Source organism: Wolbachia endosymbiont of Aedes albopictus (assembly GCF_024804185.1).
In the GTDB taxonomy this organism is placed as follows: domain Bacteria; phylum Pseudomonadota; class Alphaproteobacteria; order Rickettsiales; family Anaplasmataceae; genus Wolbachia; species Wolbachia pipientis_B.
This window is the reverse complement of sequence record NZ_CP101657.1, coordinates 403,700-461,370: the sequence shown is the minus strand read 5'-3', so window position 1 is coordinate 461,370 and position 57,671 is coordinate 403,700. Positions and strand designations below refer to the sequence as shown.

The following is a 57,671-nucleotide window of genomic DNA, read 5'->3' as shown; positions in this document are numbered from 1 at the left end:
ATAGTATTATTTATTGGTGCTGGTAGCAATATAGATAAATTGGCAAAGGAAACTGCGAAGCTCATAGCAGAAACTATACAAACGGTTAGTTAAGCTATAGAATAAACGCAAGCAAGGTGTTATGCAAGTGACTAAAACTAGAATCTAGTCAATTATACATATGGAAAATGAATTTAATTGAGAAAGAGAATCCGGACTGGGAGGATTTATATGATAAAATTGTGTAATAAGGCTGGATCCCAGTGTCGAAGCACACAACTGTACGAACGTTGTGATATGGGGGTAACTTCCACTAAGAATGATGTCATCCCAGTGCCCAGACACTGGGATCCAGAAAACTTAATCATAAATGAGCACACCAGGTGGCTGTATAGTAAAAGCTGGATTCCAGTGTCAAGCACTGGAATGACATCATCCGCTACTCAAATTACTTGTATATTGGAATGTTCATACACTGAAATGTTACAGCGCTGGAATAACATCTTCCGAGACAGAACGTTCCATGCACACAATTGTGAATCTAGTAAAGGGTTAATGTAATGAATAAGATAATCAACAATGTATTTGCAAGAGAAATTTTAGACAGCAGGGGTTACCCAACCGTTGAGGTAGAAATTGAGCTTTGTGATGGAGCAATAGGTAGAGCTGCTGTACCTTCTGGAGCTTCAACTGGTAAGCTAGAGGCATTGGAGCTAAGAGATCAAGATGAAAGAAGGTATTGTGGTAAGGGAGTGCTGAAAGCTGTTCAAGCTGTAAATGGAGTGATAACAGATAAAATCATTGGAATGAATGCAGCGGACCAAAATGCAATTGATAAAGCATTAATTGAACTGGATGGAACAAAAAATAAATCTAAACTTGGAGCAAATGCAACCTTGGGTGTGTCTCTTGCGGTTGCAAAAGCAGCAGCAAACAGTTTCAAAATACCGTTGTATAGATATTTGGGAGGAGAGCAGATGAGTGTTATGCCAGTTCCACTCATTAACATAATTAATGGTGGAGTACATGCAGACAATAAGCTCAATTTCCAAGAATTCATGATTCTTCCGGTCGGTGCTGAGACTTTCAGTGAAGCTATCAGAATATCTGCGGAGGTGTTCCACAACTTACGTAGCATTCTTAAGAAAAAAGGTTATAGCACAAACGTAGGAGATGAAGGTGGTTTTGCACCAAATATTGAAAGTACTGAAGAAGCACTTGACTTGATCATATACGCTATAGAATCAGCAGGTTATTCAGCGCAAAGTGATTTTGCACTAGGCCTTGATGTTGCTTCATCTACTTTTTATGAAGATGGAATTTACAAATTTGAAAATAAAGAGCTTACTTCAAAAGAATTGACTGAATATTATTGTAATCTTGTGGAAGGATATCCAATAATTTCTATAGAGGATGCAATGAGTGAAGACGATTACGAAGGTTGGAAATTACTTACTGCAAAATTGGGGAGTAAAATTCAATTGGTTGGGGATGATTTATTTGTTACAAATTGTGAACTAATAGGCAAAGGAATAGAAGAAAAAATGGCAAATGCTGTGCTGATCAAGCCAAATCAAATAGGAACGTTAACAGAAACTTTTGCTGCTATTGAAATGGCAAAATCAAACAACTACAAAGCTGTTATTTCTCACCGCTCAGGTGAAACAGAAGACACAACAATATCTCATATAGCAGTTGCATCAAATTGCGGGCAAATAAAAACCGGGTCGCTGTCGCGTTCTGATAGGCTAGCGAAGTATAACGAGCTAATGAGAATAGAAGGCACATTAGGAAAAGATGCTAAATATTATCGTGGGTTAGCATGGGTTTTATAGACGAAGTAAAATTGTGTTTAAAAGCCGGTGATGGTGGTGACGGTTGTGCAAGTTTTCGTCGAGAAAAGTTCGTTGAATTTGGTGGTCCAAATGGTGGTAATGGAGGAAAGGGTGGAAACATAGTTTTCATCAGCGACGCTAACCTCAACACTTTGCTTTATTTTCGTTATAGAAGACACATTAAAGCAGATAATGGGAAAAATGGTGCAGGCAGGGATAGATCTGGCACAGCGGGGAAAGACGTTATACTTCGAGTTCCAGTCGGTGCACAAATAATTGATGAAGAAAGTGAGGATATAATAGTAGATCTTGACAAGCCTGGTATGGAATTTCAAGTAGCACAGGGTGGAAAAGGTGGACTTGGAAATACTAATTTTAAATCTTCTACTAATAAGGCACCAAGACATTTTACTTACGGTCAGCCTGGCGAAGAAAAACATGTATTATTAAAACTAAAAGTTTTATCAGATGTTGGAATTATTGGCATGCCAAACGCAGGTAAATCAAAATTTTTGACTCGCTGCTCAAATTCCGATACAAAAGTAGGCGATTATCCATTTACCACTGTAAGACCCCACTTAGGTGTGACAAAAGTGGATGATAGCGAAGTTGTAATAGCAGATATTCCTGGAATAATCACTGATGCTCACCTTGGAGTTGGGCTCGGACATAAATTTTTAAAGCACATAAAAAGGTGTCAAATTTTACTTCATTTAATCGATGTAACTCATGATGACGTTGTTTCGGCTTATAGTTGTATCCATAATGAATTGGAACTTTACAATGGTGATCTTGTTGAAAAAGAAGAGATTGTAGTATTAAACAAATGCGACTTGCTGAGAGAAGCAGAAATTCTGGAAAAGAAGAATCACCTAGCCAATTATCTTAATAAAGAAGTGCTGTGCTTATCAATTAATGGTGATTTACAGCCTATTTTAAGATTATTAAGTGAAAAATTGAAAAAGAGTAATTCTAAGGAAATCGATGTATATGATCCTTTTAAGATGTGAATTTCATTTAGATAATTGATGTTTTTCATTTATTTTATCATATAGCTAGAATATATGTGTACGAACGTTTGTTTTTGAAGGTGATTTGCACAGTAAATGGTCAGCGTGTGACGCACTGCCCAGTTCATGTTAGCTATAAATATTTAAGCAAATGAAAAAAAAGGTATCCGTTCAGGATAGCGGCAAGACCATAGAGTAAAAGTGAGTTTACAACAAATGGTGTCATCCGAGTAGCTGACACTGGGATCCAGGAAAGAGAATGATGTCATGAAAGTAGCCCCTATGGTGTCATTCAAGTAGCTGACACTGGTTTCTTTATGATGCTGTCATCCCAGTGCCCAGACACTGGGATCCAGAAAAGTTTGCTTGTAAGCAAGCAAACTAGCATAGAAAGTGGTTACAACATTTTCGATGAGATTATATGGAAAACTGGATTCCAGACTGGAATGACAAGTTCGCGGCGGCATCCTCGTCATCCCGCCACGGTATCTCTAGATCCCGCTAACACGTAGCGGGATGACGAATCACCGCGAACCGTCATACTGCCGCAGACCGTCATTCCGCGATTCATTCGCGGTATCTCATCCGCTAACAAGAGATCCCGCTGCGGGATGACGAATTGCTTAACCGTCATTCCGCCGCAGACCGTCATACCACGATTCATTCGTGGTATCTCATCCGCTAACACGTAGCAGGATGACGAATTGCTTAACCGTCATACCGCGATTCATTCGCGGTATCTCTTAGCCGCTAACACGTAGCGGGATGACGGTTGTCGTTTAGCTATAAATGTTTAAGAAATTTACCAAACGAAAAAAAAGGCAAAAGAAGCCCTGGTCATTAGACTTCTTTCAAAATTAGAAGAAGGAGTGTAAGATCAAGTATTTGAAAGCATGAAATATAAGGAAATAGAAAAGTTAGAAGGAGAAAAGTTTCGACGTTTAACAGGGGTAAAAAAAGCAACATTTGAGCGAATGGTAGAAATTATGGATGAGAAAGAAAAAAAGCTAGAAGTGGAAGAAAAAGCAAACTTTGCGTAGAAGACAGGCTACTGATGGCACTAGAATATATAACCGCACATATTTTCATATTGGACAAAGTTATGGCATGAGTGAAAGTAATTGTTTTAAAATAATAAGATGGGTAGAAGACACATTAATAAAATATCCAGATTTTGCATTACCAGGAAAAAAAGAACTATTAAAGAGTGATGTAGAATATGAAGTTTTAGTAATAGACGGAACTGAGACGCCAGTAGAGAGGCCAAAAAAAAGCAAAAGCCCTTCTACTCTGGAAAGAAAAAAAGGCATACTATAAAAACACAAATAGTAACAGAGAAGAAAAGTCATATGCACATCTTTCTCGAATGGCAGAAAACACGATTTTCGGATGTTTAGAGAATCAAAAGTAGCAGCAAACTAAAATCTTAGCTGATGCTGGCTACAGGGGAATGCAGAAGATACACAAAAATGTTGTATTATCGCACAGGAAAAAGAAAAAGAATCCGTTAAGCAAAGAACAAAAAAAAGAGAACAGGACACTTATGAGCCACAGGGCAATACTTGAAAACGTAATTGGCTTATTGAAAAGGTTTAAAATCATTTCCGATAGATATAGAAAGCGACGAAAACGTTTTGGTTTAAGATTTAATTTGATTGCTGCTATCCACAATTTTGAGCTCCTTACATGAATTTTGAAAGAAGTCTATTGTCTATTTTCAGTATTTGGCGTTTTTTAAATCTTAAACACTGCAATTTAGCTGCTTTTAAACGCAACTCACCTTAGTTTAAATGTTTAAGAAATTTACTAAGCAGAAAAAAAGGCAAAAGAAGCCCCGTGGTGCGAGTTTTGACTCTATATTACTGTAAGTGGCGCTGTAATAATGTGCTGACGCTTAAAATAAGCGCGATTTGGCTGAATGTAGAAAAAATAAAAAAGACATGCAGCCGCTATAATTTTATGTAATCCGCCAATAAATACTCTGAGTTTTTTACTGAATTTTGTCATTGAGCCTGCAGGTCAAAAACAAGTTTTGAGTCATAAATACCCTTATTGTTATAATAAGGGTGCTGGCGGAGTTTGTCAAGTAAGTTTTTTCGTTTCTACTGAATGACAGTTGTGGCTTGGGAGGTAGTGCAAGAAGTCTATTGTATTACTGAATTATTAATAATTCAGTAATAGTGCCTGCTATGTAGCTAAAATTTTCCTTTAACTTAAGCTATATGTAGCTAAAATAACTTGGGTTTACCGACGATTTGACAAACGACAAATTCGTTATCCCGCTGCTTGTTAGGGGGATAACGCGGCGGTATGACCCTGACTTGCATTAGCCATGTATAATAAAGGAAATCTATGACAAAAGAATCATTGGTAAAAACTGATATAGTGAAAGTTGAGGACAAAAAAGCGGTAAGAAGCTTTTTTAAAATACTAGGTGAAGTGGCAGATGCTGTAAGATCGTGGATTGGTAACATCGGTCCTGATTTAAGCAACAGTCGCGATATCGATAGTTTAGTCTTGAAGATGAACGAGTGCTTAAATCCAAAGGGAGGAGAGGTCTCAGCGCGTAAGAACGCTGTATCTCTTGGTAACCTGTACTTGAGCTTATCAGAGAAAGGTAAAATAAAATTTCTACAAACCCTGGCAGGAAAATTTAATCCGAATAAAGCGGAAATAGATGAGAAAATTAGAGAGTATAAGAAAAACCAAGATCCCGAGTTAAACTATAAATTTGAGCAGGATTTAATAAAAATTCTTGAATCACCACGTTCTAAAATATTAAAGCAATTTATTTCTTTACCAGAAGGCCTCAAGTTTATTGTTGATATGCGTTCTGATGTGCTTAAGCTAAAGAACCAATATAGAAGCTTGAATCCACTAGAGAACGAATTGAAAAATATACTCTATACTTGGGTTGATGTTGATCTACTCGATCTTCGTCAAATCACCTGGGATTCACCTGCATCATTGCTAGAAAAACTTATAAAATATGAAGCTGTGCATAAAATTTCCTCTTGGGATGACTTAAAAAACAGACTAGATTCTGATCGTCTCTGTTTTGCTTTCTTTCATTACAAAATACCAAACGAACCTCTAATTTTTGTAGAGGTTGCATTGGTGAATAAGATTGTAGATAGCATTCAACACCTTTTAGATGAATCAGTACCTTCAAGTGATCCAAGTAGTGCAAGCACTGCTATATTCTACTCAATATCAAATACTCAAGCAGGGTTATCTGGAATCAGCCTTGGTAATTTTTTGATCAAAAGGGTTGTAGAAAAGCTATCACAGGAGTTTAAAAGTATAAAAACATACGCGACTCTTTCTCCAATACCTGGCTTTACTAAATGGCTAAAAAACAATCTAAACCAAGATGTCACTTTATTGGGCAAACTAAATATAAAACAATCTAGTGCAGAAATTTTGGAAAGTGCAGAGCAATTAAAAACTAATGTTGAATGTACAAATGAAACTAAACAATGCATGCTTAAACTGTGTGCATATTATTTACTAAAAGTGAATAATAGTAATGGAAATGCTTATGACCAGGTGGCACATTTCCATTTAAGCAATGGTGCATCGATAAAACAATTAAACTGGATGGCGGATACCTCTGAAAAGGGTATTAGTCAGTCGGCTGGAATGATGGTAAATTATCTGTATGAGTTGCCTAAAATAGATAATAATCATGAAAACTATATGGTTAATAAGGTTATTTCCTGCTCGAAAAAAGTGTCGTTTACGTTGAAGGAGTAAATAGTCTCTTAATAAATAATTGCCCTCACAACACTTAAAATGTAAAATAGTTTAAGTATAGTAGGCCATAAATGAACAACATAAGGAATTTTGCAATAATAGCGCATATAGACCACGGTAAGTCAACGCTTGCTGATCGTTTAATAGAGGAATGTAACGGCCTTGAAGCAAGAGAAATGACCAATCAAATACTCGATTCAATGGATATAGAACGTGAACGTGGGATTACAATTAAAGCACAGACGGTAAAACTTAATTATACGGCAAACGACGGTAATCAATATTGCCTAAATCTCATGGACACTCCAGGTCATGTTGACTTTTCGTATGAAGTAAGTCGAAGTTTAGCAGCGTGTGAAGGCTCACTTTTAATAGTAGATAGTAGTCAGGGTGTTGAAGCACAAACCCTTGCAAATGTATACAAGGCGATTGACAATAATCATGAAATAATAGTTGTACTCAATAAAGTTGATCTCCCTGCTGCAGATCCAGAAAAGGTAAAACTCCAGGTTGAGGAAGTAATTGGCATTGACGCAAGTGAGTCAGTTTTAATATCAGCAAAAACTGGACTTGGAATAAAAGATGTACTGGAAGCAATAGTAGCAAAACTTCCAGCTCCTCAAGGTGATGTAAATGTTCCATTGCAAGCAATTTTGGTTGATAGTTGGTATGACACTTACTTAGGAGTAGTAATTTTAGTGCGAGTTAAAAATGGAGTGCTAAAAAAAGGCATGAAGATTGTTATGATGTCTAATAATGCTACATATCAAGTGGACAATATTGGTATTTTCACCCCTAAAAAAGTTATGACGAGAGAGCTTTCAGCAGGTGAAGTTGGTTTTATAACTGCTTCAATGAAGGAAGTGGCAGACTGCAAGGTAGGGGACACTATCACTGAGGAAAAGAGACCTTGTAGTGAAGCACTTCCTGGATTTAAAGAAGTGCATCCTGTGGTATTTTGTAGCATTTTCCCTCATAAAACGGATGATTTTAAATATTTAAGGGAAGCTCTAGAGAAGTTACATTTAAATGATGCAAGTTTTACCTTCGAAGCCGAAACTTCAAATGCACTAGGCTATGGATTTCGTTGTGGTTTTTTGGGAATGTTGCATCTTGAAGTTATTCAAGAAAGGCTCGAGAGAGAATTTGATTTAGACCTAACAGCAACTGCACCGAGTGTTATATATAGGGTTACAACACGAAGTGGTGAAGTTTTGAATATTCATAACCCAAGTGATATGCCAGATCCAACGAAAATTGAAGTTGTGGAAGAGCCATGGATTACTGCAACCATAATGGTTCCTGATCAATACTTGGGAGAGATTCTATCTCTATGTGAAGAAAGGAGGGGAGAACAGGAAGATTTATCTTACATTGGTAACACAATAACAGCATTGTTAAGATATAAGTTACCACTGTCTGAAGTTGTTTTTGATTTTTACGATAGGCTAAAATCAATTTCCAAGGGGTATGCAAGTTTGGATTGGGAAATTTCCAGCTATCTGGTAAGCCAAATAGATAAATTAAGCTTTTTAATTAATGGAGAGCCCGTAGATGCACTGGCTTGTATCGCTCACAAAAGCAGAGCAGAAAAAAGGAGGCGTGAAATATGCGCACGCTTGAAGGATCTAATACCACGTCAGCAATATAAAATCGCGATTCAAGCAGCAGTGAGCGGGAAAATTATTGCCAGAGAAACGATTAATCCATATAGAAAAGATGTGACAGCTAAACTCTATGGTGGAGATGTAACGCGAAGAATGAAACTACTTGAAAAGCAAAAGAAGGGTAAAAAAAGGTTGCATTCTATAGGGAACGTAAATATTCCACAGAATGCTTTTATTCAAGCTTTGAAGATAAGTGATTGATCTTAAAAGACTTCTTGTATAGTTTTTGGCAACAACCGTTAGAAACGAAAAAACTTACTTGACAAGCCTCGCCAGCCCTCTTATCATGATAGTGAAGGTATTCAGTTATCTTCATCTGTGCAGATTAAACAGCAAGAAAACAACGTAGTTGGCGTCTTATTTTTAATTTTTTGCACTATGTGCACCTTATGTCTTCACAACATTTCTGGGTTTTTACCTATATAAGCTGAAACGCGCTTATAAGTCGTTTAAGACAGTATAGTACGCCAATTTGCAGGATTAGAGAGTGACAACTAGCTAACGCGGGGTTTCTTTTGCCTTTTTTTCTGCTTAGTAAATTTCTTAAACATTTAAACTAAGGTGAGTTGCGTTTAAAAGCAGCTAAATTGGAGTGTTTAAGATTTAAAAAACGCCAAATACTGAAAATAGACAATGACCAGGGCTTCTTTTGCCTTTTTTTTCGTTTGGTAAATTTCTTAATGTTTGTGCTAAACGACAACCGTCATCCCTGTAAAGATCAAGTATCCCGCTACTTGTTAGCGGGACCTAGAGATACCGCGAATGAATCGCGGTATGACGGTCTGCAGTGGAACGACGGTTCGTGGTGGTATGACGGTTAAGAAATTCGTCATCCCGCAGCGGGATCTAGAGATACCGCGAATGAATCGCGGTATGACGGTTCGCGGTGGAATGACGGTTCGTGGCGGTATGAAGGTTAAGCAATTCGTCATCCCGCAGCTGGATCTAGAGATACCGCGGCGGTATGACGTAGGACTGCTGTCATGCCAGTGCGTGACACTTGTATCTTTATGATGTGAGGCATTAGAGCTAAAATACCTCACAGGGAGGGTGAAGCTGATGCGACACTAATGCCATTAAGCCAGATTTTGCTTCCCTCCCATAGAGTTAAAGACTGAACAGTATCTTTTGGAATTATATCCCGTATTACAAGGTTAGTCTAAACTCTCAGTTTATTTATAGTCTTGGAGGCAATTTTATGCAAGTAAATGCTATTTTGGGTGTGGATATTTCAAAAAAGAAATTTGATGTTTGTTAGTGGACAGTAAAAAACGACACAAAGTCTTTCAAAATAATCAAGATGGTTTTGCAAAACTTGTAGTTTGGTGCAATGGCCATGGAGCAAATCTTACTCATTTATGTCTTGAGTTGGTATGGAGAAGATTTGGCTACTTTTATGCACGATTTAGGACATAATGTCAGTATAGTAAACCCAGAAAGCTTTTGGCAAAAGTGAGCTGCTCAGAAATAAGACAGATAAATCAGATACAGCTATAGATTTTGTATCGCCAACAGACCTGCTCTTTGGAAGCCCATTGCACCTGAAATGAGGCATTTTAGGGCGTTGCTTGCAATCGCTAAAAGATGATAAGGTGCAACAGACAAATCGCTTGGAAAACAAAAATATGCATTCCAGTTGCAAAGAAGCTATATCTAAAGTAATTTTGGCAATAGAGGAGCAAATTATTGTTCTCGAAAAAGAAATTAATAAGCATATAAATAACTATCCACATCTAAAAAATATGGTGGAAAACCTTAAGACTATAAAAGGTATAGGATATCTTACTGCTGTTGTCGCAGAAATGCCATCAGTTGATAACTTTGACAATGCTAAACAATTTACAGCTTTTGCTGCCAGGACATTATCAATCGGGATCGTCAGAGAAGTTGCATATGCAAAATAGGATCTGAGCGTATTCGAAAAGCTCTTTATATGCCGTAGTCAAAAACCATAATAATCATTTTCAAAAGTTTTGTCAGCGTCTAGCAAGTAAAGGCAAATGTCATAGTTCTTGCGTTAATGCGAAAATTAATGCATGTCTTTTTTGGTATTCTTAAAAATAATCAACCATTTAATTGTAATTTTGTTGGATAATTTGTTTGACAGCAGAGACAGTATCTGGGATCTCATTTTTTATGCAAAATTACTATATTTGCAAATAGATACAATTTGAAATAATTTATACTATGAAGTTACGAAATGAGATCCCAGTGTCACGCACTGGGATGACATCATAGAGGTGCTGGCCTGACAATCGTCATCCCGCAGCGGGATCTCTTGTTAGCGGATGAGATACCGTGAATGAATCGCGGTATGACGGTTAAGTAGGGTGTCATTCCAGCGCGTGACGCTGGAATCTAGTCTTTATTATGCAGCCGCTTATTTAAAGTTAAGTTTCCTGGATCCCAGTGTCTGGGCACTGGGATGACACCATGACAACCGTCATCCCGCTACGTGTTAGCGGCTAAGAGATACCGTGGCGGTATGACGGTCTGCGGCGGAATGACGGTTCGTGGCGGAATGACGGTTAAGCAATTCGTCATCCCGCAGCGGGATCTCTTGTTAGCGGATGAGATACCGCGAATGAATCGCGGTATGACGGTTCGTGACGGTATGACGGTCTGTGGCGGAATGACGGTTAAGCAATTCGTCATCCCGCAGCGGGATCTCTTGTTAGCGCTGGGGCGGAATGACGGTTCGCGGTGGCATCTTCGTCATTCCGCTATGTGTTAGCGGATGAGATACCGCGAATGAATCGCGGTATGACGGTTCGTGGCGGATGACGGTTCGCGATGGTATGACGTCTTAGCTATAGTTAACAATAGAAACAAAAACTCATCATTTTGAAAGAGGAGGAGATTTTTCCGAAACCTCAGCAGAGATTGATTTTGGATCTGATAATTCTGTATTTACCTTGATTGGCTCTAATGGAGTTTCCTGCTCTTCCGGTTTATCGTCTGGAATTGGAACAGGCCAATCCATAATGTTTTGCGGTATAACTTCTGCTTCTTTAGCTTCTTTTTGACCTGTTGAAGATGATGTATCAACTCCTGCATTTTTAGTAACCTCTTGTTTTAGTTGTTCATTTTCTTCTTGTAATTGCTTTAAATTTTTCTTTAACTCGTCAATCTTTCTTATTTTTTGTTTTAATTGTTCAGATATAGTTAGTTTGTCTCTAGTCAATTTTTTGTTTTCTTGTCTTAACCCACTAGCTATTCTGCTTGAGTTGTTGTTTACAGCTTGTATACTTTGGTCTTGCTGCTGCATGCTTGTTCCTCTACTTTCATATTCAACTTCAGTTTGAGTTGTCTGACCTTTTTCCTGCTGTAATATGTTCTGCAGTTGCTCTAGACTCTCTTTGACAGACTTCAGCTCTTCTTGTAATATGTCTTCCTTTTCTTTATAACTCTCTTCAAGTTCCGCAAGTGTGGATTTTAAGGAGTTACGTTCTAATCTTAGATCCTCAAGCTGCTTTGTCTGCGCTGCAAAATATTTAGCAAATGTTTCTTTTTCTTCCTCTAATTCCTCAATTTCATTTATAATTTTGTCTACTTTATCTTTTAATCCTTCTTGTTTATACTCTTCTTCATCACTAGGCATATCATCCTCAAATATTTCATCTTCATCACTAAATTCACTAACACTAGACAAAGAACTTCTACGCGAAGAAGGTGCACTGCTACTTAGTATAGGCAATTGCGATGATGGGCCTTGTGTGTTGTCGACACTTTGGCCCATGTCAGTAAAAGCTTTGTACAGAGTTTTTCCATTGATAAAAACTTCTTTATTCTGCTCAACTAATTTTAATATTTTATCTTTTGTCTCCTCTGGTGTGAACTTTAAATCACCAAACTTTGGCTCACCAATAACACTCTGTATACCACCAGAATCCAATTTTACGGTCATGCTACAATCTATGCTGTTACCTTCAGAATCCTTAGCCTGCCAGTTAATGGTCATTTCACATGAACTGGGACCAGCAAAATCATAGTACCTCTCGTTTTTATTCTTTTTGTAAGCAGTTATTCGACTGTCTCTTCCTAGAGATATGTGATAAACCTCATCTTTATTGTTGGCCCTTAAAATATTACTAATTTTTATTGACTCTTCTTTATTTTCAAACCTGATGTTAAAGTCATTACCTTTTGTTGAATACGCCAAGAAACTTTGATCTAGTAAAAATGTTTCAAATTTTCCATGTGTTTCATTTATTGATTGCTCAAATTTTTGGAAATCTGTCTTCCACTTTGAGCTCATTTGTTCCTTAATGTCTTTATCTTGTAGTAAAGGACCAATAAAGTACCAGATTAGGTTTTTTTTCTCCAGTTGTTTTATAATCTCCTGAAAGCTGCTGCAGGATTCAATCACATCTAAAATATCCTTTTTCTGCTGTTCATCTACATTTAAACTTTGACTCTCGGCTATAAATACATTTTCGTTCTCCTTTGGCATAATTTTATATTTATTAGAGAATATATTTAAATATTAATAATTTTAATTTAAAAATTAATTAATTGTATGGTAAATAAAGAAGAAACTTGAGCACTTGTCCATTATGTTATATAGTAGTTACTCCTTAAGCAGTGCAGTATGGACAATACCATTATAAGAAAATACGATATTAGAGGTATAGTAGGCAAAGATTTGCAGATTAATGATGGGTACGAGATAGGTAGAAAGTTTGGCCAAACCGTAGCTAGTGTTTGTGTCGGCTACGACAGCAGAATAGATTCACCAGGTATAGAAAGAGAATTAATTAGGGGCTTAACTTTATCTGGAGCAAATGTTATACGCGTTGGACTATGCTCTTCACCTATGCTCTACGCTGCAACACAAATCACACAGGCGGATCTTGGTATCATAATAACCGCCTCTCATAACCCCAGCGAATATAATGGCTTTAAATTTTTTAGTAATAAAAAAGTCTTCTCAGATCAAGAAACAAAGGAAATTATAAGCAATCCAATTAAAGACAGTACAAGAATTGGAAGCTTAATTAACATAAATATATATAGTGAGTACATTTGCATATTAAAAAGTGCAGTGAAGAATAATACTACACAGAAATTAAAAATAGCCTGGGATTGTGGAAATAGTCCAGCAAGTGGAATTATAAGGTGTATTGAAAAGATCTTGCCTGGTCATACGCATATCGTAACCAATAACTCTATAGATGGGGCATTTCCACTGCATGATCCAGATCCCATAGAGGAAAAAAATCTCGCTCAATTAATTGACATTGTGAAAGAATATGGATGTGATCTTGGCATTGCGCTAGATGGTGATAGCGATAGGATGCGCTTAATTGATAATAAAGGCGACGTTGTTTCCAATGACCATTTGTTTATAATTTTTGTACGTGAAGTGTTGAAGGAGTATCCAGAAAGCAAAGTTATTGCCAACGTAAAAATGAGTATGAAAGTGTATGATTTTGTTAGTAAGTTAGGAGGGCAAGTTATTACCTGCGCTACTGGACATTCACTAGTTAAGAAAAAGATGGTAGAGGAAGGGGCAAAGTTTGCCGGTGAATTAAGCGGGCATTTTTTCTTTTCTGAGCTGGGTTTTGATGATGGTCTATATTCTGCTGTTAAAGCAGTTGACATTTTGCTTAAGAAAAACCAAAGCCTATCTCAGGTGATTAAGGATTTACCAAAGTTATATATCACTCATGAAGTGAAGATTGTAGTTAAAGATGAGAAAAAATTTCAAATAATTGAATCAATAAAGAAAACACTAGAGAAGCAAAATATTGTATTTTCAGATCTTGATGGTGTTAAAGTAACCGATAATAAAGGTTGGTGGCTTCTTAGGGTATCAAATACGCAAAACTGCATTACAGCAAGATGCGAAGGAGAGACTTTAGAAAGTTTTGAACTTACTAAAAAGGTTTTGTTCCATTACATTGATGAAGCAAGGTCTTTAAATTGTAGCTACTCACAGAAATAAATTTGATTTATAAAATTGGCATGAAAGTATAAAGATAAATAGGCTAAATGTACTTATTATCTGGTCAGGCTGCAGCATTATTTCGTGTAACCGTTTGCGGGTCCACTTAATTCTGCAATTCTTTGATCTCACTCATGGAGAGGCCAGTAAACTTAACAATAGTGGTGACATCAACATTATTAGCTAGCATTGTTTTTGCAACTTCAATTTTTCCTTCCTTTTTAGCATCATCAAGTTTTTGTTCAAGAACAGCCCGTTCATCACGAATACGTTTTATTTCCTGTTCGTAGGCAATAAATTCTTTCTCTGACCAGTTGAATCTATTTAGTTCTTCATATGCCTTTTTAATTATTACATCACTACCTATTATCTTTTCCAATTCTTCTTCGCTAGTTTCATCTGCATATTTAAAATAATAGATCCATTTTTCAACTATACTCTCCAATTGGTCTTCTTTAGTTTTAGGAAATTTTGGTAACTCAATAAATGTAAAATAAAAATCTTTTAAATCATGTTCATAGCTATCTTTGTCTAACATTACATGATCTGACTTATACTCAGATTTATTAGGAAAGAGAATACAATCAGCAATAGCTATAAAAATGATTTCTTTAAGATCCTGATATTGATCACCTTTATCAGCTTGCCTTGAATAAGCTTTAGCAGCGTAATATTGAGCGCGTTTTTCAAAGCCTTTAGTTTTGGCAACTTGCATTTCGACTATTACTTGCACCCCATTTTCATCCCTGCAAAGAACATCAACGATACTTTGTTTTTTAGAGGCAATTTCAGCATCTTGAATAGTGCTGAGGAATTCTATTTCTTTTATTTCATCTTTGCCAGTGAACCCCAAAATATCATTGAGAAAGTGAATGAGGATGTCTTTATTTTTTTCAGTACCAAAAATACGCCGGAACGCAACATCATTCTTGGGGTCGAGAAATTTAGAAAGAGCCATAAAAAAATTTTTAAATGTATCTTTATATTATATATTCTTATTGATAATAATTCAATAATTTGTCATCTTTTTTGTTAACTTTACTGATGTTGCCAGAAGGAACGTTGTTGCAAAATTTTGTAAAATTTATTATCCTAAGGTTTCAAGTTCTCACAGGTTTATTGGAACTATATGTACAATGTGTTTATCAGTGAAAATCCGGAGAAAATGATGGGGGAAAAGTTAATACATTACTTTAGCCAGGGTAAATGCGAAGGCAATGCAGAAATGAAAAATCTGCTGGGAGGAAAGGGGGCAAATTTAGCAGAAATGTGCAATGTTGGCATTCCTGTTCCACCTGGTTTCACAATTTCCACCTCTGCTTGCAAAGTCTATTATCAAGACAATAGATCTTCTGTTATCCAAGTAGCTGACTACTCGGATCCAGAAAAAAATGTGGTCACGCACTGGAATGACATATGTAGTGGAATCAAAAACTACATGGCGATGCTCGAAAATGACATCGGTTGTAAATTTGGGGATTTAAATAACCCCTTATTAGTTTCAATACGCTCTGGTAGTGTTAGTTCAATGCCGGGCATGCTTGATACTATTTTAAATGTTGGTCTAAATGATGAAACCGTTGTTGGGCTTGCAAAAAAAAGTGGCGAACGTTTTGCTTACGATAGCTACTGCCGTTTCATCATGATGTACTCCAATGTTGTACTACAGCTTGATCATCACCTATTTCAAGATGTTGTTGATAATGAGCAGCAAAAGAGTGGAGCAAAAAGCTTAGCTGATGTTGATGTTTTAAAGAGAATTGTTAACGATTTTAAAAAGATAGTATATGAAAAAACTGAGAAACATTTCCCGCAGAACGTTGAAGAGCAATTGTTAAACTCAGTTAATGCAGTATTTGCCTCTTGGAAAAATGATAGGGCTGTTTCCTATAGAAGAATACATAATATTCCTGAAAACCTTGGAACAGCGGTCAACGTGCAAGCAATGGTTTTTGGTAATTTAAATGATAATTCTGCAACTGGTGTGATATTTACACGAAATCCTTCAACTGGAGAAAAAAAGCTTTTTGGTGAGTTTTTGGTTAATGCTCAGGGTGAGGATGTGGTTTCTGGTGTTTATACTCCTATGCCAATTGACGGAGAGCAAAAAAACACCATGGAGAAGTTGCTGCCAAGTGTCTACCGAGAATTATGTGTGGTATGTGAAAAACTTGAAAGGCATTATAAAGACGTGCAGGATATCGAATTTACTGTGCAGGACGGTAAGTTATGGATTTTGCAGACTAGGTCTGGCAAGCGCACGGCTGAAGCTGCTATTCGCATAATAGTTGATATGGTAAACGAAGGAACGATTACAAAAGAAGAAGGAATATTGAGAATTGATCCAAAAACCTTTGACAATTTATTGCATCCAGTTCTTGACGTTAAGAGTGACCAAAAAGTAATAGGGAAGGGGCTGCCGGCTTCTCCAGGGGTTGCTTCTGGATATGTAGTGTTTAGTGCAAGTGATGCTGAAAAAGCTGCAGAGCAGGGCAAAAAAGTGATTTTAGTAAGGTCAGAAACGAGTCCTGAAGATATTAATGGAATGAATGCTGCAAGTGGCATAGTAACAGCACGGGGAGGGATGACCTCGCATGCTGCTGTTGTAACCCGTGGAATGGGTAAGCCATGCATTTGCAGTGTGAGTGGACTTTATATCGATAAAGATGGAACTTTCTTTTCTGTAGGGGATACAAAAGTAAATAAAGGTGAACCAATTACCATCAACGGAGGAACAGGGGAGGTTATCCTTGGCATTCTTCCTACAATTTCACCTGAATTATCGCAAGAATTCAAAACGATAATCAACTGGATAGATGAAATCAAAACGATCAAAGTGAGAGCGAACGCTGATACTCCAAAAGATGCAAAAATTGCAAAAGAATTCGGTGCAGAAGGTATAGGCTTGTGTCGCACAGAACATATGTTTTTTGCTAGCGATAGAATCGAATTCATTCAAAAGTTGATAATAGCTGACGATGAAAATGAAAGGGCAAATGCGCTCATTAAACTAGAAGAAATGCAAAAGTCTGATTTCAAAGAAATATTTTCTATTATGGAGGGCAGGGAAGTCACTATACGGTTGCTTGATCCACCCTTACATGAATTTTTACCCAATAATCAGTCTACTATAGAAAAAATTGCTAAATCGCTCAATAAGTCAGTTGAATCAGTAAAAAATAAAATAGCACAGTTATCAGAAAAGAACCCAATGCTTGGCCATCGAGGTTGTAGACTTGCCATTTCTCATCCTGAAATATATAGCATGCAGATTAGGGCAATACTTAATGCTGCAAATGAGTTAAAAAAGGAAAAAAGTGTAGAAATCAAGCCTGAGATCATGATCCCTTTTATAATGAATGAGAAAGAGTTTATTCTGATATGCGAGCTAGCAAAGAAAGAATCCTCTGTCATCTCAGCTGGGATCCAGATGCAGATTCCAGCGTCACGCGCTGGAATGACATCAGACAAGGCTTATTCAATTGGAACGATGATAGAACTACCAAGAGCAGCACTGATTGCTGATAAGTTAGCAAAACATGCAGAGTTTTTTAGTTTTGGCACTAATGATTTAACGCAAACAACCATGGGACTTTCAAGAGATGATTCAGTTAATTTCCTTGATTCTTATAAGGAAAGCAACATATTCGAAAACGACCCATTTGAAGTGCTGGACATCGAAGGGGTAGGGGAGTTAATCAAGATAGCCATTGAAAGAGGCAAAAAAACCCGAAAAGAAATAAAGCTGGGTATATGTGGAGAGCATGGAGCAGATCCAAAATCTATAGAGTTTCTCATCAAGTCAGGGGTGGATTATGTTTCATGCTCACCCTATAGAGTACCGGTTGCAAAGTTAGTGGCAGCACAGTTTAGCATAAAATCTAAGTTTGTTGGGTAAGTGAGAAATATAGCAATAATATAACCACTGGCTCACTTAGACAACTGTGTCAAGCACTGGAATGACACCCTGACAACCGTCATACCGCCGCGGCGCTAACAAGAGATCCCGCTGCGGGATGACGGTTGTCGTTTAGCTATAAATATTAAGAAATTTACCAAATGAAAAAAAAGGCAAAAGAAGACCTGGTCATTGTCTATTTTCAGTATTTGGCGTTTTTTAAATCTTAAACACTGCAATTTAGCTGCTTTTAAACGCAACTCACCTTAGTTTAAATGTTTAAGAAATTTACTAAGCAGAAAAAAAGGCAAAAGAAACCCCGCGTTAGCTAGTTGTCACTCTCTAATCCTGCAAATTGGCGTACTATACTGTCTTAAACGACTTATAAGCGCGTTTCAGCTTATGTAGGTAAAAACCCAGAAATGTTGTGAAGACATAAGGTGCACATAGTGCAAAAAATTAAAAATAAGACGCCAACTACGTTGTTTTCTTGCTGTTTAATCTGCACAGATGAAGATAACTGAATACCTTCACTATCATGATAAGAGGGCTAGCGAAGCTTGTCAAGTAATTCCGTTTCTTATGGGTAAAAAAAAGAGAAACTCTAAGTTGCAGCCGCACAATGTTTCTCTTTTCTGCTGTTGATGATTATTTCGCCTATTGTAACTGCTGCTAAAATAAAGCAATAATATACTTTTGTTAATAAAGAAACAGGTGATACAGAAGCTACACTCCCTGCTAGCAATAGTTGGGAACCATAAGGTAAGATACCTTTTGTAGCACAAGCAAAAACATCTAATAAGTATGCACTGCGATATGGCGCAATACTGTGTTTTTGTGCAAGCCTTTTTGCAATGCCACCACTTAGTAAAATAGCAATGGTATTATTGGCAACTAAGGTAGTAAACATAGACGCAATTCCTGCTATCACAAATTCAGCTTTAGTTTTTGTGATATTGCTTTCATCGATAAGTTTATGCAACGCTTTTTGACCTTGTTTGTACATTATATGGCTCAAACCACCAATAAATAGCGCAAATATCACTATTTCGTTTACTTTTTTGAAACCGTCATACACGTCATGAGGAAATTGAATGGTAGCATAGTCAAAAAAAGCTATTCCTAGCACACCAGCAATAATTATGTTTACAGTTATTGTTACTAAAGTGGTGACTTCAAGCAGTCCCATGATTATTAAAGAAATATAAGGAATAATTTTTATTATAGAATAATAATCTAAATTTGATATAGAAATAATTTTTGTACTACTTGAAATCACTGCCAGATAGGTGAGTGTTATAATACCTGCAGTAAATGCAACCTTAGAGTTTATTTTAAGTTTATCTTTTGCTGAAGCTCCCTGTGAAGAAACAGATGCAATGGTGGTATCAGATATCATCGAAAGGTTGTCACCAAATACAGCACCACCTACTACAGTTGCAGTTCCTATTTCAAGACCAAAAGCTCCACTTTTTGCCAGATTAACAGCTATAGGCACCATCAGCGCAACAACTCCCATAGATGTGCCAATTGCAGTTGAAATAAAAGCAGAAGCCAAAAATACTCCAGGCAGCAGTAATCTTGCTGGAAGGAAATTAAGAATTAAATTAGCAACAGTGTCTGCGCTACCAATTGATTGAGTAACCGCAGAAAATGCTCCAGAAAATAGAAAAATTAAACACATAGTAAGGGTGCTTTTGTCACCCATACCCTCGATAACAGTATCGATGTTATGCTGAATTTTATTTGTACCACGTGAGACAGCAAAAAATAGTGCTGGTAATAAGCAGATTACTGGTGAAACCTGATGAAGTGGATTATCAGTTCCGATAAAAGAAAAATAAGCACCACTTCCAAGGTACAAGATTAAAAAAATAATCAAAGGGACAAAAGCCATCATTTTACTGTATCTCAAACTTATAACTATAACTAATTAAGTGGTTTTAAGCAAGTTTGGTTTTCACTAGTTTTGCAGGAAGTTGACAGCAGAGTTTTAAACTTCATATTTAATCTACTAAATAAATAGCACATGTAGCCGAAGGGTTTATATCTTGTGCTATACTTTATTTTATGTCATGCAAACAGTTGATATTAGCATACATCCAAATAAAGTAATGGAGAATATAAAAACCATATTAGTAAAAGACGATAACGTTAGACTAGATAGGTACATCAGAAGAATCTTTCCTGATCTAAAGCAATCTGTAATTGAAAAATCTTTAAGGAAAGGATTAATCAAAGTTGATGATTGCAAAGCAAAGTCTAGTGATAGAGTAAATTCTGGACAAACTATAACGCTGAAGCACTTGAATTATATTGAGAACACTAATTCTGACTGCAAATATAATGAAAAGTTAGTGAATCTACTAAGAGAGAACATATTATATGAAGACGAATATATACTAGCTATAAACAAACCTGCAGGGGTCATTGTTCAAGGTGGCGTAAAAGTAAAGATTAGCATTAGTGATTTGCTTGACCAAATAAGAGAAGGAGAAATATTTAAAATTGTCCATAGACTAGATAGAGATACGAGCGGAGTGATAATATTCGCACGCAATGCTAGTGTTGCCAGATACCTTATGGAGGAATTTAAAGGACGGAGGGTAAAAAAAACTTATTTAGCATTAACTTCTGGCATGCCAAGCAAGGATAGTGGAATAATAGATTATCCGTTGGTAAAAAAATATATTTCTGGTCAAGAAAAAGTGGTCGTTGATGAAGGCTCACCTCAAAGTGCCACTACGCATTTTTCAATTATAGCAAGGTTAAAACATAATGTTGCTTATTTAAAATTACAACCAATTACCGGCAGAACCCATCAGTTACGTGCACATTTAGCTCATATAAATTGTCCCATTCTTGGTGACGGTAAATACGGTGGTAAAAAAGCTTTTATTGATGAAGTGGCAAATAAAATTCACCTTCATTCGCATTCTTTATCTTTAAAATTGCCAAACAATAAAGGAATCACTATTACCGCTCCTATCCCTAAGCACATTGAAAAGTCTATTGAAGCACTATTTTTCGACTGAAAAGATTTCACCAATCAACTTTTCTGTCTTTGGCTTTGATTTGAAGCACAGATATTAGGCTAATTAATGCGCAGGCAGTAAGATAAATGCCTGCTGCAAATTTCGTTTCAGTTTTTTCTATAAGCCACATGCATATCGATGGAGAAAGGCCACCAAAAATACCTGCAGATATATTATGTGCTAGGCTGAAGCCGGTGCACCTAACTTTCGTTGGAAATAACTCGCAGACAAGAGAATTATATATTCCAAAAGATGCACCTATCGGTACGCTTATCAATAGAAAAGTGAGCGTTACAATATAGTGGTTATCATATGATAATAGCGAAAGTGCGGGCAAACCGGCGCAAGTTAAAGCTACTAATGTAGAAATCATTACATTTTTTCTTCCAACTTTATCAGACAGTATTGCAAACAGCACTGCAGACGCTCCAAATGTAATTTCAACTATAATCCTTACTACATTTTTAATATTGATGCCTGAGAGAATAAGTTCTTTTATAGATATGTTGTAGAACATGATTGCTGAATAAACGATTGCATTTTGGGCTATACCAAGTCCAATTGCTATCACAAATGCTTTTTTATAGTCCCTGATTAATTCTAAAAATGGAGAATGAGATAAGTTTTTATTTTGATCGTGCACTTTATATGCTAAGCTCTCTTCCATTATATATCTTGTTAAAAAGCCTATTATGCCCATAATAGAGCAGAAATAGAAGGGCAATCTCCAGCCCCAAATTTCATAATTTTCACCTGTGAGTTTTTTACAAATAGCTATCATTACAAAACATATAATAGAACCAAGCGCGCCGCTAAAAGGCTTCATACTCCCTAAAAAACCTAGATTTTTTTTATCGCTTGAATGCTCTATTAAAAAGGCTGAGTTGATACTCGTTTCTCCACCTGCTGCCATTCCTTGCATGATTCTACATAATAGAAGTAGTATAGAAGAAAATATTCCTATTTCTTTATAGCCAGGTATAACTCCAATTACAGTAGATGGTATTGAAACTAATATCACTGAAGTAAGTAAAACTTTCCTTCTACCGGATTTATCTCCAATGTAGCCAAAAATGAATGCACCAAGTGGTCTAAATCCAAAACCAACTGCGAAAGTACCAAGAAATTTGATTGTGCTTAAGTAATCACTTTCTGATGGAAAAAAAATGCTACTTATTGTGTGTGTTAAGACCCCAAAAAGAGTTATTTCATACCATACAATTATGTTACAGATTATGCTTGATAGTATTGCTTTTTGAATATCGTTCATAACTTTTAACTCACTATAATTTAACTTACTAATAACAAATATTTTTGTCTATAGATTGTAGTTTAGAGCTTTGTAACTATTTTAGTATAAAATTGTTTACAATATGCTCAAAAGATATTTACTAAATTTTCACTATTATATTTTATATTCAACATTTATTGTAATTATGAGGTTAGTATGAGTGAAAAAGGTATAAACGTATCTCATTGGAATGAAGAGATTGATTGGTCGAAAGTTGCAACAGATGGGGTAAAATTTGCATTTGCCAAAGCAACTGAAGGAGAAACTTTTCAAGATTCAAAATTCGAACAAAACTTTCAAAACATGAAAGAAAATAATATTTCCGCTGGTGGATACCATGTCTTTAGAATGACTTCAACACCTGAAGGTCAGCTAAATAACATAGTTAACACACTTAAAAAAGCTAGTTTTGAGCCAGGTGAAAATAAGTTAGCTGTTAGCGCCACAACAGGTATTTGTGGAAAGGGACAAACAGAAAAGTGTGATGATCCTACAAAACACACTAATATGGAAAGAGCTGAAAATCTTCATGCTTTATTAACTCAATTGGATGAAAATGGATACAGTCCAATTATACACGCTTCACCAAAGACGTGGAATAGTTACTATGTGCAAGAAACCCATGACTTTTCTAAATATCCATTATGGGTTGCTCATTGGGCAAAAAAACCTATGATACCGACAGATTGGAAAGAGGCAGGAAAAAGTTATGATTACTGGAATTATAGTTGCAAAGGTAGAGTGGAGGGAATAGGTGATGACGTATGCTTAGATAAAACTCCTCAAAACCCCTTAGCTCAAAATTTTGGTGAAATAAAGGAAAAATTTTTAGATTTAAGCTTAAATTTTGAAAATTTAGAGAATGTCTTTAGCCAACATACATTGTTGTAGCATATTGAACTACGTAAATTTTATAAATCATGCAGAGCGTGCTCTGCATGATTAATTAGCAATTAAATATTCTAACTTTACCTAATAATCTGCAAAAATAATTCACGTAAATGCTTATCCTCTATTTTAGAAGGAGCGCCCATTAAAACATCTTCACCCTGCTGATTCATAGGAAAACAGATTACTTCACGAATGTTCAGCTCATCGGCAAGTAGCATAACCATTCTATCAACTCCTGGTGCTATTCCACCATGAGGCGGCACTCCGAACCTGAATGCACGCACAAGCGCACCGAATTTTGTATCAACTTCTTCTTTACTATAGCCTGCAATGGCAAAAGCTTTATACATGATATCCAGTTTGTTATTGCGAATTGCCCCACTTGATAGTTCTATTCCATTGCAAACAAGATCATACTGGTAAGCAAGGATATCGAGTGGATTCTTTTCCTCTAAATCTTTCAGACCACCGTGTGGCATAGAAAATGGGTTATGAAAGAAATCGATTTTTTTACTTTTATCGTCATATACAAAATATGGAAAATCAATGATCCAACAAAACTTGAAGATATTATCATCTATGAGACTGAGTTCTGACCCTAAAAGAGTGCGTACTTTTCCTGCAATGTTTGCCGCCTCATTCTCTTTGTCAGAAGCAAAAAACACACTATCTTCTGGCTCTATGTTTGTTGCTTCTCTTATGTGGTTTAGCCTATTTTCATCAAGAAATTTAGCAATTGGACCTTTCGCAGTTCCATCTTTATCAAACGTTATATATCCGAGACCCTTAGCACCGAATTCTTTTTGCGCATGTTCTATCTTTTTATCAAAGAAGCTGCGTGGTTCCTCTGCTGTTTTAGGTGCAGGGATGGCTCTCACTACCATATCACGCTCAATATTGCTTTTGAAAATATTGAACCCTGAATCACGGAAAATTTCTGTAACATCGCTGATTAATAGTGGATTACGCAAATCTGGCTTGTCAGAACCATACTTAAGCATTGCCTCTTTGTATGTAATGCGTGGAAAATCTTTATCGACAGACTTGCGAGAAAATTTGGCGAACACTTTATATAAAGCAGATTCAATAACGTCAAATATGTCCTCTTGAGTCACAAAAGACATTTCAAGGTCTAGCTGGTAAAATTCCCCAGGAGAGCGGTCAGCCCTTGCATCTTCATCACGAAAACACGGTGCGATTTGGAAATATTTATCAAACCCTGAGACCATGAGCAACTGTTTGAAAATCTGCGGAGCTTGTGGCAATGCATAGAACTTGCCGGGATTTAGCCTGCTTGGCACTAGGTAGTCGCGTGCTCCTTCAGGAGAGGAAGCAGTGAGTATTGGAGTTTGAATCTCTAAAAATCCTCGCTCTATCATGAGCTTGCGGAGCTCTGCAATAATTTGTGAGCGCAAAATAATATTGTTGCGGGCTTTTTCACGTCTTAAGTCAAGAAATCGATATTTAAATCTCATGTTTTCTGGGTATTCTTGCTCGCCGGTAATGCTTGCCAATATACTTCTTTCTTCTTTTGCTATTTCTTCATCAAAGTGGAACTCAACTTCCGACTCAACGCGCAAATTGTTGACTATCACCTCGATTTCTCCGGTAGAAATAGAGCTGTTTACCGTATCTTCAGTTCTAGCTTCAACTATTCCTGTAACAGTAATTACACTCTCCAATTTTAAATTTGATATCTCGTCAAAAAAGTCTTTGTCATTGTTAAATACTAGTTGAGTGATTCCATAGAAGTCTCTTAAATCAACAAAGATTAGGTTACCATGGTCGCGCTTACGATATAACCATCCAGAAAGGGTAACTTCCTTTTCTACGTCGTTCTTCCTCAGTTCATTGCACGTATGAGTTTTATAGCAGTTCATATTTGTTTTACTTCTAAATTCTTTAGGAAGTATAGAAATAAACCTTATTACATACAAGCCCGTTCGTCAGATATTTGCGCAATTTTCGAAATAGAGCAGTACTGCTTTTATATTGTCTTTACCCGCAAAAAAATTGCACAATTTCTATAATTATGATATAACAGTAAGGGTATTTTTAATGAATTAGATACAGGAAATGCCACTTACACAGATCATATTATATAGCGTAACATTACTTGCTGTAGCTGCAGTATTTCTCTTTTTGAGAAAAATATACAAAAATCGCATTAGAAAAATCATATTTCCTAGAAAAGTTTTTAAAGAAGAGTGGGAAGAAGACAGAAAATTCAATGAATTATATCAAAAAAATAAGCAAAAAGAGTTGATGAAACAACAAGAAACGCTACGCGAGAAACAAAAAGATGTGCAAGTTTATAAAGAAGATCCAGAAATAGTTGACATAGCAAAACCGCTAGGTAAATGGACAAAGATGGTTATGATGGGCAATGGTTTAATGCAGCGTTTTGCACAATTGATACATAGAGAAGGCGGCCAGAAAGGATTTTGGGAGCTGTTTGTAAAAGCTCAGGCTTCAACTCAAGGTAAACATAAGGGGAAGGGCAGATAATTCATGCTCGAATGTGAAAATTTATCCTGCGCTCGTAATAACAAAGTATTATTTAAACATCTCAGTTTTAAAGCTGAGCCAAAATCAAAGATTCTAATCACTGGTCCAAATGGTAGTGGTAAAACCAGCTTAATTAGAAGTTTATCTGGACTTTTACCGCCGGTATCAGGCAATATAAGGTACTGCGGAAAAGACATATATGATGATCCAAAATCCTATATACCTTCTATGGTCTATATAGGCCATAAGAATGCCTGTAAAGATAGCTTAACTGTTGCTCAAAACATAGAATTCTGGGCAGGAATACGAAATACTAGGGAATTGATTATGGCAGCTGTTTGTTGCTTGCAGTTGCAATCTGTACTTAATATTAGATATGGCGAACTTTCTGCAGGTTGGAAAAGAAGAGTTGCGCTTGCTCGCCTCTTGATTTCTAATGCAAACGTTTGGCTGATAGATGAACCATTTTGTAATCTTGATAGTGCAACGTGTGAATTAGTGCTGAACCTAATCTCAATACGCTCTGAGCAAAATGGTATAGTAATTATTACAGGGCATAGCTCTACAGAGCAATTGTGTGATTTTACAACGATTAATATACGTGATTTCAATAGACTTCTTGCATAGTTTTTGGCAACAACCGTTAGAAACGAAAAAACTTACTTGACAAGCTTTGCCAGCCCCCTTATTATAACAGTAAGGGTATTTATGACTCAAAACTTGTTTTTGACCTGCAGGCTCAATGACAAAATTCAGTAAAAAACTCAGAGTATTTATTGGCGGATTACATAAAATTATAGCGGCTGCATGTCTTTTTTATTTTTTCTACATTCAGCCAAATCGCGCTTATTTTAAGCGTTAGCACATTATTACAGCGCCACTTACAGTAATATAGAGTCAAAACTCGCTACTCGGGGCTTCTTTTGCCTTTTTTTCGTTTGGTAAATTTCTTAACGTTTGTAGCTAAACGACAACCGTCATCCTGCTACGTGTTAGCGGGATCTATGTTAAGAGATACCGCGAATGAATCGCGGTATGACGGTTCACGGTGGCATGACGGTTCGTGGCGGTATGAAGGTTAAGCAATTCGTCATCCCGCTACGTGTTAGCGGGATCTATGTTAAGAGATACCGCGGCGGAATGACGAGGATGCCGCCGCGAACTTGTCATTCCAGTCTGGAATCCAGTTTTCCATATAATCTCATCGAAAACGTTGTAACCACTTTCTATGATAGTTTGCTTGTGAGCAACCTGGATCCCAGATACTGTCTCTGCTGTCAAACAAATTATCCAACAAAATTACAATTAAATGGTTGATTATTTTTAAGAATACCAAAAAAGACATGCATTAATTTTCGCATTAACGCAAAAACTATGACATTTGCCTTTACTTGCTAGACGCTGACAAAACTTTTGAAAATGATTATTATGGTTTTTGACTACGGCATATAAAGAGCTTTTCGAATACGCTCAGATCCTATTTTGCATATGCAACTTCTCTGACGATCCCGATTGATAATGTCCTGGCAGCAAAAGCTGTAAATTGTTTAGCATTGTCAAAGTTATCAACTGATGGCATTTCTGCGACAACAGCAGTAAGATATCCTATACCTTTTATAGTCTTAAGGTTTTCCACCATATTTTTTAGATGTGGATAGTTATTTATATGCTCATTAATTTCTTTTTCGAGAACAATAATTTGCTCCTCTATTGCGAAAATTACTTTAGATATAGCTTCTTTGCAACTGGAATGCATATTTTTGTTTTCCAAGCGATTTGTCTGTTGCACCTTATCATCTTTTAGCGATAACGGTAAAGCTCCCTAAAATGCCTCATTTCAGGTGCAATGGGCTTCCAAAGAGCAGGTTTGTTGGCGATACAAAATCTATAGCTGCATCTGATTTATCTGTCTTATTTCTGAGCAGCTCACTTTTGCCAAAAGCTTTCTGGGTTTAGTATACTGACATTATGTCCTAAATCGTGCATAAAAGTAGCCAAATCTTCTCCATACCAACTCAAGACATAAATGAGTAAGATTTGCTCCATGGCCATTGCACCAAACTACAAGTTTTGCAAAACCATCTTGATTATTTTGAAAGACTTTGTGTCGTTTTTTACTGTCCACTAACAAACATCAAATTTCTTTTTTGAAATATCCACACCCAAAATAGCATTTACTTGCATAAAATTGCCTCCAAGACTATAAATAAACTGAGAGTTTAGACTAACCTTGTAATACGGGATATAATTCCAAAAGATACTGTTCAGTCTTTAACTCTATGGGAGGGAAGCAAAATCTGGCTTAATGGCATTAGTGTCGCATCAGCTTCACCCTCCCTGTGAGGTATTTTAGCTCTAATGCCTCACATCATAAAGATACAAGTTCACGCACTGGCATGACAGCAGTCCTACGTCATACCGCCGCGGTATCTCTAGATCCAGCTGCGGGATGACGAATTGCTTAACCGTCATGCCACCACGAACCGTCATTCCGCGATTCATTCGCGGTATCTCCCAGCATAGATCCTGCTAACACGTAGCAGGATGACGAATTGCTTAACCGTCATACCGCCACGAACCTTCATGCCACCGCGAACTGTCATATCAACTATGTTTTTTTTAAATTTTTTGAATTTAGTTTTATTACAACTCTTGTTTATAATTTTGTATTTTTATTCAATTAGAAAATGCATTTTTGACAATAAACACCCTAATTTATCATAGAAAAATTTTATATCAAACAACAGTTACTGCTTAGATTTTATGGTTAACGAATATGTGCTTTAAGTGTGTGTGGACGCACATATTCGTTAACTTATTTTCTATGCAGATTTTTTAATTCACATTAACTGCTTCTTTAAGCCTGGCATTAGCAATAACCATAATTTTACGCATTAGAGCTTACCATCTTCTTCTTACCACTTTCAATGAGCTTGGAATAAAAGGCACCAAGTGCAGATTTGGACTTTGCAGCAGCCATTGCAGCCGTAAAAAGCTTAGTACGAACATTGCTTCTACCGCCTGTTATTCTTCGATAACCAATAGCTTTTCCACTTTCTTTTGGATGCGGTGCAACTCCAGCAAGACTTGCTACTTCTTTTCTGTTTAAGTAGCCAAGCTCCGGCATCAGACACACAAAATCTTGTGATAACTTTGGACCTATTCCTGGCACTGTTCTCAGAATTTTTTGGCGCTTCTGTAACTCTAGATTTTTATCAATGATTTTTTGTATGGCATTATTGAGCTTATTTATCTGACTGTTAAAAAAGTCAATGGTTTTTTGGCAACTTTTTTTTGTGTAGTCATTTTCAGGTGCTTCCAACCTACATTTCTCTTGGGCTCTCATTTGTGTAAGGTCATCACGACGTTGACAAAGTGCAATCAAAGTTGATTGTTCTTTAGAAGTAGGGAGAAAGAGTTCTATGGCGCATACTGAGCAAGAGCCATTGCATCTGATTTATCAGACTTTGCTAAAGTTCCGTGAGACAAGATAAAGCTTTTTACTTTACGGGTATTAGCTCGATGTACAGCGATATTCTTGTCAATAAGAAAATGCGATAAACCAAGCTCATATTTTCCTGTATTTTCTAAAGTTACTAAAGAATTAGGTAAGATACCTGAAAACTTTTTAAACAATTGTTGCCAACCAGAAGCATTATTATCAAATTCGACAACACTCTTCTGTGTGTGAACCGCAACAACATTTTTAAATTTTCCGATGTCAATACCAATAAAGTTTTGATAAGATGTAACCATATTAACAACCTCGATAGTTTATTGATTTAAGATTGTAAACGGGTGCATACATATGTCCCATGCAACTATTCAAACGTATCGAGGGATAGGGCTAGTGTACCTTGATATAGACGGTTGTTATAACACCAACGCCGCGCACACGCCCGTGATAGCTCTATTCCTATAGTGAGTAGAGTTATCTTCCCTCTTGTTTCTTTTATAACATATTTTTAACTTACAACCGCCGCGGCGCTAACACGTAGCGGGATGACGGCAGTCCTACGTCATACCGTCACGGTATCTCATCCGCTAACACATAGCGGAATGACGGTTGTCGTTTAGCTATAAATGTTTAAGAAATTTACCAAACGAAAAAAAAGGCAAAAGAAGCCCCGTGGTGCGAGTTTTGACTCTATATTACTGTAAGTGGCGCTGTAATAATGTGCTAACGCTTAAAATAAGCGCGATTTGGCTGAATGTAGAAAAAATAAAAAAGACATGCAGCCGCTATAATTTTATGTAATCCGCCAATAAATACTCTGAGTTTTTTACTGAATTTTGTCATTGAGCCTGCAGGTCAAAAACAAGTTTTGAGTCATAAATACCCTTAATACTACAATAAGGGACCTGGCGGAGTTTGTCAAGTAAGTTTTTTCGTTTCTATTCCCAATAAAAGTTTGTATGCAATAACACAGAAACATATGCTGCTATTCCTTCATTTCTTCCAATAGAACCTAATTTTTCTGCAGTAGTTGCTTTGATATTTACAAATTCATCATCAATTTCTAATGCTTTTGATATGAATTTCTTCATTTCTACTTTGTAAGGCAATATTTTAGGCTCCTCACAAACTATAGTAATATCTAAATTAGACACGCTGTACCCTTTTTCCTTTGCTTTTTTAGCAGCAAAGTCAAGAAAGTGAGATGAATTGCAATCTTTCCATTCAGAGGAACTAGGAGGAAAGTGCTCTCCTATGTCGCCACATCCCAGTGCTCCGAGTATTGCATCAACGATTGCATGTATTGCAACATCACCATCAGAGTGCGCTTCTATTGCCATGTTGTGTTCAATTTTCACACCGCAAATTTTTATAAAGCTCTCAGCACCATTTTGAACTTTAATGAACTTATGTATATCATAACCAGTTCCGACACGAAATTTTGGCTCTTCAAAGAGAAGCTTTGCCATATTGATATCCTCTTTTGTGGTTAACTTAAAATTGCTTTTCTCACCTTTAATAATCGCAACATGTTTTTTGTGCTCTACCATTAGTGATGAATCGTCAGTAAATTCTTTGTCTGATTGATGGCACGATAATAATTCTTTGAAATTAAAAATTTGAGGAGTTTGTATGGCTCTGAGTTTTCCTCTTGAAATCGTAGATTCAACGAAATTATTACCCACCAATGACATAGTGTCTTCGACTTCTATTGCTGGTACTACTCCTGTATATTGATCATTAATCATGGACTGAGCCAAGTTATCTATCAGAACATTTGACACAAAAGGCCTACAAGCATCGTGTATAACTACAAAATCTGGGTTAATTTTTTGTAAGCTTTCAAGCCCTAGTTTAACTGAACTTTGTCTGCTTTCTCCTCCATATATTGGACTTAGTAATTTAGTGTCTACACCTCCTGTCATCCAAGTAGCTTGACTACTTGTTTCTTTTTTCCTAGATTCCAGCGTCACGCGCTGGAAGGAGTGTACCGCTGATTTTTCACTTAAATAATGATTGTACAAGAGCTCCATCGCTTCCCTATAAAAACTTTCATGGTCTCTATTAATTGCTATTCTTATATAATCTATATATTGGTTAGCCAGAAATCTTTTAATTGTATGAAATAAAACAGATTTACCTGCAAGTTTTGTATACTGCTTAGGAATTGTGTTACTGCATCTACTGCCTACTCCCGCTGCAACTATTAATGCTGCTATTTTGTATTTCTTAAGTCTGTTAGTGTGCATATTTATCATTTTCAGCGTAAATGTATAGTAACAAATTATTTACAGTTTTAAAAAAAGAGTGTATTATCTTATTAAGATATAACACGATGCTAGAATGCACATTACTAAGTGTAATAAAGAAAATGAGATACACCTTATATTCTTTCATGGAATAGGGGATAACTATAAAAGTGCTCACAATTATGTACAAGGTTTAAATGGATCAAATAATAACCATGCACATAAATATCCAAGCGCATTTCAGAACTACATAACTTATGCTGCAGTTAGCTTTTTGTTCCTCGTGGCATCTGTATCAGCGCCCATTGCAATATTACTACTTATAAGCCCCATAACAGCTGGAGTAGTTGGTTTAGCAAGCTTAGCTGCTCTAACTTGCATTTTTTTATCCGTAATGCTTATTTTTATTCCCTTTATAAATAGAGATCAAAGTTTGCTTAAGCCCTCGATAGAAGAAATCAATGAATTAATGGACAAGGGTGTAAGACCTGAAAACATTATACTTTTTGGCCATTCCTTTGGAGGAGCAGTTGCATCGGCAGTTTTGAAGCACTTTGCAGACAAAAACGTTAAACTTGGAGGTGTTATTTTTACTAGCACTTTCAGCTCTTTTCATACAGCAATAGGGCATTTTCCGATCCCCCAAGCAAAAATTTTAAGTATGTTGCCCTCATCCATTTTAAAAAAATTGCTAAAGGCTTTAGATCTAGATTTTGATTTAGTGAACAATATACGAAAGTTGCAAGATGAGGGAAAATTGAATATGCCAGTAATAGTTATTAATAGCAAAAGAGATCACTTAATACCACAACCTGCACAATTGGCGCACGCAATAGAAAATGATGTATTGCCACGTGAAAAACTGATCAAGACTGTTAATTCGAAAAGTTATGAAGATGATCCACATAACGGAGTTTTATTTAGCTGGGAATTAGATAAAAATTTGACTGATCTAATACCTAATAAAATTGATAAAACAATGAATAGATAGTACTTACAATAAACTGTATATTTTTCAGTAAATTGACTATGCTAAAAGTATGCAAAAACGTCATATAACTATTTGTTTTATACTGCTTTTTATAATAGGGATGTTATTCCTGATGCGTCCTATGATTTTTCCATGTTTAATATCTATTGTTATTGCATATTTGTTTAATCCGCTAGTAGTCAAGTTTGAAAAGTATAAAATACCGCGTTCATGTTCTGTAATTTTTATAATACTTGTTTTATTAATAGCTTTTATACTAATTATAACATTTGTTTTACCTATTATATATGTTCAAATTACTTCGATATTAAATTTCTTAGTGAGTAAAGTGCCTTCATTAAAACTTAAAGTAATTCCCTCTGTATTAGAATTTCTTAATATAAAAATCGAGGATAGCTTATTTGATCACTTATCTAAAAATCTAGCAGAAAATTACAGCGACTATGTATCTTATTTCATGAATGCTCTTGATATTGCTAGTAACTTTATAATCCAAGTGTTAAGTTCAAGCTTTAACACGGTATCATTAATGGTGATTACTCCTGTAGTGTTTTTCTATATATTACGTGATTGGCCTTTAATTATAGAAAAAGCTAATAAATTAATTCCTGTTTCTTATAGAGAAAAAGTTGTAAATTATTTTTCCAAAGTGGATTTCATCATATCTAATTATCTAAAGGGGCAGGTAAATGTATGTATTGTCATGATGGTCTTTTACTCTGTGAGCCTGAGCATAATCGGATTGAAACACTCTATTGTTATTGGAATTTTATCAGGAATGTTAACGTTCATACCTTACGTAGGACCATTATTATATACCATTATTGGGTTTTTGAGCGCTATTACTCAATTTAGTGGATGGTTTGAAAGTGCTGCCGTTTTGCTATTATTTGGTGTTGGACAATTAATAGATTCAAACATATTAGTTCCTTTATTAATAGGAAAAAAAGTTCATATACATCCAGCTGTAATTATTCTGGGAATTACTATATGCGCTTCATATTTTGGATTTACAGGTATATTACTTTTTATTCCAATAATAGCAATGTTCAATGTATCAGTAGAATATGCAATCAATAAATATTTTAAAAGTGAGCTTTATAAAAACGGCTAACAGACCTTTTGCATAATCAATTTATGGTAAGAGGAGAAATGAGCCTAGAGTACTTGAGATATTTGAGGAGCGTAAGTAAATTTCTGCGCAAAAATTACTACCAGAAAGAGGTTACGTAAGAGGTTTAATGTGCAATTAAATTTATTTAACAACAATCAAGCTGATTATAGTCGGCAAAATTACATCATCTTAGATGAAAATAAGCACATATATAATTCAGTAATTGAGGATTTATCTTGGAGATGTCTAATTCTTTTTGGACCTAAAAGCTCTGGTAAAACTCATCTTGCTCATATTTGGCAGTCAATAAACGATGCAATTTTTATCAATGTGAATAACTTTGTAAGCGAGATTAGGTATAGCGATGCTTTTATTTTAGAAGACGTACAAAACATTAAAGATGAAGCAATGTTATTACATTGTTACAATTACATGAAAGAAAATGATAAGAAACTGCTAATCACTTCTTCAATTTCGCCAAAAAAACTTAACTTCAAACTAAGAGATTTAAGTTCTCGAATATTATCAACTATCAGCGTAAAAATTTTGCCTGCAAGCGAGGAATTATTAAGAATCATGCTAATAAAACGATTTTCAGATAAACAGTTAAAAATTGATTTAAAAGTGATTAATTATATTTTAGCAAGAATAGAACGTTCTTTCTATAGCATTGATAAAATTATAGAGAAGATAGATAATGAATCTATAGGGTCAAATGTGACCGTTCCTTTTATTAGCACTTTATTAAAAAAAGATGCCATTTGATTTCTTCTTTTGTAAAGGTATATATTAAAAATTTATTAACACCCATAACACTAACGTAATTGAAATCTCTATCTGTCTATGTTAGAATTATAATAAATATTATGTTATAATAAATATAGACACAGCTAAGAAGTATTCTATATTTATAGTAGAGCTCACTTTATAAGGTGTTTTTTATAGATTTGACGTTATAATTTAACTATGATGAGAGTAAGATTAAATTTAAAAAAAAGGTTAAAGCAAAGGTTTGTGATATTCACTCTATTGATAAATGCCTTATTTGTCTCATATTTTCTCATAAGACACACAGGAAACACTTCCAATCAAATTATAGCCAAAGAAATAAATATAGGAGCTGATAATGAAAAATAAACAGTCGCAAAATAAAAAAGAAAATCTTTACATAACATATTACATAGATGCTTTGGCTTCAGAGAGGTCTGCTACACAAAATACTCTGGAAAGTTATCGTTCGGATTTACACCAGTTTGAAGAATTTCTATTAGAAAGCGGCACTACCTTGGTTGGCGTAAACAAAACCAATATTAAAGACTATGTGAAATCTCTATGCACACAAAAAAAATATAAAAGTAGCTCTATATCAAGAAAAATATCCGCTATGAAAAATTTCTATAAGTGTCTATTTAATGACGGAATAATAGATTTTAATCCAGCACCGGCTAATGATGCTGAATTAAAGAATCCAAAAGTTTCTCGTCCTTTGCCTAAGTATTTAAGTGTCGAAGAAATATTTTTGCTAATGGACACAGTGAGAACATCAGCAAGCAAATCGAATAAAGAGATAAGCAGCAAAAGGCTATGTGCGATTTTAGATATCCTTTACTCTTCTGGAATGCGTGTTTCTGAACTAATTGATATGAAGTTATGTGAAGTGTCACATTTAATAAACAGTAATAACAAAGAATGCTATATAATAATAAAAGGAAAAAGTGGTAGAGAGAGGCAAATTCTTTTTAATGAACAAGCATTGCAGAGCCTTAGAAATTATTTATCAGTTCGTGACAATCTGATCCCTAAAGGAAAGGAATCTGATTGGCTATTCCCAGGTGATAAACCTAATAAACCAATTACAAGGCAGAGGGTCGGTCAATTAATGAAGGAGTTAGCAAGAAAATGCAATATTGATGAAAATAAGATCTCTCCACACGTGATTAGGCATTCTTTTGCTACCCATCTACTGAATAGCGGAGCAAATATTGTGTTGATACAGAAAGTTCTTGGCCATACTAACCTTTCTACAACACAAATATATACCCATATTGCTAACGAAAAGTTAAAGGACAAATTAGCTGATTCGCATCCTATTACTCAGATGATCAATAATTAAACTTATTGCTTTTAATTTGTAGTAAAGTTAAATTCAAATAAGTTTATGTGAGTTTGTGATTTCAAGTTTACTGTTTAATTTTTTCCTTATATTATGGGAAGTATTCTATACTTTAATTGCTCTCCCTGTAATTTTCTTTCCTGAGTATGTAATAACCATTTTCCTCGCCTGTTCGGTGAGAGTTGTATTATTCATGCTGCGTTTATTATGTGGCATTAAATATGAAGTGAGGGGAATGGAAAACATTCCTAAGCAACCTTTTATCATTGCATCTAAACACCAATCTCCATTTGAAACATTTATTTTTATACTACTATTTAGAAAAGCGGTTTTTATTTTAAAACGTGAATTGAAATGGATTCCATTCATTGGTTTACATCTTATAGCGCTGAAAATGATTTTTATTAACCGTTCAGATGGTATCAGTTCTATACGCCATATAATTAAACTAGCAAAAATGCGTATAAAAGAAAATAGAAGCATAATAATATTTCCTGAAGGTACAAGAACGACTATAAACCAAAATATAAAATATCAACCAGGTATTGCTGCTTTATATAGCGTATTATCTGTTCCTGTGTTACCGGTTGCTTTAAACACTGGTTTGTTTTGGCCAAAAAGCATACTTTCTCTGAGAAAGAATCCCGGAAAGGCAGTAATAGAAATATTGCCTCCAATATATCCTGGGTTAAACAAAAATGAATTCTTGCAAAGTCTAGAAAAAATTATTGAAGAGAGAAGCAGTAGATTAACCATAGAAAAAACTGATATTGCAAATTAACAAAAAAACTTTATAATTAAAAAAAAGTACAGTATTTTAGGTATTAATATATGGCAAATCATAAGAGTGCTAAAAAAATGATAAAGGTAATAGCAAAGCGCACTTTAATAAATAAGATGCGGAAAAGTAAAACTCGCACCGCTATTAGAAAATTGGTTGATATAATCAAGTCTGGCGACAAAGAAAATGTTGTTCTGGCATTTCGGAATGCTGAATCTAATTTGCACAAGTGTGTGAATAAAGGTGTTATTCATAGGAATACTGCTGCGCGTAAAATAAGTCGCTTAAATGCAAAAGTAAAAGCATTGATGACCGCTTAATACGGTTAATGTAAAGTTAACTGTATTAATATATACTCTTCAGTTTGTATATTCTGTATAAAATTTAAGTAGCTTAAGTGATGGATAAAAAAGCGCTATTAGAACTAAGTAATGGATTAAAAATTGAGCTACCCATATTAAGTGGAACAATAGGTCCTGACGTGTTAAATATCAAGGATTTATATAAGACGACAGGATTATTCACTTATGATCCGGGGTTTGTTTCCACAGCTTCATGCTCTTCCACAATTACATTCATTGATGGAGATAAAGGAGTTCTTAAGTATAGGGGACACGATATAGCTGATTTGGCAGAGAATAATAGTTTTACTGCTGTGATTTATTTATTGCTCTATGGTGAACTACCCAATTCAGAGCAACACAAAAAATTTCTTCTCAAAATACAAGAATCATCCAAAGTATCAGAGCAAGTTACAAATGTAATTAAAGCATTTCCAAAGACTGCTCACCCTATGTCGATTTTAGTTGCATGTTTTGCAAATTTGTCAGCATCTTACCATGAAACACATGGCAACAATGTCAATGGTGAAGATTTAGATTTTGGAATTTCTGCAATAGCACAAGTTCCTGCAATTGTTGCAATGATTTATAGGCATATCAACAATCAGGAATTCATAAATGCTAACAATGAATTAAGTTACAGTGAAAATTTCTTAAAGATGATATTTGGCGATGCTGTTGATAATGATAAAAGCGCCCTTTTTGCAAAAGCTCTGGATAAAATATTTACTCTCCATGCTGATCATGAACAGAATGCTTCTACGGCGGCCGTCAGATTGGTGGGATCTGCTGGTTCTAATCTGTTTGCAAGCCTCTCTGCAGGAGTTGCTACACTTTGGGGACCAGCACATGGTGGAGCTAATGAAGCAGTTATAAATATGCTAAAAGAGATAGAGCAAAGTGAAGATATAGATAAATTCATCGAAAAAGCTAAAGATGATAAAGATCCATTTAAATTGATGGGATTTGGACATCGTGTTTATAAAAATTATGATCCGCGCGCGCGGATATTGAAAGACGCTTGTCATGAGGTTCTAAGTAAACTAGAACAAAATAATGAATTGCTCAAAATTGCAAAAAAACTTGAAGAAATAGCTTTAAAGGATGAATATTTTATTGTGCGTAAGTTATATCCAAATGTTGATTTTTACTCAGGTATAATAATGAATGCTATCGATATTCCTTCAAATATGTTCACGCCTATTTTTGCACTTGCAAGAACCACTGGTTGGGTTACTCAGTGGTATGAAATGATAAATGATAAAGAAACTAAGATCTGTAGACCAAGGCAACTCTATTTTGGTAAATAAATTTACTTTCACTTCATTAGACTTCTTGTATAACCCAAGCTAAGTAGAAAAAAGGTATAGCTATACCGCCACGAACCGTCATTCCGCCGCAGACCGTCATACCGCCGCGGTATCTCTTAGCCGCTAACACGTAGCGGGATGACGATTGTCAGGCCAGCGCCCTTATGATGTCATTCCAGTGCTCCTTTTTTTTGTCATCCCAGTGCCCAGACACTGGGATCCAGGTTTTTTAGAGCTATCATAGGATGACAGAAGCACACTTTGTCATCCCAGTGCGTGACACTGGGATCCAGAAAACTTAACTCTACATCAAGTAAATGTACAATAAGAACTAGATCCCAGACTGGAATGACGCCCTACTTAACCGTCATACCGCGATTCATTCGCGGTATCTCTTAGCCGCTAACACGTAGAGGGATGACGGTTGTCGTTTAGCTATAAATGTTTAAGAAATTTACCAAACAAAAAAAAGGCAAAAGAAGCCCCGAGTAGCGAGTTTTGACTCTATATTACTGTAAGTGGCGCTGTAATAATGTGCTAACGCTTAAAATAAGCGCGATTTGGCTGAATGTAGAAAAAATAAAAAAGACATGCAGCCGCTATAATTTTATGTAATCCGCCAATAAATACTCTGAGTTTTTTACTGAATTTTGTCATTGAGCCTGCAGGTCAAAAACAAGTTTTGAGTCATAAATACCCTTATTGTTATAATAAGGGGGCTGGCGGAGCTTGTCAAGCAAGTTTTTTCGTTTCTGCGGGCTACTTGAATAACGGCTACAATGTTTGTACAATTGTGCGTCATGCGCTGTAATCCGCTTTAGCCCTTATCTATATCTCAGTTCCACCAACAGTTATTGCGTCGACTTTGAGTGTTGGTTGACCAACTCCAACGGGCACATTTTGTCCATCTTTTGAGCATGTGCCAACACCGGGGTCCAACTTTAAGTCGTTGCCAACCATGGATACTTTTTTTAGCACTGTTGGCCCATCACCAATTAGTGTTGCTCCTTTGACTGGCTGTGTAATTTTACCATTTTCTATTAAGTAAGCTTCTGAAGATGAGAAAACAAATTTCCCTGACGTTATATCAACTTGCCCACCACCAAAATTTACTGCATACAGACCTTTCTTTACGCTAGATATTATTTCTTTCGGCATATGTTTCCCTGGTAACATATAGGTGTTTGTCATGCGCGGCATAGTAACTTCTTTATAACTCTCTCTTCTACCATTACCAGTCGGATTTACACCCATAAGCTTGGCATTCATATGGTCCTGCATGTAGCCTTTGAGAATTCCATCCTCTATCAATATATTATAACTGGATGGAGTACCTTCATCATCTATGCTAATAGAACCACGCAAATTAGGAAGAGTTCCATCATCAACTACTGTGATGCCACTAGCTGCTACTTGTTTACCAATAGAATTTGAAAATGCTGAGACTCCTTTACGATTAAAATCGCCTTCGAGTCCATGACCCACAGCTTCATGCAACAATACTCCCGGCCAGCCCGGACCTAGAATAACTGTCATTTCCCCAGCTGGAGTTGGAATTGCTTCAAGATTTACCAGTGCTTGTTCCAAAGCCTGGTTTGCAACTTCTTTCCACTTTTTCTCAGAAACAAACTTACTATAAGAATCCCTTCCACCGTGTCCTGCGGAGCCTCTCTCGGTTCGACCATCTTTCTCTACGATGACTAACACATTAAAACGTACTAAAGGTCTGATGTCGCTTAATCTGTGATCACCCCTTATTATCTGTACGACTTGCCATTCTCCACTTAGAGTTATTTTTACTTGCTTCACGCAGTTATTTTTGGACCTTACATACTCATTAACCTCATTGAGTAGTTTAATTTTTGAATTCAGATCCATTTCATTTATAGGGTTAATCCTCGAATATAGGCTTTTTGTCTCTTCGTTTAAATTTATTGAATTTGTTTTGTTTAAAGACACTGAGCTTTTTACCATAGAAGCAGCATTACTAATTTCTTTTTCGCTGATCTCAGAAGAACAAACGAAAGATGTACTATCCTCACAAAAAGACCTTAAACCAAACCCCCTTCTGGTATTCAAGTCCATATGTTTTAATATGTTATCCTCAAAAAGCAGGGATTCTGACTGGCAAAATTCTAGAAACAGCTCACCACCATCGCTATTGCTCAAAGCGTTATTGACTATTTGATATACGTTATTAATATTAACATTGTTTTGAGCGAAAAATATTTGATCTAGATTTGGCATTACCTTTGAACTAAAAATTGTTCAAGTATATTATTTAACTTTAACATAGTAAACTATAAAAAGCCCGGGTGGCGGAATTGGTAGACGCGCTAGCTTCAGGTGCTAGTAACTTTTTAAGTTGTGGAAGTTCAAGTCTTCTCTCGGGCACTCTTAGCTTCCATATTGCTTGTTGAATTAATTAATGCTATAATATAACATATTAGGTAATATTTATGCTATGTATGATGAAAAAAATAAGTTAGCCCACAGAAAGAAGGTACGAACTTATTCAAAACGCTTAGTTACTACACTATCTACTATCTCTTTCATTGGATACATAGCGGCATTGGTCTTGAATATTCCTGTCTTAAGTCTGTATTTTAGTATTGCCGGCACTATATTAAGTGCACTTTCGTTTGCTTTAAATATATGGTCATTAAAGGATCATTTTCTACAGAAGCAACTTGGTGTAGCAGGACAAAAAAAACTAACAAAGATCTGTCTTGATATTACATCTAACGTTTCGTTTTTAATAGGAGGAATTGCATCTATATTGCCTCTCGAATCTTCTATCATTCCTTTTCTTTCTACTGCTTTTTTCATTCTAGGCTGTGTTATTATGGCAGCCAATATCGTTCAGACTATGATCAGTAAACCACAGATAGAAGAAAATAATAACGTCAAAGGTGGTCATCCAGTAATTCTGAGGCAGTTAGAACTTAATTACTAAATATTAACAAATTAACTTATGTTGACTTATACAGGAATATTAGCTATATAATTCCACTGAAGGAAGCCATTCAAAAGAGTTCGACGTAATCAGCATTGAAAAAGTATAAGTGAATTTAAAGCTTAGTGGTAAATAGGGGACTGAGTATCCTCATTTCAACGTCAATTACTTGAATAGTTGCTCAAGCCATCAAAATAAAAATTTTTATTCAGTAATTTGTGTATAAAGGGTACTATTTTACTAGTAGTGAAATAAATCAGAATGAAGTCTATTTTATTAACGAGGCCTTTATTGGACTCGTTCAATACAAAAAATATATTGAGAAAGTATGGATACAAAGTTTTTATAGAACCAGTATTCACAATAAAGTACTTAAATCCTGATATATCTGCGTACGAATTTGACGTTGTGATATCTACAAGTAAAAACAGTGTAAAGGCTTTTAGTCAAATATGCAAAGTGGATGGCTTTCCGATTATTACGGTTGGTAATTCAACCATGCAGGCTGCAAAAAATTTGGGGTTTTCTGATATAATCTCAGCAGACAGCAATGTTGATGGTCTGATATCATTCATAAAAGCTCATTATTCAAATGCAATAAAGTTCTTATATATAAGGGGGCAAGAAGTATCATGTGATCTAAAAAAGAGATTATCTGAAGAAGATTTTAACGTAAGAGAAGTTGTACTCTATAAAACAATTATTAAAAGGAGTCTAACTAATAGGTGTAAAAATTTGCTGTTGGATGGTAAAATTGATGGTGTTGCTTTTTTTTCCTCACAGACAGCAAGGGTATTTTGTTCATTAGTTCTAAAAAGTGGGCTATCTCCTGTGATGAATAATGCAGTTGCATATACCATGAGTAAAAACATTGCTGATAGTTTAAAGTTAATCAAGTGGAAAAAAATTATAACATCGAGGTTGCCTACTAGGGAGAGTTTAATTGATATAATTAATAAGGATTGTTGATGCTAAAGATTGCAACTTGGAATGTAAACTCCATACGTAAAAGAATTAACCAACTTTGTAGTTTTATAGTTGATAGTCAGATAGATATAGTTTTGCTGCAAGAGATAAAATGTACGGAAGAGCAATTTCCTTATGCAGAGATAGAGAAGCTGGGATATGAATATGCTATCTATGGACAAGTTGCAAGAAATGGCGTTTGTGTTTTATCTAAATATCCGATACTGGGAAAATTAAAAATTGACATTGTAGAAGGTCATCAAGAAGCACGTTATATAGAATGTGTAATAAAACACACTAATCAGAAGGTAAGGGTAGGAAGTGTATACGTGCCAAACGGCCAAAGCCTAGACTCTCAAGCATTTGAATATAAACTCAAGTTTTTTGATAATCTATATGAAAGGATGAGTACTTTGTTGAATAGTGAAGAGTTAACTATTATAGCTGGAGATTATAATGTTGCACTGGATGAAATTGATGTTTTTGATTCAAATTTATTGAATGGCCAAGTGTGCTTTCATATAAAAGAACATGAGAAGTTAAGAGCAATCTTGAATCTTGGGTTTAAAGACGCGTTTAGAATATCCCACCCCAATTTGCAACAATTTACTTGGTGGCATTATCAAGGCAATTCACTCAGAAACAATCAAGGAATGCGAATAGATTATATGCTACTATCGCCACAAGCTGTAGATAAATTGGAAACATGCTACATAGATGATAGATTGCGTAAGCTAGAAAACCCATCTGATCATACTCCTGTTGTATGCGTTATAGAATAATAGTAGACCTCTTATACAACTCACTTTTTGGCAAACCTAGGTCTTACTTGGTTGCCGCACTGTGTTTTGAGCTAGCCGATCTACAGCAACTTGTTCAAGCACAGTAGACTGCTCACTCTTTTCGTTTTCCCTGTTGTTTCTCTGGGAAATTTGCTCAGGAACAGGTTGTTGTCCACTCTTTTCATTTTCCTGGAAAACTTTCTCAGAAACAGAAATAAGTTGCTCACTTCCTTTAGCTTTCTTGACTGAGGTTCCTAAAATTTTATTGATACCATCGCTAATTTCATTATCCCATTCTTTTCTTTCCTTTTCATCTCGTGAATGAGGGTTATACAAAGTACCTTTTTTGTTATTTGAAAAAAGAACTTCAACTCCTCTCTTTACGGCAAATATTGTGCCGATAGCAGTAAGAACTACTCCGAGTGTAGTAGGACCAAAAATTAACATTGGAATAGTGGAAAGAAGGACAGGAAAAAAGATCTTGCTTAAGAACGTTGTTGCCATCTCTTCATCACTGAGCGGTGGCTCACCCTCCTCTTTTTTATCTTTACTTAAGAATGGTATTTTTTCTTTCATCCCATTCATAAAAGAGCTAAAAAAGTTTTTAGGATTTACCTTTATTCCAAACAGCCACCCGGGAAGCTTTATGAATGAATCTTTAGCTTCTGTACCCCGTATATCAGCTACACACTTAGCTACTGCTTTTTCTATTTTACCATTCTTTAAATTCTCTTCATTAGCTAAATTTTCTTCTCTAATTTTTTCAAATACGGAAAGTAAAAGCTGACAAAAGTTTTCTTCACTTAGTAACTTTATATCTTCTTGATTAATATTATTGAATATACCTTCATGATTTTTTGATATAAAAGTAAAAATTTTCTTTTCATTTCCATTCTGTAATCGCTTTAATTGTTTGTTTAATGACTCCAGACCACGATGTAATTTTTGTTTTTCTTTATCTGAAAGTTCTTCTTTCAATTTCTGTTTCTTCTTTTCTATTTCCTGTTTCGTTTGCTTTTCTAGATTTTCTGGATTTTTTAAAGTATCTAGGAAAGCACGATAGATTGCCTGATATTCCTCTTTTTCAAAAATTTTCTCATCTTTGTTAGTTACCTGATTTGAAGGTTCCAAATTCTTTGTTTGTGGAGTTAATATTTTTGTCATAACTGAGTTACTCACATTTACTATACTTTAATTGTAGCATATTTTTCATATTAATTCAAATAATCTATACTCTTAGAATCCGCCATGTCTAAGTCATAATTAAGAGCCCAGTTGTCGCCAACTTTTATTTCTGCTTCAAGTGGTACAGAAATTTCTATTGCATTTTCCATTATATCTTTCATAAGTTCTGCCGTTTCTTGTACCTTTTCGTCCTCTACTTCAACCAGTAGTTCATCGTGAACTTGGAGGATTATTTTGCCTATTTTCAATTGATCAAAAAGCTGAATCATCGCACGTTTTATTATATCAGCAGCGGTTCCTTGCAGTGGTGCGTTTATTGCTGCCCTTTCTGCAAATTGTCTTACATAAGGAATTGTATTGTTTATGTCTCTTACAAAGCATCTTCTGCCAAATAAAGTTTCTACATAACCATGCAATCTTGCGATAGACACTGCTTTTTCCATATAGTCCTTTATTTCTGGGTAACAGGAAAAATAGTAATTAATGTATTCAGCAGCCTCTGCAATGGTAATTCCAAGCCGTTTTGCAAGGCCAAACGGACTAATGCCATATATAATTCCAAAATTAATGGATTTTGCTTTGCGTCTTAATTGCTCATCTATTTCTTGCACTCCAAAAACTTGCCTAGCGGTGATATCGTGAATATCTTGTCCATTCGCAAAAGCTTCTTTAAATGCTGCAACGTTTGCAACGTGTGCCAGGAGTCTTAACTCTATTTGTGAATAGTCGGCAGAAATTATCTTGTATCCTTTTGGTGCAATAAACGCTTGTCTGATAAGATTTCCCTCTTCGCTTCTGATAGGAATATTCTGTAAATTAGGATTGCTGGAGCTCAGCCTTCCAGTTGCAGTTGCAGTCGTTGAAAAGTTTGTGTGTATCCTACCATCAATGGGATCAACTTGCTTTATTAGCGCATCAGTGTAGGTGCCTTTTAATTTACTTAAATGTCGCCAACTTAAAATTTTACCTGCAATTTCTACCCCTTCTTCTTCGAGTGCCTCTAGAACTTCATAATTGGTGCTATACGATCCAGACTTTGACTTCTTCTTTTTACTTAGCCCCATTTTATTAAATAAAATATCACTTAATTGTTTTGGTGACGCAATATTAAATCTTTCCTCTGCTAAGTTATATATCTCATCTTCAAGCACGGCAATTACCTGCTGAAATTTATCGGACAGCTCCTGTAATTTTTGTATGTCCAGTAGTATTCCATTTTTCTCCATATCAAATATTACTTTCATAAGTGGCTTATCGAAGCGCTCGTAAATTGTGAACAATTTTTCCTGAAATAACCTCTGCTTTAGCTTTTCATGAATTGCTATTAAAGTTTTTGCCGAGAAAATTTCTGCATTTTCACTCAAATTATGCGCAACTATGTTTGGAATACTGTGATCATGCTTTCCTGTATCCAAGCTATACGACATTATCATCAAATCATCAACTGAATCTAGCATCTTCTCCACTGCAGGAAAGATTTTCCTCATCTCTTTAATGTTATGTATTATTTTAAGCACCCCATTTGAGAGTAAAGTTAAGTTAATTACAACGAGTGCATTTTGTATGCTGTCTTGCTCTATATAAAAAATATTACTTTCGCTATAAGATAAACTTAATACATTGTTTTCAAGGTGGTAATGAATTGCAATTTTGCCTTCATATCTACAACGCTCTAAAAATTTCTCTAACTCTTCACTACTATATTCTGTTTTCTTTTCTCTGCTAGATCCATTATAAAAAAAAAGCTTTTCCATTTTACCTATTAAGGAATTGAATTCATACTTCTTTAAAAAGGATAATAATTTCTCCATATTTGGAGAATGGACTTCATATTTTGCAATATCATGTTGAAGGTCTACTTTTTCGCATAGTGATAAAAGTTCTCTTGAAATTAGTGCTTTTTCCTTATGTTCGGTAAGAATATTACGAATTCTCGTTTGCTCGATGTCATCAATGTTCTCTATAATATTATTCAATGAATCAAATTCATCTAGTAATTTAGCTGCAGTCTTTGGCCCTATTCCTGAGACGCCTGGAATGTTGTCAGATGCATCACCAGTTAGAGAAAATAAATCAAGAAGCTTGTGTGAGTTTACACCAAATTTTTCTACTATTTGTTTTTCATCTATATATATATTTTTAATGGGGTCGAATATTAAAATATTGTGGTTCAAGAGTTGAAATAAATCTTTATCTGATGAAACGACTACCACTTTAAAGTCTTGGTGGTTGGCGTATTTTGCAGCTAGTGTTGCGATTATGTCATCTGCTTCATAACCTTCAATTTCTTCATAGCTGAGGTTAAAAGCTTCTACAGCTTCCCTCAGTATGGTGAACTGTGGAATTAGATCCTCAGGAGGCGTTACTCTGTTTGCTTTGTATTCAGGATATAAATTGTGCCTAAAATTCTTTTTTCCTGCATCAAGTGCTATAGTTAAGTAGTCCGAATGGGCAATGTACTTAAGAACCATATTCAGAAAGCCATATACACCACCTATTGGCATTCCTGCTGTGGTAATTAAGTGAGGTAGTACATAGTAAGCTCTGAAAAGAAAACCATAGCCATCGATGATTGTGAAAGTTTTTTCTTTCATTGTAGATATTTATGCGTGCTTTTGATGGTCCACTATTTAGCTGCGAAAATCAAGTTTTTGTTTTTCTGCTTTTGAGCATTGTAAGAGATTTTACCGAAAATAGCATTCATGCATGGTTATACCAATTCCCATTAGACTTCTTGCATAACCATATAACATTGGGAATAGAGACGAAAAAACTTACTTGACAAACTCCGCCAGGTCCCTTATTGTAGTGTTAAGGGTATTTATGGCTCAAAACTTGTTTTTGACCTGCAGGCTCAATGATAAAATTCAGTAAAAAACTCAGAGTATTTATTGGCGGATTACATAAAATTATAGCGGCTGCATGTCTTTTTTATTTTTTCTACATTCAGCCAAATTGCGCTTATTTTAAGCGTTAGCACATTATTACAGCGCCACTTACAGTAATATAGAGTCAAAACTCCCACCACGGGGCTTCTTTTGCCTTTTTTTCTGTTTAGTAAATTTCTTAAATATTTATAGCTAAACGACAACCGTCATCCCGCTACGTGTTAGCGACTAAGAGATACCGCGAATGAATCGCGGTATGACGTAGGATTGCTGTCATTCCGCTATGTGTTAGCGGATGAGATACCGTGAATAAATCACGGTATGACGGTCTGCGGCGGAATGAGGGTTAAGCAATTCGTCATCCCGCTACGTGTTAGCGGGATCTAGAGATACCGCGGCAGTATGACGGTTAAGTAGGGTGTCATCCCAGTGCTCGGCACTGGGATACCTTTGTTGTATTGCCAAAGAGATGAGGAAACTAATGAGCATGACTTACAATGCTTAAGCTTAAAGCATTAGATGCTTTTTACAAGATACAAGGCAGAAACTTATCAATAAGCCCCCATCAAGAATCTTATCTGTTAGCTATATATAAAATTTGATACTCTGACTACAATATACTACTATAGATAAAAGTGTTATCAATGGAGCAAAGTATGGAATTAACAGTAGGAAATAATGTGCCATATTACTATAGTACCACAGAAGTGGTATTAATGGAACGAGATATGGAATTAGCAGTAGGAAATAATGTACCATATTACTATAATACCGTAAAAGTGTTATTAATGGAGCAAGGTATGGAATTAGCAGTAGGAAATAATGCACCTGATTTTAGCTTACCAACAGATTCTGGTGAAAATTTATCATTAAGTGAATTTTTTGATAAAAAAAATGTAGTTCTTTATTTTTATCCTAAAGACGATACTCCTGGTTGTAGGATGGAGGCAAAAGGCTTTAGAGATAAAATAGATGATTTTTCTTCCTTTGACACAGTGATAATTGGTGTATCAAAAGATAGTGTTAAGCGCCATGCTAACTTCAAAGCAAAATATTCTCTGCCATTTTCTTTAGTTTCTGATGAGAATGCTGAAATGTTGGAAAAATATGGTGTTTGGGTAGAGAAAAGTATGTTTGGCAAAAAGTATATGGGAATAGAGCGCACTACTTTTTTAATAGATAAAAAAGGTAAAGTAGTGAAGATCTGGAAAAATGTAAAAGTTAGTGGGCATGTTGATGAGGTTCTGGAAGAAGTAAGGAGAATGTAAACTAAAGAATAGGTTAATGGCTACCCATTGCTACATAAAAAAGCTGAAATTACATAATTTTCGTAGCCACTCAAACTTTGAACTGGATTCAGATGATAGCTCAGTTGTAATAACTGGCGAAAATGGTATTGGTAAAACTAATATACTTGAAGCAATCTCGTTGCTTGCTAAAAGCAATGGAATGAAAAAAGCAAAAGCTAGTGAGATACAAAATAGATTTAGTAATGAAGATTGGGTAGTGCACTATAATTTTTTTAATGGAACGGATTTTAATTCAATTGGTATCGCAAAGAGTTTTGATAAGAAACTAATACAAATTGATGGAAAAACGCAATCAAGTTATTCATCTCTGTATAAGATATCCAATGTAATATGGCTGATTCCACAAATGGACTATGTTCTTCTTAATTCTCCAAGTGACAGATTAAGATTTTTAGACCGTATAGTTTCACTGTTTGAAGAAAATTACACTTGCTGCTACATGAGGTATAGAAAAGCTAAGCATGAGCGAAGTAAACTATTGAGGGAGAACATTTTGAACAAAAACTGGTTCTCTAGTCTTGAAAACATAATGGCCGTTAATGCAGTTAGTATTTTACATATGCGATCGTCTGTTTTAAAAATATTACAAGATACAATTGATAACCATTCCAGTAAGCTTTTTCCGAAGGCAAGTTTGAAATTCAGCAGCCAGCTAACTTTGGACGATACTGCAGAATATTTTCAGAATCGTCTAAAGGAAAACAGAGAAAAAGATTCATTGACTGGTAGAGTAACCCTTGGTGTGCATAACGATAATTTTCGGGTTTTTTGTCAAAAAAGAAACGTACCAATAAATCTGTGTTCCACTGGAGAACAAAAGTTATTACTGCTTTCTATTATTTTATCCAGTGTAAAAGCAAGGTGTATTTATTACAATAAGGCACCACTTCTTCTACTTGATGATATAATGTCTCATCTGGATAAGCATTACAGAAAGGCGTTAATAGAGGAAGTGTTAAGTATTCAATGTCAAACTTGGATAACTGATGTAAATCAAGATAATTTCAATAGCTATCTTTATTCTTTCAAGTTTTTTGAATTGTTAAGTAAATAAGTGACAATATCCTTCTGCAAAAGGAAAGAAATACTTACGTCCTTGGTCTTTTATTATATGACTGTGACCTTACCCAGATGATATGAATAAGTATTGCTTAGTTGAAAGCAAGAGAAGATAATAACTTTTCAGAGTTGATAGGTGACAGTTCTTTTGAGGCACTTTCTGCTCTTACATGGAGTGTATGAAGAAGACCTCGTGACCCAGATTCTGCCACCGGTGTGGCTCACAAAATGTGATGACCTCGTATAGGAGTTTGGAACAACCGGTACTCTGATATATTGAGATATGCAATTGTGGTTCGCTCTAACCATACATTAAATACATCTTTATTAAACCCTCCTGTGAAGGTCATTGGTGCAATAAACTTCTTTTCAATCCATCCACCTATTATACTCACTCTTTCCCACTTTTTTCCTGGAACATCAGCATATATTTTTTCTCCTCTTGGAGCTCGTGCATATTCTCGGTATAGAATATATTTCATTCGCTTTTGAAAATACTATAAAACAGAAACAAAAGTGCTGTTTATTGCAGCTTTTGGGTAATTTAATGGTAAAAATTTTAGAGAGAAATTTTATACACTATCACTGATATTTTCCCTTAAGTTGACGCCATTGCCTGAACAGATACACTCGGATTTTTTATATAACTATATTTACTATCTTATTTGGTACAGCATATACAGTGCGAACTTTGCTTTGACCGATCTTACTGGACACAGAGTCTATCGCTATTTTCTTCAATTCTTCTTGAGGTAAGTTAATTGCTACCTCTATTGTTGTACGTAATTTTCCATTGATTTGCACTGCTATAGTTACCGTATCGTCAACTAATAATGATTCATCAGCTTTTGGCCAAGGTTGACCTCCTATTTCTTGCCATAGGCTTTCAGCTAGATGTGGTATGAATGGTTCGATTACTCTGATTAATATACATATACCTTCATCAATAAGAGATTTTCCAGTTTTTACATCTATTTCAGCTATTAAATTCGTCATCTCACGAAATTTTGCCACTACACAGTTTAATCTGCAGTTTTCCAAATCATCTGTAAGTCTGTGTAAGAGTTTATGAATTTTTTTTCTGTATTCTAGAAGTCCACCCGTAATACTTTCATTATCATAGTGTATATTTACAGGTCTCAGCTGCATGACCATACGCTGCAATTTATTTACATAACGAAAACAACCTTCCACGCCATCATCGGACCATTCCATATCTTTTTCTGGAGGAGTGTCGGACAACACAAACAAGCGAGCAGTATCAGCACCATATTTTTCTATGATAAAATTTGGATCAACTGTGTTCTTTTTCGACTTGCTCATTTTTTCAACTTTGCCCACTTGAACCTTAGCTCCTTGTGCAATCAACTCTTTTGCTTCTGCGGGAAATAGCCACTTACCATTTTCGTCTTTATAAGTTGCATGGCAGACCATTCCTTGAGTGATTAAAGTAGAGAAAGGCTCTTTAATATCAAAATAGCCACATTTGGTTAAAGCACGGCAGAAAAATCGTGAGTAAAGCAAATGCAGAATTGCATGTTCTATCCCACCTATATAATAATCAACAGGCATAAAACGATTACATGCATTTTTGTCTATTGATTTATCTTCACTACAGAATGCAGCAAAATACCAGGAAGACTCAAAAAAGGTATCGAATGTATCAGTTTCACGCTCTGCTTGCTTGCCACATTTTGGACAATCAACGAACTTCCAAGTTGGGTGCTTATCCAGCGGATTGCCACCACTTGTAAATTCTACATCTGCAGGTAGAACCACAGGAAGGTCTTTTTCTGGCACTGGAACAGTTCCGCAATCTTTACAATATATTATAGGTATAGGGCATCCCCAATAACGTTGCCTTGAAATTCCCCAATCATGTAAACGATAGTTTATCGTTTTCTTGCCTATTCCTTTTTCTTCAAGCTTTTTAATGGCTACTTTCTTTGCTTTGCTGACAGTTAATCCGTTTAAGAATTCAGAATTGAACATTACCCCATCGCCGGTGTATACTTCTTTTAAGGTCTCTGTGGCTTGTGCACCCTCTTCACGAACTACAGGAATAATCGGCAAATCATATTTCTGTGCAAATTCAAAATCACGCTGATCATGTGCAGGGCAACCAAAAATCGCACCTTCCCCATATTCCATCAACACAAAATTCGCTATGTAAAGCGGCAATTCCTTATCAAGAAATGGATGCTTGACGTTTAATCCGGTGTAAACTCCTATTTTTTCGCCATTCTCTCCCTTTGCCTTTATGTTATCAATAAAGTCTCGTATTTCTTTGTCCTTAAGATCCTGCACAATAGGGTACTCTGCTGCTACCGCAAAAAAAGAAGCTCCAAATAAAGTATGAGGAGAAGTTGTAAAAATCTTTAATTTCTTATTTAGACCAACTATTTCAAACTCTATGGTGACCCCTTCAGATTTTCCTATCCAGCGCTCTTGCATTGTTTTGACTTTTTCTGGCCAATTTTTTAGATCTTGCAAGCACTTGAGTAAATCTTCAGCGAAATCAGTAATCTTTAAAAACCATTGGGATAACTTACGTTTTTCAACAACTGCGCCTGACCGCCACCCTTTTCCATCGACTACTTGTTCATTTGCAAGCACTGTTTGGTCTACCGGATCCCAGTTAACCCACGACTCTTTTCGATAGGCAAGCCCATGCTTTAAAAAATCCAGGAAAAATTTTTGTTCGTGTTTGTAGTAATCAGGTTCACATGTGGAGAGTTCACGCTCCCAGTTATAAGAAAGACCTATAGATCTAAGCTGCGCACGCATACTATCTGTATTCTCTTTCGTCCATGCCGCAGGGCTAATATTATTCTCCCTTGCTGCATTTTCAGCTGGTAATCCAAACGCATCCCAGCCAATTGGATGCAAAACCTCAAATCCATTAGCTCTCTTGTAACGCGCTATCACATCCCCTATTGCATAGTTACGTAAGTGCCCCATATGAATTTTACCGGATGGATATGGAAACATCTCCAATACGTAACATTTCTCTTGTTCACTATTCTTGCTTACAGAAAAGTTCCACTTATCTTGATAAAATTTTTCAACGTTTTTAAAATCATATTTCATATAAATCCAAATTCAATTACAGTTCATATGCTTCAAAGGATCAATCGCTTGACCGTTATGCCGTATTGTAAAGCACATCTGCGGATCTTTATCCTGCGTACTTGACTTACCTGCAGACCCAATTACTTGACCCTGTTTTACTTTATCACCAATTTCAACATGTATGTTTTTTAAATAGGAGTACACAGTCATGTAATTATCTTTGTGTTCTACTATAATTAAATTTCCATACCATCTCAGCCCTTTGCCTACATATACCACTTTGCCGGGTGCAGAGGCAACTACATTCGTTCCATTTTGAGCAGCAATTTTTATGCCATCCTTACACGTTCCATCAGAAGACGTAGCTGTACCTTTAACTGGCATTACAAATTTACAATTTACCCCCGTGTTTTGCGTATCATTATTATCTCTGTATATCCTATTTATGATGGCTTTTCTATTTTCTTTTTTTATTAGAGGCTCCCTAATTAAATGGTACTCTCTTGTATATTCCAGCTCTCTTTTTCCGTAAAATTCTTCGCCTTTAAGCAGCACAGGTGCAGGTTTTTGCAGGCCACAGCCTATTAATATTGCTAATAACATAAGAAATGAGGCTATATGCCACATTTTAAACTCTCAAAAAACTCCAAAATTTTAGCAAGACGTAGTGTTTCACACCTGTTCGTTACTTTCCTCGTTATTTATTTTACTAGTTAAATAATCCCTCAAATCGGTAAGTTCTTGCAACAAATTCTTTGTGACTCTTATATCATTACCAAATTCTTTTTGCACTCCTTTTATTGTATATCCTTTATCATATAGCATGTGTTTTACTTTCTTTATGGCCTCTATACACTTACGATCATATAGCCTTCTTCCTTTACGCTTTGTAGGCTTAATTTGATGAAATTGACCTTCCCAAAATCTTAAAACATGCTGTTCCAAATGTAGCTCTTCAGCTACTTCCCCAATCGTATAAAATAATTTTTCCTTATTCATTAATTATTGATTAATTTTTTTATAATTTTTGAAGGCCTAAAAGAAATTGAACTTCTTGCCTGAATCATCACTTTCTCTGATGTATTTGGTATATTTCCTGGTCTTTCCTTCTTTTTCTTAACCAAGAATGTTCCAAATGACGATATCTTTACTATTCCATCCTTTGCCAAGCTTGTCTTTATTTCGTTCAATATATCATCTATTATCGAAGAAGAGTCTTCCTTTGATAATCCTATTTCTTGGTTTATATTTTCAGCTATCGTTGCCTTAGTTACTGTTGTGTCTTTTGTTGTAACGTGATCCATTATTGATAAATATTACAATACGTAAATATAATATAGCAATCGACTCAAGATTCAGCTACCCTATTTTTTAGGGTATGTCTCTTCTGTAGCATAATTTAAAATACTAGCAACTGCCAACATTGCAAATATTGCAAAAAGCGCCATTTGATGATTTGTAAAAAGTGCTAGCATTGACACTATAATTCCGCTGACAATAAACATAAACCCATTGATAATAGATGAAGATGTGCTAATGTATTTTCGTTTCACAATCTCGCTGCCGACAGTAAAATTAAGCATATGTCCTCCCGCAAAAAACCCGAACATTAACATACAAAAGTACACAACGTGGACTGTTAAATGGCTGCATAGTAAAATAATAATTGAGACGCCTTGCAATAAAGCAAAAGCAGAAATTACATATTTCCTATTTTTAAATAAGTTTGAGATTCGATCTGCAATTGGAGCACCAACTGCAAGACCAAGCCATAGTATTGCGGTTGCTATACCTGACTCCATTGTATTGAGTTCTGAGTTGCCCAGTAACCTTGGAGCCCAGAGGGTGTTAAGTGCTAAAAATGTTCCAAAAGTAATAGCACCCACCACTGAAGTTATCCAGATATCTCTTAATTTTAGCACTGTGAACATTACTGTTCTTATAGAGTTTTGTATTGTGCATTCTTCTGAACTGCTTTCTGGAAGTGTGTTTGGACAAAAAAGCGTAAGTACAAATATCAACACACCAAACAGTATTGTGCATACAATCAGATTCTTCCAATCTGCACCTTCGGCAAGCAAGCTAGAGAACAATATTTGAATTATCAGTGCAGAAAGACTTGAAATTGTCTGCACTAGTGAAAACATCAGGCCAAATTGGGCAACGGGAAAACAGATGCTACTTATATGAGCAGCACCAATAAAACCAAATGATGCTCCAGTTGCAATCAATAATTGTGATAAAATCAAATGAGCAAAATTGTCGCTATTAATAAGGACAAAGAACCCAAAAATCATAGTTAATAATGAGAAAAAATAAATTTTTTTACTGGAAAAAACATTAAACATTGTCCCACTAAAAAATTGTAAGATGGCAAAAGTCCAAGTATATACTGAGTTAGCTAGCGCAACTTGCATAATTGTCAGTCCAAGTTCTTTTTCGAGATTCACACTTATAAAAGTATAAATTATCTGCATATTGCTGAATATAACAACCAAGTTACTGATCAGCCAAATGAACCAAGCTCTGCTTTCCATAAGATTTATTTTTATAAGTAATCTATTAGAAATTTAACACTAAGTCTCTTTTTAAGCTATTGTTTCCTGAATAAGTGCTGGACTTGATTCCCTTTAGTTTTATTGTATAATTAAATAATTTTATTCTAGAGGTTGGTAATATGGCACCACAAGATAAATCTCAATTCAAAAAGTTTGACAATATATTAGCAAGAATAAGTGACACCATTGATTCTGGTAAGGGTGATTCTATTGAGATTTATGGTGAAATAAAAAATTAGCTGAGAGAAGAACTTAATAATGTATATGAAGAATGGAAAAGTAGTGAATTTAATCCAAACTTCAGATTCAAATTAGATGATGGTTATGAAGTAGAAACAACACTACTGCACATTGCCATTCAATGCAGGAAAAGTGCTGCATGTCCACCACTAGTCCAATGCTTGTTAGATCAGGGAGCTGATCCCAACGTACAAGATAGTCCTCACAGTAGTTTTACCTTAACCTGTGTCCTAATGCCTTTTTTAAACCACCCGTGTCCAATCCATAGCTGTACGAACATTCATTTTTGAAGACAGCGAATGGTGTCATTCCAGTCTGGAATCCAGAAATTTTGCTTATAACTAAGCTGATGAGCTAAAGGTAGTTGTCTTACGCTAAAACAAACGTTTTTAATTAAGTTGCATAGAACCAGTGTCTGGGCACTGGGATGACACTCCATAAGTGTTGAAAGTGCAATCACACAAGGTGATTAATGGTATGTAAATCTCCTCTTGATATCAACCTTCGTTGTTGGGAAAGCAGATAAACCACGTCGAAAATTCGCTTAAACCTTCTAACCACAGGCAAAAAGGCGCTTTTTTAATTTACCATTGAAATTTATGCCGTTAACCACCTTATATAATGCCACTTATAGCACTTTCAACACTTATGTATGACACCCCACTGGTGTCCCAAACTACAACGTTCGTACAGTTGTGACTTGTATAGCGGGAATTGGTATAACTAATTTACTTATCAACATATCCACTAACTATACCGCTACACAGTTAGAAGTATTTTTTGATTTTACAATACAGCTTGAGATTCAATTTTTATAATTTTCTTGTTGACTAGCCAGACGGTATCTACCTTCTCGGCTTGCTGCTTTTGATAAAGTGTGGTTTTCAAGACCATATCAAATAGATCCTATTAAAAATCAATCGAATCTTCACATGTTTGTTCTTCATAAAAGAAGTTCAATGTTATCGTAGTACCAAGTTTTGCTTCACTTTTAATGTCAAAAGTTCCACCCATTAACTCTACTAATTTCTTGCTTAGCGGTAATCCGATGCCCGTACCTTCATTTCTATATCCCGAATCTGCTTGGCCAAAAACAGACATAACTTTATATATATCCTGCTGCATTATTCCTATTCCATTGTCATGAAACTCAATAGTTAATAAGTTTTTTTCTATATTTTCTTTTATCACCATTCTTATTAAACCATTTTTGGGAGTAAACTTGATTGAGTTTGATAATAAATTTATTATAACTTGTTTCATTCTCTTAGGATCTGCAATGACTAATAATTGTTTATTAGTCATCTCTTTTTTTAAATTAATCCCTGCTTCTTTTAATTTAGGTAATAGCATATTTATGCATGAATCTATTATTTTGTTCAGGTTAAACTTCACTTTTTCTACTGTTAAACTACTTGATTCAGCTTTTGAAAAATCTAACACATCATTAATTAAGGTAAGTAAGTGTGTTCCTGCATTATATATATCGTCTGCATACTCCTTGTATTGAGAGTTATCCATTGAACCTAAAGTTTCATTTTTGATCAACTCCGCAAATCCAATAATAGCATTAAGAGGTGTGCGTAATTCATGTGTAACGCTTGCAAAAAATTTTAGCTTATTTGCATTTTCTTGCTCTAATGCCTCTTTTATCTGCTGTAATTCAATGTTAGTTTTATGTTGCTTGGCTAGCATTTGGGTATTAGAAAAGTGCAAATAGAACATTATTAATATTAAAATTATTAACAATAAGCCTAAAAATGTTAAAAATAGGCCATATGCTATAACATAAGAATTATTGTAGTTTCGAAGAATCTTCAAAAAAAACGACGGTTTAACGCTATTTTCATGGAATATAGGAAAAATAGAAGTTAATGTATTTCCTGTAGTATAAAATATTTCTTGGTTACTTAATAGTTCATCAATTTCATCGTTTGTAAGTAACTGTTCATAATCATAATCTTGAGTGTTAAAATTACTGAATATTATTCTGCCGTTTTGATCATACAGTATTAAGCTGAAATCCTTTACTTTGCTCACTGATTGTAATAATTCAGCACGCAGTTTTACCAGTTGGTTTATGTAATCAAAACTTTTATATTTAATGTGATGCTTTTCTATTAGTAAATAATGGTATTTTTTTATCATGCCATTTTCCAGTATACTTTTTAAGTTTACACTTGAATCACGGTAAGAAGAAAGGAAATTACTCCTTAGTAAATAATTACAATATATCACACTGAATAAAATCATAAAGATCGATAAGAGTAATGCAATAACTTTTGTGTATTTGTTTTTCTCCAGCGCAGAAAACATTGATTTACCTAGCTTATACATATCCTTCTTATTGTGAAACAACGGTTTTTATGTTATTAATAATAAAATTTAGCATATAATATTTTATGACAATTTCTCCTATTTTGCCAGTTTATTCTCCTGTTAACATAAATTTTTCTTATGGTAAAGGTATTTACTTGTATGA

Annotated in this window: 50 protein-coding genes, 1 tRNA gene and 5 pseudogenes (2 of these 56 running past the window's edge); 35 read left to right on the top strand and 21 right to left on the bottom strand. The window is 35.4% G+C overall.

Features of this window, described 5'->3' with window-relative positions; genetic code table 11:
- From murC to NHG98_RS02295, 5 genes and pseudogenes are all read left to right on the top strand, one after another.
- Positions 1-93, top strand: partial view of a UDP-N-acetylmuramate--L-alanine ligase gene (gene murC, locus NHG98_RS02315; RefSeq protein ID WP_096616915.1) — the 3' end only. It extends 1,422 nt beyond the left edge of the window; only the last 93 of its 1,515 coding nucleotides appear in the window; its start codon lies off the left edge, out of view; its stop codon occupies positions 91-93.
- Between the two features lie 216 nt (positions 94-309).
- Positions 310-459: pseudogene (locus tag NHG98_RS06460) on the top strand (WPE palindromic element domain-containing protein); the annotation flags it as partial.
- A gap of 80 nt (positions 460-539) precedes the next feature.
- Positions 540-1,814, top strand: a complete 1,275-nt coding sequence (gene eno / locus NHG98_RS02305; protein WP_096616919.1) for a phosphopyruvate hydratase — start codon at positions 540-542, stop codon at positions 1,812-1,814.
- Positions 1,802-2,824 carry an Obg family GTPase CgtA gene (cgtA, locus tag NHG98_RS02300; protein ID WP_096616921.1) on the top strand — a complete coding sequence of 341 codons (1,023 nt, stop codon included), beginning with the start codon at positions 1,802-1,804 and terminating at the stop codon, positions 2,822-2,824. The genes eno and cgtA overlap by 13 nt, the downstream gene beginning before the upstream one ends.
- A 317-nt stretch (positions 2,825-3,141) precedes the next feature.
- Positions 3,142-3,336: a hypothetical protein gene (locus NHG98_RS02295; RefSeq protein WP_259245516.1), complete on the top strand. Its 195-nt coding sequence runs from the start codon at positions 3,142-3,144 to the stop codon at positions 3,334-3,336.
- On the opposite strand, the gene NHG98_RS02290 is transcribed toward NHG98_RS02295, so the two are convergent.
- Positions 3,297-3,512 carry a hypothetical protein gene (locus tag NHG98_RS02290; protein WP_259245515.1) on the bottom strand — a complete coding sequence of 72 codons (216 nt, stop codon included), beginning with the start codon at positions 3,510-3,512 and terminating at the stop codon, positions 3,297-3,299. The two genes, NHG98_RS02295 and NHG98_RS02290, sit on opposite strands and share 40 nt — an antisense overlap.
- 205 nt (positions 3,513-3,717) lie before the next feature.
- Between NHG98_RS02290 and NHG98_RS02285 the strand changes: the two are divergent.
- The 7 genes and pseudogenes from NHG98_RS02285 to NHG98_RS02250 all read left to right on the top strand — a co-directional run bounded on the left by NHG98_RS02285 (position 3,718) and on the right by NHG98_RS02250 (position 10,981).
- Positions 3,718-4,514: pseudogene (locus NHG98_RS02285) on the top strand (IS5 family transposase).
- Positions 4,515-5,176: 662 nt separating this feature from the next.
- Positions 5,177-6,580 (top strand): malonyl-CoA decarboxylase, encoded by a 1,404-nt coding sequence (locus tag NHG98_RS02280; RefSeq protein ID WP_096616911.1) that lies wholly within the window; start codon positions 5,177-5,179, stop codon positions 6,578-6,580.
- 71 nt (positions 6,581-6,651) lie between these two features.
- Positions 6,652-8,448: a translation elongation factor 4 gene (lepA, locus tag NHG98_RS02275; RefSeq protein ID WP_096616909.1), complete on the top strand. Its 1,797-nt coding sequence runs from the start codon at positions 6,652-6,654 to the stop codon at positions 8,446-8,448.
- Positions 8,449-8,933: 485 nt separating this feature from the next.
- Positions 8,934-9,068 (top strand): hypothetical protein, encoded by a 135-nt coding sequence (locus NHG98_RS02270; protein WP_259245513.1) that lies wholly within the window; start codon positions 8,934-8,936, stop codon positions 9,066-9,068.
- Positions 9,010-9,261, top strand: coding sequence for a hypothetical protein (locus NHG98_RS02265; RefSeq protein ID WP_259245512.1), 252 nt, complete (start codon positions 9,010-9,012; stop codon positions 9,259-9,261). The genes NHG98_RS02270 and NHG98_RS02265 overlap by 59 nt, the downstream gene beginning before the upstream one ends.
- Before the next feature lie 184 nt (positions 9,262-9,445).
- Positions 9,446-10,342: pseudogene (locus tag NHG98_RS06520) on the top strand (IS110 family transposase).
- A 360-nt stretch (positions 10,343-10,702) separates the two neighbouring features.
- Positions 10,703-10,981: a hypothetical protein gene (locus NHG98_RS02250; RefSeq protein ID WP_259245511.1), complete on the top strand. Its 279-nt coding sequence runs from the start codon at positions 10,703-10,705 to the stop codon at positions 10,979-10,981.
- Positions 10,982-11,086: 105 nt separating this feature from the next.
- On the opposite strand, the gene NHG98_RS02245 is transcribed toward NHG98_RS02250, so the two are convergent.
- Positions 11,087-12,700 (bottom strand): hypothetical protein, encoded by a 1,614-nt coding sequence (locus NHG98_RS02245; RefSeq protein ID WP_259245510.1) that lies wholly within the window; start codon positions 12,698-12,700, stop codon positions 11,087-11,089.
- Positions 12,701-12,838: 138 nt separating this feature from the next.
- On the opposite strand from NHG98_RS02245, the gene NHG98_RS02240 reads away from it, so the two are divergent.
- Positions 12,839-14,194 carry a phosphomannomutase/phosphoglucomutase gene (locus NHG98_RS02240; protein WP_096616854.1) on the top strand — a complete coding sequence of 452 codons (1,356 nt, stop codon included), beginning with the start codon at positions 12,839-12,841 and terminating at the stop codon, positions 14,192-14,194.
- Between the two features lie 106 nt (positions 14,195-14,300).
- Here the strand turns inward: NHG98_RS02240 and NHG98_RS02235 are convergent, their stop codons facing one another.
- Entirely contained in the window at positions 14,301-15,152 is an 852-nt protein-coding gene (locus tag NHG98_RS02235) for an Rpn family recombination-promoting nuclease/putative transposase (protein WP_096616857.1), read from the bottom strand.
- 210 nt (positions 15,153-15,362) lie between these two features.
- On the opposite strand from NHG98_RS02235, the gene ppdK reads away from it, so the two are divergent.
- The gene (gene ppdK, locus NHG98_RS02230; protein ID WP_259245570.1) at positions 15,363-18,092 is read left to right on the top strand and encodes a pyruvate, phosphate dikinase; all 2,730 of its coding nucleotides are present in this window, start codon (positions 15,363-15,365) and stop codon (positions 18,090-18,092) included.
- Between the two features lie 604 nt (positions 18,093-18,696).
- Here ppdK and NHG98_RS02225 read toward each other — a convergent pair.
- On the bottom strand, positions 18,697-19,992 hold the full coding sequence (locus NHG98_RS02225; protein ID WP_096560704.1) for a Na+/H+ antiporter NhaC family protein: 1,296 nt from the start codon (positions 19,990-19,992) through the stop codon (positions 18,697-18,699).
- Positions 19,993-20,167: 175 nt separating this feature from the next.
- Between NHG98_RS02225 and NHG98_RS02220 the strand changes: the two genes are divergently transcribed.
- A complete protein-coding gene (locus tag NHG98_RS02220; RefSeq protein ID WP_096560703.1) occupies positions 20,168-21,127 on the top strand; it encodes an RluA family pseudouridine synthase in 960 nt (319 codons plus the stop codon).
- A gap of 7 nt (positions 21,128-21,134) precedes the next feature.
- Here NHG98_RS02220 and NHG98_RS02215 read toward each other — a convergent pair whose 3' ends face one another.
- Positions 21,135-22,397, bottom strand: a complete 1,263-nt coding sequence (locus NHG98_RS02215) for an MFS transporter (protein ID WP_096560702.1) — start codon at positions 22,395-22,397, stop codon at positions 21,135-21,137.
- A gap of 177 nt (positions 22,398-22,574) precedes the next feature.
- Here NHG98_RS02215 and NHG98_RS02210 point away from each other — a divergent pair, with 177 nt between their 5' ends.
- A complete protein-coding gene (locus NHG98_RS02210) occupies positions 22,575-23,309 on the top strand; it encodes a glycoside hydrolase family 25 protein (RefSeq protein ID WP_096560701.1) in 735 nt (244 codons plus the stop codon).
- 77 nt (positions 23,310-23,386) lie between these two features.
- Here NHG98_RS02210 and aspS read toward each other — a convergent pair whose 3' ends face one another.
- Positions 23,387-25,189, bottom strand: coding sequence for an aspartate--tRNA ligase (aspS, locus tag NHG98_RS02205; RefSeq protein ID WP_096560700.1), 1,803 nt, complete (start codon positions 25,187-25,189; stop codon positions 23,387-23,389).
- A 196-nt stretch (positions 25,190-25,385) separates the two neighbouring features.
- Between aspS and NHG98_RS02200 the strand changes: the two genes are divergently transcribed.
- From NHG98_RS02200 to NHG98_RS02190, 3 genes are all read left to right on the top strand, one after another.
- Positions 25,386-25,817 carry a hypothetical protein gene (locus NHG98_RS02200; protein ID WP_096560699.1) on the top strand — a complete coding sequence of 144 codons (432 nt, stop codon included), beginning with the start codon at positions 25,386-25,388 and terminating at the stop codon, positions 25,815-25,817.
- A gap of 3 nt (positions 25,818-25,820) precedes the next feature.
- Complete coding sequence (gene ccmA, locus NHG98_RS02195; protein WP_096560698.1) at positions 25,821-26,444, top strand: heme ABC exporter ATP-binding protein CcmA; 624 nt, start codon at positions 25,821-25,823, stop codon at positions 26,442-26,444.
- Positions 26,445-26,840: 396 nt separating this feature from the next.
- Positions 26,841-27,134 carry a hypothetical protein gene (locus NHG98_RS02190; RefSeq protein WP_259245509.1) on the top strand — a complete coding sequence of 98 codons (294 nt, stop codon included), beginning with the start codon at positions 26,841-26,843 and terminating at the stop codon, positions 27,132-27,134.
- On the opposite strand, the pseudogene NHG98_RS06515 reads toward NHG98_RS02190, so the two are convergent.
- The 4 genes and pseudogenes from NHG98_RS06515 to ispF all read right to left on the bottom strand — a co-directional run bounded on the left by NHG98_RS06515 (position 27,104) and on the right by ispF (position 31,532).
- A pseudogene (locus NHG98_RS06515) lies at positions 27,104-28,001 on the bottom strand (IS110 family transposase). The gene NHG98_RS02190 and the pseudogene NHG98_RS06515 overlap by 31 nt on opposite strands.
- A 171-nt stretch (positions 28,002-28,172) precedes the next feature.
- Positions 28,173-28,319 carry a hypothetical protein gene (locus tag NHG98_RS02180; RefSeq protein ID WP_259245508.1) on the bottom strand — a complete coding sequence of 49 codons (147 nt, stop codon included), beginning with the start codon at positions 28,317-28,319 and terminating at the stop codon, positions 28,173-28,175.
- A gap of 333 nt (positions 28,320-28,652) precedes the next feature.
- A pseudogene (locus NHG98_RS02175) lies at positions 28,653-29,573 on the bottom strand (IS110 family RNA-guided transposase).
- Positions 29,574-30,212: 639 nt separating this feature from the next.
- The gene (gene ispF, locus NHG98_RS02170; RefSeq protein ID WP_096641508.1) at positions 30,213-31,532 is read right to left on the bottom strand and encodes a 2-C-methyl-D-erythritol 2,4-cyclodiphosphate synthase; all 1,320 of its coding nucleotides are present in this window, start codon (positions 31,530-31,532) and stop codon (positions 30,213-30,215) included.
- Between the two features lie 85 nt (positions 31,533-31,617).
- Between ispF and NHG98_RS02165 the strand changes: the two genes are divergently transcribed.
- From NHG98_RS02165 to NHG98_RS02130, 8 genes are all read left to right on the top strand, one after another.
- The gene (locus tag NHG98_RS02165) at positions 31,618-32,514 is read left to right on the top strand and encodes a PGAP1-like alpha/beta domain-containing protein (RefSeq protein ID WP_096641509.1); all 897 of its coding nucleotides are present in this window, start codon (positions 31,618-31,620) and stop codon (positions 32,512-32,514) included.
- A gap of 49 nt (positions 32,515-32,563) precedes the next feature.
- Positions 32,564-33,628 (top strand): AI-2E family transporter, encoded by a 1,065-nt coding sequence (locus NHG98_RS02160; RefSeq protein ID WP_096641510.1) that lies wholly within the window; start codon positions 32,564-32,566, stop codon positions 33,626-33,628.
- A 129-nt stretch (positions 33,629-33,757) separates the two neighbouring features.
- Complete coding sequence (locus NHG98_RS02155; RefSeq protein WP_096641511.1) at positions 33,758-34,393, top strand: DnaA ATPase domain-containing protein; 636 nt, start codon at positions 33,758-33,760, stop codon at positions 34,391-34,393.
- 361 nt (positions 34,394-34,754) lie between these two features.
- Entirely contained in the window at positions 34,755-35,741 is a 987-nt protein-coding gene (locus NHG98_RS02150) for a tyrosine recombinase (protein ID WP_096641512.1), read from the top strand.
- Between the two features lie 55 nt (positions 35,742-35,796).
- Positions 35,797-36,522 (top strand): lysophospholipid acyltransferase family protein, encoded by a 726-nt coding sequence (locus tag NHG98_RS02145; protein WP_096641513.1) that lies wholly within the window; start codon positions 35,797-35,799, stop codon positions 36,520-36,522.
- Between the two features lie 50 nt (positions 36,523-36,572).
- A complete protein-coding gene (gene rpsT, locus NHG98_RS02140; RefSeq protein WP_006279236.1) occupies positions 36,573-36,842 on the top strand; it encodes a 30S ribosomal protein S20 in 270 nt (89 codons plus the stop codon).
- A gap of 80 nt (positions 36,843-36,922) precedes the next feature.
- Positions 36,923-38,173: a citrate synthase gene (locus NHG98_RS02135; protein WP_096641514.1), complete on the top strand. Its 1,251-nt coding sequence runs from the start codon at positions 36,923-36,925 to the stop codon at positions 38,171-38,173.
- 261 nt (positions 38,174-38,434) lie between these two features.
- Positions 38,435-38,572 carry a hypothetical protein gene (locus NHG98_RS02130; RefSeq protein WP_259245504.1) on the top strand — a complete coding sequence of 46 codons (138 nt, stop codon included), beginning with the start codon at positions 38,435-38,437 and terminating at the stop codon, positions 38,570-38,572.
- Positions 38,573-39,001: 429 nt separating this feature from the next.
- Here NHG98_RS02130 and tldD read toward each other — a convergent pair whose 3' ends face one another.
- Positions 39,002-40,420 (bottom strand): metalloprotease TldD, encoded by a 1,419-nt coding sequence (gene tldD / locus NHG98_RS02125; RefSeq protein ID WP_096617601.1) that lies wholly within the window; start codon positions 40,418-40,420, stop codon positions 39,002-39,004.
- A 62-nt stretch (positions 40,421-40,482) separates the two neighbouring features.
- Between tldD and NHG98_RS02120 the strand changes: the two genes are divergently transcribed.
- The 4 genes from NHG98_RS02120 (at position 40,483) to NHG98_RS02105 (ending at position 42,877) form a co-directional block, all read left to right on the top strand.
- Positions 40,483-40,567, top strand: a tRNA-Leu gene (locus NHG98_RS02120).
- Positions 40,568-40,637: 70 nt separating this feature from the next.
- Entirely contained in the window at positions 40,638-41,129 is a 492-nt protein-coding gene (locus NHG98_RS02115) for a hypothetical protein (RefSeq protein WP_096617603.1), read from the top strand.
- Positions 41,130-41,390: 261 nt separating this feature from the next.
- A complete protein-coding gene (locus NHG98_RS02110) occupies positions 41,391-42,098 on the top strand; it encodes a uroporphyrinogen-III synthase (protein WP_096617605.1) in 708 nt (235 codons plus the stop codon).
- Positions 42,098-42,877, top strand: coding sequence for an exodeoxyribonuclease III (locus NHG98_RS02105; protein ID WP_096617607.1), 780 nt, complete (start codon positions 42,098-42,100; stop codon positions 42,875-42,877). The genes NHG98_RS02110 and NHG98_RS02105 overlap by 1 nt, the downstream gene beginning before the upstream one ends.
- A 36-nt stretch (positions 42,878-42,913) precedes the next feature.
- On the opposite strand, the gene NHG98_RS02100 is transcribed toward NHG98_RS02105, so the two are convergent.
- The 3 genes from NHG98_RS02100 to NHG98_RS02090 all read right to left on the bottom strand — a co-directional run bounded on the left by NHG98_RS02100 (position 42,914) and on the right by NHG98_RS02090 (position 47,439).
- Complete coding sequence (locus tag NHG98_RS02100; protein ID WP_259245500.1) at positions 42,914-44,056, bottom strand: hypothetical protein; 1,143 nt, start codon at positions 44,054-44,056, stop codon at positions 42,914-42,916.
- Between the two features lie 35 nt (positions 44,057-44,091).
- Entirely contained in the window at positions 44,092-46,656 is a 2,565-nt protein-coding gene (polA, locus tag NHG98_RS02095; RefSeq protein ID WP_096617609.1) for a DNA polymerase I, read from the bottom strand.
- 660 nt (positions 46,657-47,316) lie between these two features.
- A complete protein-coding gene (locus NHG98_RS02090; RefSeq protein ID WP_259245499.1) occupies positions 47,317-47,439 on the bottom strand; it encodes a hypothetical protein in 123 nt (40 codons plus the stop codon).
- Positions 47,440-47,750: 311 nt separating this feature from the next.
- Between NHG98_RS02090 and bcp the strand changes: the two genes are divergently transcribed.
- Both bcp and recF read left to right on the top strand, forming a co-directional pair.
- Positions 47,751-48,218, top strand: a complete 468-nt coding sequence (gene bcp, locus NHG98_RS02085; RefSeq protein ID WP_096617403.1) for a thioredoxin-dependent thiol peroxidase — start codon at positions 47,751-47,753, stop codon at positions 48,216-48,218.
- A gap of 16 nt (positions 48,219-48,234) precedes the next feature.
- Positions 48,235-49,314 carry a DNA replication/repair protein RecF gene (gene recF, locus NHG98_RS02080; protein ID WP_096617399.1) on the top strand — a complete coding sequence of 360 codons (1,080 nt, stop codon included), beginning with the start codon at positions 48,235-48,237 and terminating at the stop codon, positions 49,312-49,314.
- 226 nt (positions 49,315-49,540) lie between these two features.
- On the opposite strand, the gene NHG98_RS02075 is transcribed toward recF, so the two are convergent.
- The 6 genes from NHG98_RS02075 to NHG98_RS02050 all read right to left on the bottom strand — a co-directional run bounded on the left by NHG98_RS02075 (position 49,541) and on the right by NHG98_RS02050 (position 54,868).
- Positions 49,541-49,801 carry a transposase gene (locus tag NHG98_RS02075; RefSeq protein WP_096617397.1) on the bottom strand — a complete coding sequence of 87 codons (261 nt, stop codon included), beginning with the start codon at positions 49,799-49,801 and terminating at the stop codon, positions 49,541-49,543.
- A gap of 157 nt (positions 49,802-49,958) precedes the next feature.
- A complete protein-coding gene (gene leuS, locus NHG98_RS02070) occupies positions 49,959-52,409 on the bottom strand; it encodes a leucine--tRNA ligase (protein ID WP_096617395.1) in 2,451 nt (816 codons plus the stop codon).
- Positions 52,410-52,421: 12 nt separating this feature from the next.
- Complete coding sequence (locus tag NHG98_RS02065; RefSeq protein WP_096617393.1) at positions 52,422-53,018, bottom strand: murein hydrolase activator EnvC family protein; 597 nt, start codon at positions 53,016-53,018, stop codon at positions 52,422-52,424.
- A gap of 45 nt (positions 53,019-53,063) precedes the next feature.
- A complete protein-coding gene (locus NHG98_RS02060; protein WP_096617391.1) occupies positions 53,064-53,390 on the bottom strand; it encodes a MerR family transcriptional regulator in 327 nt (108 codons plus the stop codon).
- On the bottom strand, positions 53,390-53,695 hold the full coding sequence (locus NHG98_RS02055) for an integration host factor subunit alpha (RefSeq protein WP_096617389.1): 306 nt from the start codon (positions 53,693-53,695) through the stop codon (positions 53,390-53,392). Before NHG98_RS02055 ends, NHG98_RS02060 begins: the two co-directional genes overlap by 1 nt.
- Positions 53,696-53,755: 60 nt before the next feature.
- Entirely contained in the window at positions 53,756-54,868 is a 1,113-nt protein-coding gene (locus NHG98_RS02050; RefSeq protein ID WP_259245498.1) for an MFS transporter, read from the bottom strand.
- Positions 54,869-55,188: 320 nt separating this feature from the next.
- On the opposite strand from NHG98_RS02050, the gene NHG98_RS06430 reads away from it, so the two are divergent.
- The gene (locus tag NHG98_RS06430) at positions 55,189-55,479 is read left to right on the top strand and encodes an ankyrin repeat domain-containing protein (RefSeq protein ID WP_187297365.1); all 291 of its coding nucleotides are present in this window, start codon (positions 55,189-55,191) and stop codon (positions 55,477-55,479) included.
- A gap of 619 nt (positions 55,480-56,098) precedes the next feature.
- Here NHG98_RS06430 and NHG98_RS02045 read toward each other — a convergent pair.
- Entirely contained in the window at positions 56,099-57,526 is a 1,428-nt protein-coding gene (locus NHG98_RS02045) for a sensor histidine kinase (RefSeq protein ID WP_096676700.1), read from the bottom strand.
- 65 nt (positions 57,527-57,591) lie between these two features.
- Between NHG98_RS02045 and NHG98_RS02040 the strand changes: the two genes are divergently transcribed.
- Positions 57,592-57,671: the start of an aspartate aminotransferase family protein gene (locus NHG98_RS02040; RefSeq protein WP_096617385.1), read on the top strand. The gene runs 1,087 nt beyond the window's last position; the window shows 80 of its 1,167 coding nt (coding positions 1-80); its start codon is at positions 57,592-57,594; its stop codon lies beyond the right edge, outside the window.

Coding starts and splice junctions, on each gene's coding strand:
- NHG98_RS02055 (WP_096617389.1), bottom strand. CDS start 53,695: ATGGATCACGTTACAACAAAAGACACAACAGTAACTAAGGCAACGATA.
- NHG98_RS02180 (WP_259245508.1), bottom strand. CDS start 28,319: ATGAATCGCGGAATGACGGTTCGTGGTGGCATGACGGTTAAGCAATTC.
- tldD (WP_096617601.1), bottom strand. CDS start 40,420: ATGCCAAATCTAGATCAAATATTTTTCGCTCAAAACAATGTTAATATT.
- aspS (WP_096560700.1), bottom strand. CDS start 25,189: ATGAACTGCTATAAAACTCATACGTGCAATGAACTGAGGAAGAACGAC.
- NHG98_RS02215 (WP_096560702.1), bottom strand. CDS start 22,397: ATGAACGATATTCAAAAAGCAATACTATCAAGCATAATCTGTAACATA.
- NHG98_RS02280 (WP_096616911.1), top strand. CDS start 5,177: ATGACAAAAGAATCATTGGTAAAAACTGATATAGTGAAAGTTGAGGAC.
- NHG98_RS02105 (WP_096617607.1), top strand. CDS start 42,098: ATGCTAAAGATTGCAACTTGGAATGTAAACTCCATACGTAAAAGAATT.
- NHG98_RS02165 (WP_096641509.1), top strand. CDS start 31,618: ATGCACATTACTAAGTGTAATAAAGAAAATGAGATACACCTTATATTC.
- NHG98_RS02060 (WP_096617391.1), bottom strand. CDS start 53,390: ATGAATAAGGAAAAATTATTTTATACGATTGGGGAAGTAGCTGAAGAG.
- NHG98_RS02090 (WP_259245499.1), bottom strand. CDS start 47,439: ATGCTCATTAGTTTCCTCATCTCTTTGGCAATACAACAAAGGTATCCC.
- NHG98_RS02245 (WP_259245510.1), bottom strand. CDS start 12,700: ATGCCAAAGGAGAACGAAAATGTATTTATAGCCGAGAGTCAAAGTTTA.
- NHG98_RS02190 (WP_259245509.1), top strand. CDS start 26,841: ATGAATCGCGGTATGACGGTTCACGGTGGCATGACGGTTCGTGGCGGT.
- NHG98_RS02135 (WP_096641514.1), top strand. CDS start 36,923: ATGGATAAAAAAGCGCTATTAGAACTAAGTAATGGATTAAAAATTGAG.
- ppdK (WP_259245570.1), top strand. CDS start 15,363: ATGGGGGAAAAGTTAATACATTACTTTAGCCAGGGTAAATGCGAAGGC.
- bcp (WP_096617403.1), top strand. CDS start 47,751: ATGGAATTAGCAGTAGGAAATAATGCACCTGATTTTAGCTTACCAACA.
- ispF (WP_096641508.1), bottom strand. CDS start 31,532: ATGATAAATATGCACACTAACAGACTTAAGAAATACAAAATAGCAGCA.
- NHG98_RS02110 (WP_096617605.1), top strand. CDS start 41,391: ATGAAGTCTATTTTATTAACGAGGCCTTTATTGGACTCGTTCAATACA.
- NHG98_RS02240 (WP_096616854.1), top strand. CDS start 12,839: ATGGACAATACCATTATAAGAAAATACGATATTAGAGGTATAGTAGGC.
- polA (WP_096617609.1), bottom strand. CDS start 46,656: ATGAAAGAAAAAACTTTCACAATCATCGATGGCTATGGTTTTCTTTTC.
- NHG98_RS02115 (WP_096617603.1), top strand. CDS start 40,638: ATGTATGATGAAAAAAATAAGTTAGCCCACAGAAAGAAGGTACGAACT.
- NHG98_RS02235 (WP_096616857.1), bottom strand. CDS start 15,152: ATGGCTCTTTCTAAATTTCTCGACCCCAAGAATGATGTTGCGTTCCGG.
- lepA (WP_096616909.1), top strand. CDS start 6,652: ATGAACAACATAAGGAATTTTGCAATAATAGCGCATATAGACCACGGT.
- NHG98_RS02225 (WP_096560704.1), bottom strand. CDS start 19,992: ATGATGGCTTTTGTCCCTTTGATTATTTTTTTAATCTTGTACCTTGGA.
- NHG98_RS02160 (WP_096641510.1), top strand. CDS start 32,564: ATGCAAAAACGTCATATAACTATTTGTTTTATACTGCTTTTTATAATA.
- eno (WP_096616919.1), top strand. CDS start 540: ATGAATAAGATAATCAACAATGTATTTGCAAGAGAAATTTTAGACAGC.
- cgtA (WP_096616921.1), top strand. CDS start 1,802: ATGGGTTTTATAGACGAAGTAAAATTGTGTTTAAAAGCCGGTGATGGT.
- NHG98_RS02045 (WP_096676700.1), bottom strand. CDS start 57,526: ATGTATAAGCTAGGTAAATCAATGTTTTCTGCGCTGGAGAAAAACAAA.
- NHG98_RS02065 (WP_096617393.1), bottom strand. CDS start 53,018: ATGTGGCATATAGCCTCATTTCTTATGTTATTAGCAATATTAATAGGC.
- NHG98_RS02075 (WP_096617397.1), bottom strand. CDS start 49,801: ATGAAATATATTCTATACCGAGAATATGCACGAGCTCCAAGAGGAGAA.
- NHG98_RS02265 (WP_259245512.1), top strand. CDS start 9,010: ATGAATCGCGGTATGACGGTCTGCAGTGGAACGACGGTTCGTGGTGGT.
- NHG98_RS02220 (WP_096560703.1), top strand. CDS start 20,168: ATGCAAACAGTTGATATTAGCATACATCCAAATAAAGTAATGGAGAAT.
- NHG98_RS02150 (WP_096641512.1), top strand. CDS start 34,755: ATGAAAAATAAACAGTCGCAAAATAAAAAAGAAAATCTTTACATAACA.
- NHG98_RS02210 (WP_096560701.1), top strand. CDS start 22,575: ATGAGTGAAAAAGGTATAAACGTATCTCATTGGAATGAAGAGATTGAT.
- rpsT (WP_006279236.1), top strand. CDS start 36,573: ATGGCAAATCATAAGAGTGCTAAAAAAATGATAAAGGTAATAGCAAAG.
- leuS (WP_096617395.1), bottom strand. CDS start 52,409: ATGAAATATGATTTTAAAAACGTTGAAAAATTTTATCAAGATAAGTGG.
- NHG98_RS02295 (WP_259245516.1), top strand. CDS start 3,142: ATGATGCTGTCATCCCAGTGCCCAGACACTGGGATCCAGAAAAGTTTG.
- ccmA (WP_096560698.1), top strand. CDS start 25,821: ATGCTCGAATGTGAAAATTTATCCTGCGCTCGTAATAACAAAGTATTA.
- NHG98_RS02200 (WP_096560699.1), top strand. CDS start 25,386: ATGCCACTTACACAGATCATATTATATAGCGTAACATTACTTGCTGTA.
- NHG98_RS02050 (WP_259245498.1), bottom strand. CDS start 54,868: ATGCAGATAATTTATACTTTTATAAGTGTGAATCTCGAAAAAGAACTT.
- recF (WP_096617399.1), top strand. CDS start 48,235: ATGGCTACCCATTGCTACATAAAAAAGCTGAAATTACATAATTTTCGT.